This window comes from Bacillus sp. EKM202B, from assembly GCF_011066025.1.
In the GTDB taxonomy this organism is placed as follows: Bacteria; Bacillota; Bacilli; order Bacillales; family Bacillaceae_G; genus Bacillus_A; species Bacillus_A toyonensis.
The window spans coordinates 1-56,221 of sequence record NZ_JAAMNK010000028.1; the positions used below are offsets into that span (position 1 = coordinate 1).

Sequence of the window (56,221 nt, forward strand, 5' to 3'; positions counted from 1 at the left end):
TGTTTGTTTCGTTCAGTTTTCAAAGAACTACTTGGTCGCTCATTTGCGACTTCCTTATGTTAACATCTTCGTTTTTCAATGTCAACTAAGTTTTTCAATTTCTTTCTTGTCGTTTTCTGCGTTTCCGCATCAGCGACGTTTATTAATTTACCATATACTAATCATTAACGTCAACACTTTTTAATAAAAAATTCTTTTTCTTACATAACGAATACATTCTTCTGCGTTAGCAACTCTTCGAAATAAACAAAAAATGATTTTATATCTTTCTTCCATCGCTTTTTTTACAACCTCATGAATACGCTCATCTTCAAAATCAAATAAAAGTTCCTCTAACTCTCTCTTCAATATGTATTCCATTTCTTTTTTCTCTTCTTTCGTCAACATAAGCCCAAGCAAATCATCACCTCAATCATTCCTTACAGAGCAATACAAGTTCCGCTCATTTTTACTTATCAAAAACAAATCATCAAAATCCTATCATTCATTATATCCACCAATTACGATATTAATCCCTTGTTCTCTTTTTTATATTTAAAGCATATATGTAACTGAAAAGGATTGGACAAAGGGGCGTAATATTATGTTTTTCTTTTTTATTACGAGCAAAAGAACTTTTAAACACATTAGCTTAATAGTGATACTTTCCTTATTTACAGCATGGCTACTCTTTTTAAAAACATATTCACATGAATCTGCTTTTTCAACTGCTACAGGTCCTAAGGTAATTTACAAAGGAGATACTGCTAAAAAACAAGTTGCGTTCACGTTTGATATTAGTTGGGGAGACAAAAAAGCGATTCCAATCCTTGAGACACTCAAAGAAAGAGAAATTAAGAATGCAACCTTCTTCCTTTCTGCTGCATGGGCCGAAAGACACCCCGATATCGTCGAACGTATCATGAAAGATGGACATGAAATCGGTAGTATGGGTTATAATTACACGTCTTACACTTCTCTAGAGCCAAATGAAATAAGAAGAGATCTTTTACGAGCCCAAGATGTTTTTACGAAACTTGGCGTAAAACAAGTCAAGCTATTGCGTCCACCTAGTGGTGAATTCAACAAAGCAACTCTTAAAATCGCAGAATCGCTCGGATACACTGTCGTTCATTGGAGTAATAATTCAAATGATTGGAAAAATCCAGGTGTAAATACTATCGTTTCCACTGTCTCTAATAATTTGAAGGGTGGAGATATTGTCTTATTACACGCATCTGATTCTGCTCTTCAAACAAATAAAGCTTTACCGCTACTTCTACAAAAGTTAAAGAGTGACGGATATCAACAAATATCCGTATCACAACTCATTTCCAACACAAGTACGAAAAGTGAAGATGTGAAGTAGTTTCTTTTCTGCTACCCTTTACACATAAATAGCTCTATTACCTTATCGAAAGGTAATAGAGCTATTTCCATCTCACTATTTCTCGTAGTATAACTATCGCTGCGTAAAAATTCAAAAGTACTTTTCAATTAAGCAGCTTTACTCGTTTTTCCGATTAAACGATGTAATATAAGTAACTGATATGCATTACATAATAAAAGTGGTATAACCATTAAATATAACCAATCTGTATCATTAATCCTTAGTGCTGGCACCCATTCAAGAATTGTTACAACAACCATAAAGAACAGGGCAGGCACAAATGCTTTTTTATTTGTTTCTTTACTTTTTATATAAGCAACAATCGCTCCAAACACAAATAATATTCCAGCAACAAGTATGTTATTCCCTAATGAAACTTCTCCATTTGCAATGAGTACAGATCTTAAATACACAAAATCGAATAAAACGAATGCAATAAAGAAGAGCTGGACTACATTCCATAAAGATGACGATCGGAACATACCTAGTCCAAAACGATGAATCGTTAAATAGGCAAAGAATCCCATTTGACTTATAACACTAAAAATAAACCCTACACCCATCAACCAGAAAGAAACTGCTAGAATCTCCTTTGCGTCGAAATTTTGAAAAAATTTATCGTACTTGTCCCACTCCAAAACAAACCCAATAATAACCGTGCTGACTCCACCAAGAAACAACGTCGTTAAAAATAGTCGTACCCACTTGCGGCTATTCACAACACATCCCCCATTATCCTTATATTTCTAATTAAATTGTATCAATGACAATTTCAAAAAGCTAGCCATGTTCATGTATAAATTCCTTAAAGATATTTATATTAAAAAGAGAGAACTGTGTTGAAAGGAGTTCCAACTTATGAAACGGATACTACTCGTTTTCGTTTCTTCTTTTCTACTTATTGCACTTGTAGCATGTGCACAAGGAAAAGAAACGAAATCCGAATTAGATTACGATCAAACAAAGAAAATGATTGTTGATATTTTAAAAACTGATCAAGGTAAGAAGGCCATTCAAGATGTATTAACTGATGAAAAAATGAAACAAGCACTCATACTAGATGAAACAGTAGTAAAGAAAACGATTGAAGATGCAATGGTATCCGACAAAGGGCAGCAATTCTGGGAAAAGCTCTTTAAAGACCCTGAGTTCTCATCGAAATTCGCTAAAAGTATGGGGAAAGAACAAACAAATTTAATGAAAACCTTACTAAAAGACCCTGAATACCAAGCAGGCGTTATAGAGATCATGAAAAACCCTGAAGTAGAAAAAATGATGTTGCAAACAATGAAGAGTAAAGAATACCGTCAATATTTACAACAAGTACTAACAGAAACTACTGAAAGCCCACTCTTCCAAGCTAAGATGATTGATATTATTAGTAAAGGTGTGCAAAAGGCTGAAAAAGGTGGCTCTGATAAAAAAGATGCAGGTGGCGAAGGTGGCTCCCAAAGCGGGAGTAAGGAACAACAGTAAAAAATAATAACTATAATAGTGAGTGGACAATATATATCGTCCACTCATTATTATTTTATTTTTGCGCGACAGCTGTTTTATCAATTACTGTTTCAGCTATCGTGCGATAAATAATCCCCGTTGTATGCGTATCTTCATATACTGAAGGAGCGAAGTCTTCTTTATTCCAATCAGGTTGTTGAAGTGGAATGCGGCCTATTACATCTGTTTGTAATTCGGCAGCTAATTTATCTCCTCCACCTCTTCCAAATACATACTCCTTCTCACCAGTTACTTTACTTTCAAAATACGCCATATTTTCAACGACACCAAGAATACTGTGTTCAGTGCGCAAAGCCATCGCTCCAGCACGCGCTGCTACAAATGCCGCTGTTGGATGAGGCGTCGTTACTATAATCTCTTTACAAGCCGGCAACATGGAATGCAAGTCTAGCGCAACATCACCTGTACCTGGCGGTAAATCTAATACTAAGTAATCTAAATCACCCCATTCTACTTCTGTGAAGAAATGATTTAACATTTTCCCAAGCATAGGTCCTCTCCAAATAACCGGTGCATTATCTTCCACAAAGAATCCCATTGAGATTACTTTTACACCTAGACGCTCCACTGGGATTATTTTATCTCCTCTTACAATAGGACGTTTTTCTATCCCCATCATATCAGGTACACTAAAACCGTAAATATCCGCATCAATGATACCAACTTTTTTCCCTAGACGAGCTAAAGCAATGGCAAGGTTAACGGAGACTGTTGATTTTCCCACTCCACCTTTTCCACTCGCAACTGCTAAAAATGTCGTTTTTGAATTCGGTGACAATAAAGATTCAATTTGCTCTTCTTCTTGCGGTGGTACAAACTGAGCTAATTCCTCTTCTGTAAATTCTGCAAAACGAAGTCCAACTGTTGCTGCCCCAAGTTCCTTCACTAACTTTACGATGCCCGACTGCAACTGCATTTGTTCCGCAGTACCTGTTTTTACAATTGCAATTTTAACACTCACATGTTCCTTCTCCGGCTTGACTGTTACCTCTTTAATTGCATTTGTTTCTTTTAACGTTTTATGTAAAAACGGATCTACAATCCCTTCTAACGCTTCCACTACTTGCTCTTTCGTTACCATAATTAGCCCAGCCCCCTGTATGAAAAATAACGTAATGTTAATTGAATTTATCTCTCTTTACCCTTGAAATAAATGCGTTTACATTTTCAGTATAACATATTTTCCGAAAACTTCGTTAACGAGAGAAACTCAAAAAATCCCCCTTATTCTGGAGGATTTCCTTTTTCCGTGAAATAACGCAATATACCTCGATATACGGCAGCCGCTACCTTTTGCTGATATTTTTCCGAATTTAACATATACCTTTCGTTCACATTCGATAAAAATCCAGCTTCAATTAAAGCGCCTGGTGTTTTCGCATACTTTAATAAATACACATGAGAAATCGTTTTAGCAGAACGGTTCGTATTTTCTAAACTCGTTCTCAATTCAGCTTGTATAAACTTCGCAGCACGTTCATTTTCAGTTAAAGAACGATAGTAGAACGTTTGTGCTCCTTTAGAACCACTACTAGTTAATGCATTTAAATGAATACTTGCAAAGAAATCGACATCTGGCTTATTAATAATCTCCACACGTCTTCTTAAATCCTCTGCTTTACGTCTACTGTACGACTTTGTATCTTTGTTAGCTAAATCATAATCTCCTTCACGTGTCAAAATAACTAATGCACCTTGCTCTTGCAAATAATCTTGCACTTTTTTTGTAATTTCAAGAGTTATGTCTTTTTCTATAATATCCTTTCCACCAACAGCTCCTCCGTCTGGTCCACCATGCCCTGCGTCTAATACAATTACTTTCCCTGATAAGGGTAAATTCCACGCTCGCCACGATTTTGTAATTTGAAATTCTTGTTTGACTAAAAAAAACAAAACAACCGCAGCGAGCGCAAAAGAGATAATTCGAATTCTCTTCATACCTTTCCTCCTCCAGCTAGTCCCTCTAATTACTTATATGGGACAAGAGGAAAGTTTATGCTTGTCTTAATGTAGCTTTAAACGATATCTTCTTTCACCTTTTTCATATCCTTCCTGCCACCACAATCCGATAAACTGCTGACAAGATTCAAAAAGTAATTCCTCATCTTTTAACTTAATTTCTCGTATAGTCATACTCGTTAAAAATTGAAATAGTGTTTCCGTTAATTGTTGCTCTTCTTCTAAAGCCCTATATTTCACATCAAAGAACGATTCGCCATAATAACCAAACTTACTGTATCTCGCTCCTAATAAATAAGATTCTATTCCTAGTTCAATACAGTAATCTTCATACTGACGATGAAGCTCTTGCATCTGAAAGGCATCACGAATATTTGAACGCAACGTTTTTAATGATAATTCTCGTAGCATCTTCCGCTCGTATTTTAATTGCTTTTCTTTTTGTTTTTCTTTTAAGCTGACAATGACATTCATAGTACTTATAAAACCTCCCTAATACGTATTAGTCTAAACTTCTAAAGAAGAAGCATACGCGGGACGGTAGCACTAAAATATTCCAAACTTCAAAAATAAATAAGAGGAATTAAACATAAAAAAACCCCAACCAAAATGGTTGAGGTTTGTAGTTCGCAAAAATTAACGTTTTGAGAACTGAGGTGCACGACGTGCGCCTTTAAGACCGTATTTTTTACGCTCTTTCATACGTGCGTCACGAGTTAATAGACCTGCACGTTTTAGTGTTAGACGGTATTCTGGATCAGCTTTTAATAAAGCGCGAGAAATACCGTGACGAATAGCACCAGCTTGACCAGTGTATCCACCACCATTTACGTTTACAAGTACATCGTAGTTACCTAAAGTTTCTGTTGCAACTAGAGGTTGTTTAACTACTTCACGTAATGCAGCAAATGGGATATAGTTTTCAAAATCACGACCGTTAATGATAACGCGTCCTTCGCCTGGAACTAGGCGTACGCGCGCTACTGAACTCTTACGACGTCCAGTGCCATAGTATTGAACCTGTGCCAAAGTAAGCCCTCCTTTAATTAATTATCCGCGAAGTTCGTAAACTTCTGGTTTTTGTGCTTGGTGTGGATGCTCTGCTCCAGCATACACGTTTAATTTCTTAGATACTTGACGTCCTAAACGTCCTTTTGGAAGCATCCCTTTAATTGCAAGCTCTAACATTTGTACAGGGTAGTTTGTACGCATTTCTAGAGCTGTTCTTTGCTTAAGTCCACCTGGGTGGTTAGTGTGACGGTAGTAAATTTTATCGTTTAATTTATTACCTGTTAAATGAATTTTCTCAGCGTTAATAATAATTACATGATCACCCGTGTCAACGTGTGGTGTAAATGTAGGTTTGTTTTTACCACGTAAAATGGATGCTACTTCAGTAGATAGGCGACCTAAAGTTTGACCTTCAGCATCAACCACATACCATTTACGCTCAACTTCGTTAGCTTTTGCCATAAAAGTCGTACGCATGTGTTTCCCTCCTCGTTATCTTTTCCATAGAAAAAATCTATTGTTTATCTTAAACACGATTTCCTTCCGGGGCTAATCGTGGTTTTAGAAACAATACCATATGTTATGATATACTTTTGAGTTTCTAATGTCAAGCAAATGTTACACCAGGATTAGTTGTTATAGTTTACTTGCCATAAGTAAAGTCCATGACCTGGAGCCATCTTTCCAGCAAACTGGCGATTTTGTTTTGCTAAAATCTCTGGAATGCTATCAGGATCAAGCTTTCCTTGCCCTACGTTAAGTAACGTACCAACAATAATTCTGACCATATTATATAAAAATCCATTACCTACAAAACGAAAAATTAATTCATCATCTTGCTCAATTAACTCGATTTCAAAAATTGTTCGCACTTTATCTTTTTTGTCAGTTTTTGCCGAACAAAAAGAAGTGAAATCATGCGTTCCAATAAAATAAGGAATCGCTTTTCTTATAGAGTTTATTTCAAGCGGATATGGATATTGATATACGTAATTTCTACGGAATACATCCGCAGTCTTTGATAATAATACACGATAACGATATTCTTTTCTCTCAACACCGTAACGTGCATGAAATTCTTCTGTTTTCTTCTCTACTTGCCTGATAACAATATCATCTGGCAACATTGTGTTTAAAGCATTATTCCATTGCCACTCTTCAAGAGACAAAGGTGTATCAAAGTGTATGACTTGTCCTTTCGCATGAACGGTAGAATCCGTTCTGCCTGATGCCTGAACACGAACAAGTTCACCCTTATGCAATTTCTGTAATGCCTTCTCTATTTCTTGTTGAACAGTACGATGCTGTGGTTGAATTTGGTAACCACAAAAATGCATGCCATCATATGCAACTGTACATTTTATTCTTTCCATCTTTCCGTTCTCCATTACAATCGCAACCATACTAAAATACAAGCTAGACAAAGTAAACTTATAATTGTTACTGTATCGCTCATTTTCCAGCGTAGTTGCCTAAATTTAGTTCGTCCTTCACCATTTCGATATCCACGTGCTTCCATCGCAATTGCTAAATCCTCAGCACGCTTAAAAGCACTAATAAAAAGTGGAACGAGTAGTGAAATAATTGCCTTCATCCTATCTTTTATCGGACCTCCAGCAAAATCAATACCACGTGACGCTTGTGCTTTCATAATTTTACTCGTTTCATCCATTAATGTCGGAATAAAACGAAGAGAAATAGACATCATTAATGCGATTTCATGAACAGGAACCTTTATACGCTTCAACGGCTTTAATAACGTCTCCAAACCATCTGTAATCTCAATAGGTGTCGTTGTTAACGTTAATAATGTCGTCATTAAAATAATAACAAAGAATCGTATAGAAATGTATATCCCTTGCTCTAATCCCTTTTCATGTATTGAAAACCAACCAAGCTGGAATAGTACATCCCCTTCTTTAGTTGTGAAGATATGCAGGAAAAATGTAAAAAGAAAAATCCATAAAATTGGTTTTAAGCCCGAAAGTACATAACGAATCGGCACTTTTGCAAAAAATAAAGCAATGAGTGCATATAAAAATAAAAATCCATATGAAATCGCATTATTTGCTAAGAAAACAACAAATACATATAAAAAGACAATCAACAGCTTCGTACGAGGATCAAGTTGATGAATGAGTGACTTACCTGGAATGTATCTCCCAATAATCAACTGCTGCATGATTCATGACCACCTTTTCGTAACACCTGTACAACTTCATGAGTAAGATCCTCTAAAGATAAGGTAGCCTTTGGAATTGAAATACCAAACTTCTCTTCAATTGCACGTTTATACTTTAAAGACATCGGAAGGTCCACACCAATTTGTTCTAGTTCATCAGCATGTGAAAATACTTCCTCTGCACTTCCTTGCAAAAAGACCGTTCCTTTATGCATGACCACAATTTGATCTGCATACTTAGCGGCATCCTCCATATTATGGGTAACAAGAATGACTGTAAGCCCCTGCTCCTTATGCAAACTATAAAACATCTCCATAAGCTCGTGCTGTCCTTTCGGATCAAGCCCCGCTGTAGGTTCATCTAATACAAGTACTTCGGGTTCCATCGCAAGTACGCCCGCTATTGCAACACGCCTCATTTGCCCACCGCTTAATTCAAACGGAGAACGTGCTAATAACTCTATATCCAATCCAACAAGCTGAATGGCATCTTTTGCCTTTTGCTTTGCCACTTCTTCAGATAAACCGAAATTAGTAGGCCCAAAACAAATATCTTTCTCCACTGTTTCTTCAAATAACTGATGTTCTGGGAACTGAAAGACAACCCCTACTTTTTTTCGTAGTGGCTTAAGCTTCTTCTCTTTCTTCCCTGCTGAAATTAAATGTTCACCAATTTGAACCGTACCATTTGTCGGCTGCAATAAACCATTTAAATGTTGAATCATCGTCGACTTACCTGAACCAGTATGACCGATAATGGCATAATAGCCTCCACTTGGAAACGACACGTCTACATCATAAAGCGCGCGTCTTTCAAATGGAGTTTTATATTGATAACGATGTTCTACTTTTTGGAATGTAATCTCCAAAGTTCGTTCACCAAACTTTCCATTGTAAGATGCGTATTTTGCAAAAGAATTTCACTTCTTTTTAATAATTCTGCTATTTTTACTGAAAAAGGTACATCTAACCCAATTTCTTGGAGCATATGAGAGGACTTGAAAATTTGCTTTGGGGTCCCTTCCTCTAATATTTCTCCCTTGTTTAAAATAATGACACGGTCTGACTGTGCCGCTTCTTCTAAATCGTGCGTAATTGATAATACGGTAATACCTTTTTGATTAACAAGCTGTCTAACCGTTTCTACTACTTCACGTCTCCCTTGAGGGTCTAACATTGACGTTGCTTCATCTAGTATTAAAATAGATGGCTGAAGTGCTAAAACACCTGCTATTGCAACTCGCTGCTTTTGCCCACCAGATAACGAATGGGGCTCATCATTAAGAAAATCTTCCATACGGACAAGTCGCAGGGCTTGTTCTAATCTTTCTACCATCTGTTCCCTTGGCATTCCGATATTTTCTAAGCCAAATACAACGTCATCTTGTACTGTCGTTCCAACAAATTGATTATCTGGATTTTGAAATACCATTCCAATTTGTTTTCGAACATCCCATACCGTTTCTTCTGATAAAACCATTGTATCATTTACAGTAATTGTCCCTGATTCCGGCAAAAACAAACCATTCAATAATTTTGCAAGTGTAGATTTACCTGAACCATTTTGTCCGATAACAGATACCCATTCTCCTTCATATAAGGAAAACGAAACATCTTTTAATGCATACGAGGCTGCCCCAGGATATTGAAATGATACATTTTCTGTCCGAAGTTTCTCTTTTTTCAATACAAGGCACCCTTTCCTTCGCCAAGTTAGCCTTTTTTATATTTAAAAAAAAAGGGCCATGACCAGTTACTTGAAAAGAACTGTCCTGCCCTTTTAATTATCATTATACTAACTCGATAATTACCATTGGTGCTGCGTCTCCGCGACGTGGACCAATTTTTGCAATACGAGTGTATCCGCCTTGGCGCTCAGCATAGCGTGGAGCTACATCAGCGAATAATTTTTGAAGTGCATCTTGACCAGTCTCAGCGTTAGCAACTTCATTGCGAATGAAAGCTGCTGCTTGACGACGAGCGTGAAGATCTCCGCGTTTACCTAAAGTGATCATTTTTTCCACTACAGAACGAAGTTCTTTTGCACGAGTTTCTGTCGTTTGGATGCGCTCGTTGATAATTAAATCAGTAGCTAAATCACGTAACATAGCTTTACGTTGCGCACTTGTACGGCCTAATTTTCTGTATGCCATTCGTAGTTCCCTCCTTTGTTGATGGGTTTAAATCCTCAGTCGTCTTTACGTAAACCTAAACCTAATTCCTCAAGTTTATGTTTAACTTCTTCTAAGGATTTACGTCCTAAGTTACGAACTTTCATCATATCTTCTTCTGTTTTGTTCGCAAGCTCTTGTACAGTATTAATTCCTGCACGTTTTAGGCAATTATAAGAACGAACAGAAAGATCTAGTTCTTCGATAGTCATCTCAAGAACTTTCTCTTTTTGATCTTCTTCCTTCTCGACCATAATCTCAGCATTTTGTGCTTCATCAGTTAAACCAACAAAGATATTTAAATGCTCAGTTAAGATTTTGGCCCCTAAAGAGATAGCTTCTTTTGGCCCGATGCTTCCATCCGTCCATACATCAAGCGTAAGCTTATCATAATTAGCCACTTGTCCGACACGTGTCTTTTCCACTTGGTAAGTTACACGTGATACTGGAGTATAAATAGAATCAATAGGAATTACTCCTATTGGTTGATCTTCGCTTTTATTTGCATCAGCTGGCGTATACCCACGGCCACGCTTTGCAGTTAAACGCACGCGGAAATGCGCATCCTTTGCTAACGTTGCAATGTGTAAATCTGGATTTAAGATTTCTACATCACTATCGTGAGTAATATCAGCAGCTGTGACAATACCTTCGCCCTGCACATCAATTTCCAACGTCTTCTCTTCTTCAGAGTAGATTTTAAGAGCTAACTTTTTCAAGTTTAAGATGATCGTCGTAACGTCTTCTACTACGCCCTCAACTGTTGAAAATTCATGTAATACGCCATCGATTTGGATAGCAGTAACAGCGGCACCAGGGAGTGAGGATAAAAGAATACGACGTAAGGAGTTACCCAAAGTAGTACCATATCCACGCTCAAGCGGTTCAATTACGAATTTACCATATTTAGCATCTTCGTTAAGTTCAACCGTTTCGATTTTCGGCTTTTCGATTTCAATCATTAACTAAACCCTCCTTCAAAACGTCGAAACCCCGGTTAAACAAAGGTATACCCCTTTGATTAACCGAAAGTCCCCCTTAGGCAGTTCCCGATTGTGCACAACAAGCGATGTTTCTGTACGAAATTTCTCGATAATGCATCATATCCATTATAGACAAAAGGGAAAATTCTATACAGAAAAATTACACACGACGACGTTTTGGTGGACGACATCCATTATGAGGAACTGGAGTAACATCTCTAATTGCTGTTACTTCTAGACCTGCAGCTTGAAGAGCACGAATTGCAGCTTCACGACCAGCACCAGGACCTTTAACAGTAACCTCTAAAGTTTTTAAACCGTGCTCCATTGCAACTTTAGCAGCAGCTTCAGCAGCCATTTGCGCAGCGAATGGAGTAGACTTACGAGATCCACGGAAACCAAGTGCACCAGCACTAGACCAAGAAAGTGCGTTACCATGAGTATCTGTAAGTGTTACGATTGTGTTGTTGAAAGTAGAACGAATATGAGCTATACCAGCTTCAATATTCTTTTTCACACGTTTTTTACGAGTGTTTGTTTTACGTGCCATTGTTAGTTCAACCTCCTTTACTTATTATTTCTTTTTATTTGCTACTGTACGACGTGGACCTTTACGTGTACGAGCATTGTTTTTAGAGTTTTGACCACGAACTGGTAAACCACGACGGTGACGAAGACCACGGTAAGAACCGATCTCCATTAGACGTTTAATGTTAAGAGATACTTCACGACGAAGGTCTCCCTCAACTTTAATGCTATCGATAACATCACGGATACGTCCTAGTTCGTCTTCCGTTAAATCACGAACTCGTGTTTCTGAAGAAATACCAGCTTCAGTAAGAATTTTTTCAGCAGTTGTGCGACCAATGCCGAATACGTAAGTTAAAGAAATAACAACGCGTTTGTCTCGAGGAATATCTACACCTGCGATACGTGCCATTCTGAATGCACCTCCTTCTGATTAACCTTGTTTTTGTTTATGTTTAGGGTTTTCACAAATAACCATTACTTTTCCACGTCTACGAATAACTTTACATTTTTCGCAGATTGGTTTAACTGACGGTCTTACTTTCATGTCTCGAACCTCCTTAAAGATTACGGAGTGCTATATTATTTAAAACGGTACGTAATACGACCACGATTTAAATCGTACGGAGATAATTCTACCGTAACTTTGTCTCCTGGTAAAATACGAATGAAGTTCATACGGATTTTACCAGAAACGTGAGCCAATACGACATGCCCATTCTCTAATTCTACTTTGAACATAGCATTTGGCAACGTTTCAAGAACGGTACCTTCGACTTCAATTACATCATCTTTAGCCATTCAATAGTTCTCCCTTCTTCAAATCAGTAACATTTTACACTGCTCTGAAATTCCGGAGAGCCAGCTACTTATAAAGTGGTAAGGATTTCGTATCCTGCTTCTGTAAGAGCAATCGTGTGCTCAAAATGGGCACACCATTTACCATCTACCGTTACCACTGTCCAGTCATCAGATAGTGTTTTTACATATCGTCTTCCTTGATTCACCATCGGCTCAACACAGATGACCATTCCCGGCTTTAATCTAGGGCCTCTATTTGGAGGACCATAGTGCGGGATTTGAGGGTCCTCATGTAAGTCTTGCCCGATTCCGTGACCAACATACTCCCTAACGATCGAGAATCCGTTCTCTTCAGCATGGGTTTGAACCGCATGTGAGATATTTGATAATCTTTCGCCTGGTTTTACTTGTTCTAAACCAAGATACAACGATTTTTCTGTGACATCAAGTAGCTTTTGAACAGATTCAGAAATGTTTCCAACTGGATACGTCCATGCAGAATCTCCATGGTACCCATTGTATTTCGCACCAATATCGATACTGATGATATCACCCTCTTCGAGCTTTCGCTTCCCTGGAATTCCGTGTACAAGCTCTTCATTTACAGAAGCACATATGCTCCCCGGAAATCCGTTGTATCCTTTAAAAGATGGCGTAGCACCATATTTTTGAATCGTCTTTTCCGCTATTTGATCGAGCTCTTTCGTTGTAATTCCTGGAGTAATATGCTGTTTCAACTCTTGATGAGTTAAAGCAACGATCCTGCCAGCTTCTCGCATGATTTCTATCTCGCGAGGAGTTTTGCAGATGATCATTACGCTAAGCCTCCGATGAGAACATCGATATCAGCAAATACTTTATTGATGTCTTGCTCACCATTAATGCTTTGCAAGTAACCAAGCTCCTCATAGAAATCAAGCAAAGGTTTTGTTTGCTTAATATTTACATCTAAACGATTTGCTACAGTTTCTTCATTGTCATCAGAGCGTTGATATAAATCGCCACCACATTTATCGCACACATCAGCGTTTGCTGGTGGATTGAATTCTAAGTGATAAGTCGCACCGCACTCTTTACAAATGCGACGGCCTGTAAGGCGTTTTAATAACAACCCTGAATCCACATTAATGTTTAAAACATAGTCGATTTTTTTGCCAAGATCTTTCATAATCTCTTCAAGAGCTGATGCTTGTGCAACAGTTCGTGGGAAACCATCTAATAAGAATCCTTTTACACAGTCTTCTTGACTTAAACGTTCACGAACGATTCCGATTGTAACTTCATCTGGAACAAGAGCACCTTTATCAATAAAAGATTTTGCTTGTAAACCCATTTCAGTTTCAGCCTTCATAGCTGCACGGAACATATCTCCTGTTGAGATGTGAGGGATGTTATACTTGGCAACAATCTGTTCGGCTTGTGTACCTTTACCAGCACCAGGAAGCCCCATTAAAATTAAGTTCATCCTTGTTCCCCCTCAGTACATGAGCATGTAGGGAAGACAAGCCTTCCCACTTACTCATTGCTTGATAAACCCTTTGTAATGGCGTTTTACCAGTTGGCTTTCTAGCTGCTTCATTGTTTCCAAAGCAACGCCGACAACGATTAACATACTCGTTCCACCGATCTGTGCAGATGGAGGAAGATTTCCCAATTTCGTAAAGATAACTGGTAAGATTGCAATCGCTGCTAGGAAAATTGATCCTACAAAGGTCAAACGATACAAGATTTTTGTTAAATATTGTTCCGTATTCTTACCCGGACGAATACCTGGAACATATCCACCTTGCTTATTTAGATTCTCTGACATTTGCTCTGGATTAACCTGAACAAATGCATAGAAATATGTGAAGGCTACAATGAGCGCAACATATATGATCATTCCCACTGGGTGAGAATAGTTAAAGTTTGCAATAATCCACTGCGATACATCATGTTTCGGGAAGAACTGTGCAATAGTTGGAGGTGTAATTAAGAATGAAACAGCAAAAATGACTGGAATAACACCCGCACTATTTACCTTAAGTGGTAAATGAGTGTTTTGTGCTCCAGCATGATTCCCATTCGCTCCTGTTACACGCTTCGCATATTGAATTGGGATCTTTCTAACAGCCTGTTGAATGAAAATAACACCAACAATAACCGCTAGCACAGCTAGTAAGATCAATACAACTTTAACGATACTCATGAACAATTGATCTCCGATATTTTGAAACTGTTGTTGATACACTTGAGATATAACACTTGGGATCGCTGCGGCAATACCACCAAAGATAAGGATGGAAATACCATTACCTACACCTTTAGCTGTAATCTGTTCACCTAACCACATTAAAAATGCAGTACCAGCAGTCAGTACCGTAGCAATGTATAAATAAGTGCTCCAACCAGGATTCAAAATTAATTGCCCACCTACCATACCGTTAAAACCGATTGACATACCAAACCCCTGAATAAACGCAAGAACAATTGTAAAGTAACGCGTGAATTGCGTTAGTTTACGACGGCCCATTTCACCTTGCTTCGACCATTCCGAAAATTTAGGAACAACATCCATCTGCAATAATTGCACGATGATGGATGCTGTAATATACGGCATGATTCCCATCGCGAAGATGGAGAAGTTTTTCAAGGCGCCACCGCCAAATGTATTTAGGATACCTAAGGCATTTAATTGATCTTGTGCTTTCAGTACGTCTCCATTTGTAAATGGCACTGGGATAAACGTGCCAATCCTGAATACGATTAACATCGCTAAAGTGAATAATATTTTACGTCTTATCTCAGCAACGCGCATAAAGTTGGAGATTGTACGAAACATTAGATCACCTCAACTGATCCGCCAGCTGCTTCAATTGCTTCTTTAGCACTTGAAGAGAACTTGTGCGCTTTAACAGTTAATTTTTTCTCTACTGCTCCGCTTGCAAGAATTTTAACACCGTCGTTTAACTTGCTGATAACGCCAGTTTCCAGCAATAATTCAGGTGTTACTTCTGTACCATCTTCAAAACGATTTAACGTTGATAAGTTTACAATAGTAAACTCTTTACGGTTAATGTTTGTGAAGCCGCGTTTTGGTAAACGACGGAATAATGGAGTTTGACCACCTTCGAAGCCAAGACGAACACCGCCACCAGAACGTGCGTTTTGTCCTTTATGACCTTTACCAGCAGTTTTACCGTTACCAGAACCGATACCACGACCGACACGGTTACGTACTTTACGAGAACCTTCTGCAGGTTTTAATTCATGAAGTTTCATTCCCAGGCACCTCCTTATATTAATGAGTTATCCTTAAGCTTCTTTTACAGTTATAAGGTGAGAAACTTTGTTGATCATACCAAGAATAGCAGGAGTTTCTTCCTTAACTACAGTTGAATTCAACTTTTTAAGACCTAAAGCTTCTACCGTCGCACGTTGATCTTGTGGACGACCAATTACACTACGAGTGAGGGTAATTTCTAACTTTTTCGCCATTTGTTTTCCCTCCTTAACCTAGTAGCTCTTCTACAGATTTACCGCGTAATTTTGCAACATCTTCAGCGCGCTTAAGTTCGCTTAATCCGTTCACAGTAGCGCGAATCATGTTGATTGGTGTGTTAGAACCAAGAGATTTCGAAAGAATATCTTGTACACCAGCTAATTCAAGTACCGCACGAACAGGTCCACCAGCAATAACACCAGTACCTTCAGCAGCAGGTTTTAAGAATACTTCACCAGCTCCAAAATGACCGTTGATTGTGTGTGGAATTGTTGTACCAACTAATGGTACAGCGATTAAGTTTTTCTTAGCGTCTTCGATAGCTTTGCGAATTGCGTCTGGTACCTCTTGTGCTTTACCAGTACCGAATCCAACATGACCGTTTTTATCGCCAACTACAACTAGTGCAGCAAAGCGGAAACGACGACCACCCTTAACAACTTTCGCGACACGATTTATCGTAACTACACGTTCTTCAAGTTCTAATTTACTTGGGTCAATGCGATGCATCAATTTTCCCTCCTTTGACCATTAAAATTGTAATCCAGCCTCACGAGCAGCTTCAGCTAGAGCTTTAACACGGCCATGGTATAAGTAACCACCGCGATCGAATACTACTTCTTTAACGCCTTTCTCTACAGCACGCTTAGCAACTGATTCTCCAACTTTCGTAGCAGCTTCAGTATTGCTAGTACCGTTAAGAGCAAGGTCTTTATCAAGAGTAGATGCACTTACTAACGTTACACCATTCACATCATCAATAACTTGAGCGTAAATATGTTGGTTAGAACGGAACACGTTTAAACGTGGACGTTCTGCAGTACCAGTAAGTTTAGCACGTACACGTGCATGTCTTTTCTTACGAGTCGCATTTTTATCAGCTTTAGTGATCATTCTTGTCACTCCTTTCTCTCACCTAACGGGTTTACTTAGCAGTTTTACCTTCTTTACGACGAACAACTTCGCCTTCGTAACGAATACCTTTACCTTTATATGGCTCAGGAGCACGTACAGCACGGATGTTAGCAGCAAATTCGCCAACACGTTGCTTGTCGATACCTTTAATTACGATTTTAGTTGGTGCAGGTACTTCAACTTCGATACCTGCTTCCGGAGTCATTTCTACTGGATGAGAATAACCTACGCTTAATACAAGTTTATCTCCTTGTTTTTGAGCACGGTAACCAACACCGACTAATTCAAGTCCGCGTGCGAAACCTGTAGTTACACCTTCAACCATGTTTCCGATTAAAGCACGAGTTGTACCGTGTAATGCACGGTGTTCCTTCTGTTCAGATGGACGCTCAACTGTTAGTGTATTTTCTTCAATTTTGATAGACATATCAGCATTGAATTTACGAGTTAATTCACCTTTAGGGCCTTTTACTGTTACAGTATTGTCTTCTGCAATTGTAATAGTAACACCTGCAGGGATTTCAAGAATCTTTTTACCAATACGAGACATGTGGTCACACCTCCGTTCGTTTTAAATATATATTACCAAACGTATGCTACTACTTCTCCACCAGTTTGTAATTGACGAGCATCTTTGTCTGTCATTACTCCCTTAGATGTAGAAACAAGAGCGATACCTAATCCGTTAAGTACACGTGGTACTTCATCAGCTTTAGCGTAAACGCGTAAGCCAGGTTTACTGATACGTTTTAATCCAGTGATTACACGTTCATTGTTTGCACCATATTTCAGGAAAATACGAAGGATACCTTGTTTGTTATCCTCGATGTATTCTACATCACGAATGAAACCTTCACGTTTTAAAAGTTCAGCGATCTCTTTTTTGATTTTAGAAGCAGGAACCTCTAATTTCTCATGACGTACCATGTTCGCATTACGGATGCGAGTAAGCATGTCTGCAATTGGATCTGTCATCACCATGTGTTTTACCTCCTTCCCATTTGTGGGTTTTACCAACTAGCTTTTTTAACACCAGGAATTTGACCTTTATATGCAAGTTCACGGAAACAAATACGGCAAAGTTTAAATTTGCGGTATACAGAATGCGGACGACCGCAGCGTTCGCAACGTGTATACTCTTGTACTTTAAACTTAGGAGTACGCTTTTGTTTCGCTATCATAGATTTTTTAGCCACGTTTTCGCCTCCTCTACTTAGCGTTGGCTTCCATTATTTTTGGAATGGCATACCGAATTGTGTTAAAAGTTCACGAGCTTCTTCATCAGTTTTCGCTGTAGTAACGATTACGATGTCCATACCGCGGACTTTGCTTACTTTATCATAATCGATCTCAGGGAAGATAAGTTGCTCTTTAACACCTAATGTGTAGTTCCCACGACCATCGAATGATTTCTTAGAAACACCACGGAAATCACGTACACGTGGTAAAGAAACTGACACTAATTTGTCGAAGAACTCATACATTTGCTCGCCGCGTAAAGTTACTTTCGCACCGATTGGCATACCTTCACGAAGACGGAAACCAGCGATTGATTTTTTAGCACGAGTTACAACAGGTTTTTGACCTGCGATTTGTGTTAATTCTTCTACTGCATTGTCTAAAGCTTTTGAGTTAGATACCGCGTCACCAACACCAGTGTTGATTACGATCTTTTCGATTTTCGGTACTTCCATCACAGATTTATAGTTAAACTTGCTCACTAGAGCAGGAGTAATTTCCTTTTGGAACTTCTCTTTAAGGCGATTCAATGAAGTGACCTCCTTTCTTAAGAAAATTATTTATCTAATAATTCACCAGATTTTTTTGCAATACGAACTTTTTTACCATCTTCTACTTTGAAGCCTACACGAGTAGGTTCACCTGTTTTCGGATCTAAAATCATAACGTTAGAAACGTGAATAGGTGCTTCTTTAGTAATAATTCCACCTTGTGGATTTAATTGAGATGGCTTAGAGTGCTTCTTAACGATATTGACACCCTCAACGATAACACGGTTTTGCTTTGGGAAAGCCACAAGGATAACGCCTTGTTTTCCTTTGTCTTTACCAGTGATTACCTGTACTTTATCACCTTTTTTTACATGCATCTTAATTCTGCACCTCCTTAGCAAGGCAATACCTTAAATTATAGAACTTCTGGAGCTAAAGAAACGATCTTCATGAAGTTGCTATCACGTAATTCACGAGCTACTGGTCCGAAGATACGAGTACCACGTGGGCTCTTATCGTCTTTAATGATAACCGCTGCGTTTTCATCAAATTTGATGTAAGAACCGTCCGGACGACGAGCTCCGCTCTTCGTACGTACTACTACTGCTTTAACAACGTCACCTTTTTTAACAACGCCACCTGGTGTTGCTTGTTTTACCGTAGCAACGATAATATCACCAATGTTAGCATATTTACGACCAGAGCCGCCTAATACTTTAATTGTTAAAAGTTCACGTGCACCAGAGTTGTCAGCAACTTTCAAACGAGATTCTTGTTGGATCATGTTATGAAACCTCCCTTCGGACTAAAAATTCCGATTCGTCTATTTAGATAATAACCGCTTCTTCAACGATTTCAACTAAACGGAAACGCTTAGTAGCAGAAAGCGGGCGAGTTTCCATGATTTTAACGATATCGCCAAGTTTCGCTTGGTTTTGCTCATCATGGGCTTTGTACTTCTTAGAATACTTAACACGTTTTCCGTACAAGGAATGAGTTTTGTAAGTTTCAACTAAAACTGTAATCGTTTTGTCCATTTTGTCAGACACTACACGACCAGTATAAACTTTGCGTTGGTTACGTTCGCTCACTATGCAAACCTCCCCTCAATTTATCGATTAATTCCGATCTCTCTTTCACGAACTACAGTTTTCATACGAGCAATTGCTTTACGCACTTCACGAATGCGAGTTGGATTCTCTAATTGTCCTGTAGCAAGTTGGAAGCGAAGATTAAACAACTCTTCCTTTAAAGCTTTAACTTTTGTTTCGATTTCGGCAGTGGTTAATTCACGAATATCATTAGTTTTCATTAGATTCACCACCATTTTCTTCACGTTTTACGAATTTACATTTCACAGGTAACTTGTGAGCTGCAAGACGTAATGCTTCGCGTGCTACCTCTTCAGATACACCCGCGATTTCGAACATAATTTTCCCAGGTTTTACTACTGCTACCCAGCCTTCTGGTGCCCCTTTACCGGAACCCATACGTACTTCTAGAGGTTTTGCAGTGTAAGGCTTAGAAGGGAAAATTTTAATCCATACTTTACCGCCACGTTTCATGTAACGAGTCATTGCACGACGAGCAGCTTCGATTTGACGGTTTGTAATCCATGAAGCAGCTTGTGCTTGTAAACCGAATTCACCGAAAGCAATTTCAGTTCCACCTTTTGCACGACCACGCATTTTACCACGATGCTCTCTACGATATTTTACGCGTTTTGGCATTAACATATTATTTTCCTCCTTCCTCAGAAGCTTTCTTTTTTGTAGGAAGGACTTCTCCACGGTAGATCCATACTTTTACGCCTAATTTACCGTATGTTGTATCAGCTTCAACTGCTGCATAGTCAATATCAGCGCGAAGTGTATGAAGTGGAACAGTTCCTTCACTGTAAGATTCTGCACGAGCGATATCAGCTCCGCCAAGACGACCAGAAACCTGTGTTTTAATACCTTTAGCACCTGCACGCATAGCACGTTGAATAACTTGCTTTTGTGCACGACGGAATGATACACGGTTTTCTAATTGACGAGCGATGTTTTCGCCTACTAATTTAGCGTTAAGATCAGCTCTCTTAACTTCTAAAATGTTGATGTGTACACGCTTGCCTGTTAATTGGTTAAGAGCTTTACGAAGTGCTTCAACTTCAGTACCACCTTTACCAATTACCATACCAGGTTTTGCAGTGTGAATTGTAACATTTACACGATTTGCTGCACGTTCGATTTCTACTTTAGCAACAGCAGAATCTTTTAAGCGTACAGTAATGTACTCACGGATTTTGATGTCTTCATGTAATAATGTAGCGTAATCTTTCTCAGCGAACCAACGAGATTCCCAGTCACGGATAACACCGACACGAAGACCAATTGGATTAACCTTTTGACCCATCGATTATCCCTCCTTCTTTTCTGATACCACAACTGTGATGTGGCTTGTGCGTTTGTTAATTTGGCTTGCACGACCCATTGCACGTGGACGGAAACGTTTCAACGTTGGACCTTCGTCAACGAAAACTTTTTCAACAACTAGGTTGTTAATATCCATCTCATAATTGTGCTCTGCATTTGCGATTGCAGATTTTAAAACTTTTTCTACAACTGGAGAAGCAGTTTTTGGTGTGTGGTTAAGGATAGCAATCGCTTCACCCACTTGCTTACCTCGGATTAAGTCTACTACTAAACGAACTTTACGAGGAGCAATACGAACTGTTCTCGCTACTGCTTTAGCTTGCATTGAAGTGCCTCCTCTCATTATCTTCTAGTTTTCTTATCGTCAGCAAGGTGACCTTTATACGTACGAGTTGGTGCGAATTCACCTAACTTATGGCCAACCATATCCTCAGTGATGTACACAGGTACGTGTTTACGACCATCATATACAGCGATTGTGTGTCCGATGAACTGAGGGAAGATTGTTGAACGGCGAGACCAAGTTTTAACAACTTGTTTTTGCTCAGATGCAACTAATTTTTCCATTTTGCTCATTAAGTGATCATCGACAAATGGTCCTTTTTTTAAGCTACGAGCCATTTTGGTGCCTCCCTTCGTGATTGGCGTACGGTTCTAGAAATGAACCGTACTACAATCCCATTATTTTTTACGACGACGAACGATAAATTTATCAGACGCTTTATTTTTCTTACGAGTCTTGAATCCAAGAGTTGGTTTACCCCATGGAGACATTGGAGACTTACGTCCGATTGGAGAACGTCCTTCACCACCACCGTGTGGGTGATCAACCGGGTTCATTACAGAACCACGAACTGTTGGGCGTTTACCTAACCAGCGAGAGCGACCTGCTTTACCGATTTTGATAAGTTCGTGTTGTTCGTTACCAACTTGACCGATTGAAGCGCGACAAGCAGATAATACAAGACGTACTTCACCAGAAGTTAAACGTACAAGTACGTATTTACCTTCTTTACCAAGTACTTGAGCAGATGTACCAGCAGAACGAACTAATTGTCCGCCACGACCAGGCTTAAGCTCGATGTTATGAACAACAGTACCTACTGGAATGTTGATTAATGGTAATGCGTTACCGATTTTAATGTCAGCTTCTGGGCCAGACATAACTTCCATACCTACTTCTAAAGATTTAGGAGCAAGAATGTAACGTTTTTCACCGTCAACGTAGTTAATTAATGCGATATTCGCAGAGCGGTTTGGATCGTATTCGATCGTAGCAACGCGTCCTGGAATTCCATCTTTGTTACGCTTAAAGTCGATGATACGGTATTGACGCTTATGTCCGCCACCTTGATGACGTACAGTAATTTTACCTTGGTTATTACGACCCGCCTTCTTGCTTAAAGGAGCAAGTAATGACTTTTCGGGTCTGTCAGTCGTGATTTCAGCGAAATCATTCGTAGTCATATTACGACGACCGTTAGTAGTTGGATTATACTTTTTAATTCCCATCTCAATTTCCCTCCTTCTTTAGTAAGAATTAAACGCCTTGGAAGATTTCGATTTCTTTGCTGTCAGCAGTTAGCTTAACGATTGCTTTACGACGACGGCTAGTAAAACCAGCGTGACGACCAACGCGTTTTGCTTTCGGCTTGTAGTTCATGATGTTCACTTTTTCTACTTTAACACCAAAGATCGCTTCAAGAGCATCTTTAACTTCTGTTTTATTAGATTTAACGTCCACATCGAACGTGTATTTTTTTTCAGCCATCATTTCCATAGAACGTTCAGTGATAACTGGGCGCTTAATGATATCACGAGGATCTCTCATTATGCAAGCACCTCCTCTACTTTTTCCACTGCCGCTTTTGTCATGATTAGCTTATCATGATGAAGCACGTCTAAAACGTTTACGCCATCAGCAGTGATTACTGTTACTCCAGGGATATTGCGAGCAGATAACTCTACAGATTCGTTTGCATCAGCAGTTACGATAAGAGCTTTCTTCTCAACAGTTAATCCTTTAAGTACTGCTAGCATATCTTTTGTTTTTGGTGCATTTAACACTAGGTCTTCAAGAACTACAATGTTGTTCTCAACTACTTTAGTAGCTAATGCAGATTTGATTGCTAAACGACGAACTTTCTTAGGAAGTTTGTACGCATAGCTTCTTGGTGTAGGTCCGAATACCGTACCACCACCACGCCATTGAGGAGAGCGGATAGACCCTTGACGAGCACGTCCAGTTCCTTTTTGACGCCATGGTTTACGACCACCACCGCGAACTTCAGAACGAGTTTTTACTTTGTGTGTACCTTGACGTAAAGATGCACGTTGCATCATTACAGCTTCGAAAAGTACAGCTTCATTTGGTTCGATACCGAAAATAGCTTCAGCTAATTCGATTTCACCAACCTGTGAACCAGTTTGGTTATATACAGTAACTTTTGGCATTGGAATTCCTCCTTCCTATTGTGAATTATTTGCTAACCTTCACAGCGCCTTGAACAACTACAAGAGATTTCTTAGCACCTGGAACGTTACCTTTTACTAGTAATAAGTTGCGCTCAGTGTCAACTTGAACGATTTCTAAGTTTTGGATAGTAACTTGGTCTCCACCCATACGTCCAGCAAGTTTTTTGCCTTTGAATACACGGTTCGGAGCAACTGGGCCCATTGAACCTGGACGACGGTGATAGCGAGAACCATGAGACATAGGTCCGCGAGATTGTCCGTGGCGTTTGATAACACCTTGGAAACCTTTACCTTTAGAAATTCCTGTTACGTCAACGATTTCACCTGCAGCGAAAACTTCAACTTTTACCTCTTGACCAACCTCTAATCCGTCCACGTCTGCATCGCGGATTTCGCGAATGAAGCGCTTAGGAGTTGTAGATGCTTTAGCAGTGTGGCCTTGTTCAGGTTTGTTAGTTAACTTTTCACGTTTATCTTCAAATCCTAACTGGATTGCATTGTAGCCATCAGTTTCAGTTGTTTTCTTTTGAAGAACAACGTTTGGATTAGCAGCGATAACTGTTACTGGGATTAACTCACCGTTCTCAGCAAATACTTGAGTCATACCGATCTTTCTTCCTAAGATTCCTTTGGTCATGAGTTACACCTCCTACATTTTTAAGTTATATAATTTATAGTTTGATTTCGATATCTACACCAGACGGTAAGTCTAAACGCATTAATGAATCTACTGTTTGTGGAGTAGGACTCACGATATCGATTAAACGTTTGTGTGTGCGCATTTCGAATTGCTCACGAGAATCTTTGTACTTATGAACAGCACGAAGAATTGTGTAAATAGTCTTCTCAGTTGGTAATGGGATCGGACCAGAAACTGTTGCCCCAGAACGCTTAGCTGTTTCTACAATTTTCTCAGCTGATTGATCAAGAATACGGTGATCATAAGCTTTTAAACGGATACGAATTTTTTCTTTTGCCATTATTTTCCCTCCTTCGTTCGCCTATTTCTAAAATAGACCTTCTCCATGGAAATTTCCCCACACCATGCCATGGCAAAGCGGCCGGGTGTGTCAGCAACCTTCCACTTCATCGCAGTCAAAGACCAACATTGTCTATTATACAATGTTATTCGTCTAGATGCAAGCATCTTTTTGTTTGCATCTGCTTTTCTCTACTTTTGCTATTATACATGGCACTTTAAAGAATTTCAAGTTTTCATCTAACAGAATTCATTTTACAGTTTCTGGGTTTTGTTTTGTTGGTTTTATATTACTATAGAAGAAACTCGTCAAAACATAAAAATATAATCTTACTCATTATATAAACACAAATAAAAACCCAAGGGATTCTCCCTTGGGTTTTTATATCAGTTAAGATTACTCAACGATAGTTGCAACTACGCCGTAACCTACTGTACGTCCACCTTCACGAATAGAGAATTTAGTTCCCTCTTCGATAGCGATTGGAGCGATAAGTTCGATAGTCATTTCGATGTTGTCACCAGGCATTACCATTTCAGTACCTTCTGGTAATTGGATGATACCAGTTACGTCAGTTGTACGGAAGTAGAACTGAGGACGGTAGTTAGCGAAGAATGGAGTGTGACGTCCACCTTCTTCTTTAGATAATACGAAAACTTCAGCTTTGAATTTAGCGTGTGCTTTTACAGAGCCAGTTTTAGCAAGAACTTGTCCACGTTGGATGTCTTCACGAGCAACCCCACGAAGAAGAGCACCGATGTTGTCTCCAGCTTGAGCTTGGTCAAGAAGTTTACGGAACATTTCTACACCAGTTACAGTTGTAGAAGCATTCTCTTCAGCAAGACCGATGATTTCTACTACGTCACCAACTTTAACGATTCCGCGCTCTACACGACCAGTTGCAACTGTACCACGACCTGTGATAGAGAATACATCCTCGATAGGCATTAAGAATGGTTTGTCAGTTTCACGTTCTGGAGTTGGGATGTAAGCATCAACTTCAGTCATTAATTCAATGATTTTTGCTTCCCAATCAGCTTCTCCTTGAAGAGCTTTAAGAGCAGAACCTTTGATTACAGGAATGTCGTCGCCTGGGAATCCGTATTCAGATAATAGGTCACGAACTTCCATTTCTACTAATTCTAATAATTCTTCGTCGTCTACCATGTCGCATTTGTTTAAGAATACAACGATGTAAGGTACACCTACTTGACGAGAAAGAAGGATGTGCTCACGTGTTTGAGGCATTGGGCCATCAGCAGCAGATACTACTAAGATACCGCCGTCCATTTGAGCAGCACCAGTGATCATGTTTTTAACATAGTCAGCGTGACCTGGGCAGTCAACGTGTGCATAGTGACGAGTTTCAGTTTCGTACTCAACGTGTGCAGTTGAGATTGTAATTCCGCGCTCTCTTTCTTCTGGAGCAGCGTCGATTTGATCGTATCCGCGTGCTTCAGCACCACCAGCTTTTGCAAGAACTGTAGTGATCGCAGCAGTTAATGTAGTTTTACCATGGTCAACGTGGCCGATTGTACCGATGTTAACATGGGGTTTAGAACGTTCGAATTTAGCTTTAGCCATTCTAAATTCCTCCTTAGTTTATATAGGTTATTTTATATTTAGACTAGAAAGCGAAACCAAAGCCTCACTTTCTAAGCTTACATAAGTAGTTATACTTGAACAATCGATAAAAATCAATTATTCACCTTTATTTTTTTTAATAATTTCTTCTGAAACAGACTTCGGTACTTCTTCATAATGATCAAATGTCATTGAGAATGTTCCGCGTCCTTGAGTGTTTGAACGTAATGCTGTCGCATAACCGAACATTTCAGAAAGTGGAACCATAGCGCGAACAACTTGTGCGTTACCGCGAGCTTCCATACCTTCTACACGTCCACGACGAGATGTTACGTCACCCATGATGTCTCCCATGTATTCTTCAGGAATTACAACTTCAACTTTCATCATTGGCTCAAGAATTACTGGGTTACATTTAGAAACCGCAGCTTTAAGTGCCATAGATGCAGCGATTTTGAACGCCATCTCAGATGAATCGACATCATGGTAAGAACCGTCAACTAATGCTGCTTTAATGTCAACTAGTGGGTAACCAGCTAGTACACCATTTTTAAGTGAGTCTTCAAGACCCGCTCCAACAGCTGGGATGTATTCACGTGGAACTACACCGCCGACGATTTTGTTTTCGAATTCAAATCCTTTACCTTCTTCGTTAGGTGCAAACTCAATCCAAACGTGACCGAATTGTCCACGTCCACCAGATTGACGAGCGAACTTACCTTCAACTTTCGCAGCAGCGCGGAAAGTTTCACGGTATGCTACCTGAGGAGCACCAACGTTTGCTTCAACTTTGAATTCACGGCGCATACGGTCAACGATGATGTCAAGGTGAAGTTCACCCATACCAGCGATGATTGTTTGGCCAGTTTCTTGGTCAGTGTGAGCACGGAATGTTGGATCTTCTTCAGAAAGCTTAGATAATGCTGTACCCATTTTATCTTGGTCAGCTTTAGATTTTGGTTCGATAGCTACAGAGATAACTGGCTCTGGGAATTCCATAGACTCAAGGATAACAAGGCTCTTCTCGTCACAAAGAGTATCACCAGTAGTAGTATCTTTTAAACCTACAGCAGCAGCGATGTCACCAGCGTAAACTGTTGAAATCTCTTCACGGCTGTTAGCGTGCATTTGTAGGATACGACCTACACGCTCACGCTTACCTTTAGTTGAGTTTTTCACGTATGATCCAGAGTTTAACACACCAGAGTACACACGGAAGAACGTTAACTTACCAACATAAGGGTCAGTCATGATTTTGAATGCTAAAGCTGCAAATGGTTCTTCATCGCTAGACTTACGTTCTACTTCTTCCTCTGTATCCGGAAGAGTACCTTTAATAGCAGGTACATCTAATGGAGATGGTAGGTAGTCGATAACTGCGTCTAACAGAATTTGAACACCTTTGTTTTTGAATGCAGAACCACAGATTACTGGGAAGAATTCTACAGAAGTTGTAGCCTTACGGATACCAGCTTTAAGCTCTTCTACAGTGATTTCTTCACCTTCTAGGTACTTCATCATCATTTCTTCATCAAGCTCAGCTACCGCTTCAATAAGCTTTCCACGGTATTCTTCAGCTAGTTCTTTGTGCTCTTCAGGAATTTCGACACGCTCGATGTCTGTTCCTAAATCGTTACCGTACATGTAAGCACACTCTTCAACAAGGTCAATGATACCATTGAACTCATCTTCAGCACCGATTGGTAACTGAATTGGATGTGCGTTTGCTTGTAAACGATCGTGGATTGTTCCTACAGAGTATAAGAAATCTGCACCGATCTTATCCATTTTGTTAACGAATACGATACGAGGAACACCGTAAGTAGTAGCCTGACGCCAAACAGTTTCTGTTTGTGGTTCTACACCAGATTGTGCATCAAGTACTGCTACCGCACCATCAAGTACGCGTAAAGAACGTTCTACTTCTACTGTGAAGTCTACGTGTCCTGGAGTGTCAATGATGTTTACACGGTGACCTTTCCATTGAGCTGTAGTTGCAGCAGAAGTAATTGTGATACCACGCTCTTGCTCTTGCTCCATCCAGTCCATCTGAGATGCACCTTCATGAGTTTCACCGATTTTATGAATACGTCCTGTGTAATACAGAATACGCTCAGTTGCTGTAGTTTTACCAGCATCGATGTGAGCCATGATACCAATATTACGAGTGTTTTCTAAAGAGAACTCTCTTGTCATTTGGTGTCTTGCTCCTTCCATATATGGATTGGATTTTTTTATTTTAAGTAGCAAAAAAGCCACTTTATATTGTTACATATGCCAGTGTCCAGTACCCTCATTATGTAAAACGAGCGCCCAACGAAAGGGAGAGGCATTCTCCCTCTCCACACTTCCATAAGCGACAAATAAAGCGGTTTATGCTTACATTTATTTTACGTTGAATCCTACCAACGGTAATGAGCAAATGCTTTGTTAGCTTCTGCCATTTTATGAGTGTCTTCACGTTTCTTAACAGATGCACCAGCGTTGTTAGCTGCATCTAAGATTTCGTAAGCTAGACGCTCTTCCATAGTTTTTTCACCACGAAGACGAGCATAGTTTACTAACCAGCGAAGACCTAAAGTTGTACGGCGTTCTGGACGAACCTCAACTGGAACTTGGTAGTTAGCACCACCAACACGACGAGCGCGTACTTCAAGAACAGGCATGATGTTCTTAAGAGCTTGCTCGAATACTTCCATTGGTTCTTTATCTGAACGTTCACGAACGATATCGAAAGCGTTATAAAGAATTGTTTGAGATTTACCTTTTTTACCGTCAACCATCATTTTGTTGATTAGGCGTGTTACAAGTTTAGAATTGTACATTGGATCAGGTAACACGTCACGTTTCGCAACAGGTCCTTTACGAGGCATATTGAGTTCCTCCTTTCATTATAAGTTTATTATTTTTTAGCAGGTTTTGGTCGCTTAGTACCATATTTAGAACGTCCTTGCATACGTTTGTCAACACCAGCTGTATCAAGCGCTCCACGAACGATGTGGTAACGTACCCCTGGTAAATCCTTTACTCGACCACCGCGAATTAATACTACGCTATGCTCTTGTAGGTTATGACCGATACCTGGGATGTAAGCTGTAACTTCAATACCGTTTGTTAAACGTACACGAGCGTATTTACGTAACGCTGAGTTAGGTTTCTTTGGAGTCATTGTACCAACACGAGTACATACACCACGTTTTTGAGGTGCAGAGATATCAGTTGATTTTTTCTTTAAAGAGTTAAAACCTTTGTTTAACGCAGGTGATTTAGATTTCCATACTTTATCAGTACGACCATTTCTCACTAATTGGTTAATAGTAGGCATTTGATTATCCTCCCTTCGCATGTTTGTATGACCACATATCCAGGTGGTTCATTATTAGTTGAAAACAAAGTTTTTGCAAGGAAGAGCAAATGCTCTCTCCTCACAAAAACAGTTTTAACTTATTATTCCTATTGCTGAAGCTCCCACTTGAATCCCCGAAACTTTTCCAAGCTTACGAACTGATTCAACTTTGGTTATGGGTATGTTATGTTGCAAAGCAGTGCGAATGATAATATGGGTTAACCGCACATCAGCATCTTCTGCAATAACAACTTCTTTAACTATACCATTTTTGATTGCTTCCAATGTTCGTTTATGACCAACGACTACATTTTCAGCATTTGACACTTTTTGATAAGACATATAAATATCCTCCAAAGCATCGTTCAGGAGCAACCTTGATTATAGTAACATTTTGACTCATACAATGTCAACTAGGATTAGATGTTTTTATACAAAATTTACGACGGAAAATTTTACTGTTCCACATAAATCTCATCGTTTTCTACATTCATGTCATCTTGTGTTGTTTTTACAAGATCCACTTTGCGATAACGATTCATACCTGTTCCAGCAGGAACAAGTTTACCGATAATAACGTTCTCTTTCAGTCCTAGAAGCTCATCACGTTTACCTTTAATTGCTGCATCAGTTAAGACACGAGTTGTTTCTTGGAATGATGCTGCAGATAAGAATGAATCAGTTTCAAGTGAAGCTTTTGTAATACCAAGTAGAACAGGTCTAGCCGTTGCTGGTTGTTTACCTTGCAGTAACACCTTCGCATTCGCATCAGTAAACTGATGGATATCTAGTAATGTTCCTGGTAATACATCTGTTTCACCTGCATCACTTACACGAACTTTACGTAGCATTTGACGTACCATTACCTCTACGTGTTTGTCACCAATTTCTACCCCTTGCATACGGTATACTTTTTGAACTTCACGTAATAAGTATTCTTGAACTGCCGTAATGTCCGTTACTTTTAGTAATTCTTTCGGATCAATAGAACCTTCTGTTAACTCTTTACCGTGGCTAATTGGCTGTCCTGGCGTTACTTTCAGACGAGCACCGTAAGGAATAGCATACGTACGAGCTTCAACCTCACCCTGTACAACTACTTCTTGGCGATCTTTAACATCGTTGATTGCTGCGATAACACCGTCGATTTCACTGATAACTGCCTGACCTTTCGGATTACGAGCTTCAAAGATCTCTTGGATACGAGGTAAACCTTGTGTGATATCATCACCGGCAACCCCACCTGTATGGAACGTACGCATCGTTAACTGTGTACCTGGCTCACCGATAGATTGAGCCGCGATAATACCTACCGCTTCTCCTACTTCTACGTCTGTACCAGTTGCTAAGTTACGACCGTAACACTTCTTACATACACCATGGCGAGTGTTACACGTAAACGCTGAACGAATGTTTACAGTTTCAACACCCGAATTTTCAACGATATGAGCGATATCTTCAGTAATTAATTGATTTTCAGCAACTAATACTTCACCTGTTTCAGGATGTTTTACAGTTTTTCTTGCAAAACGTCCAACAAGACGATCATATAATGACTCAATTACTTCATTACCCTCTTTAATCGCACCGATTAGTAAACCGCGATCTGTTCCACAATCATCTTCACGAACAATTACATCTTGTGCAACGTCTACAAGACGACGTGTTAAGTAACCAGAATCGGCAGTCTTAAGTGCTGTATCGGCAAGACCTTTACGAGCACCATGCGTAGAGATGAAGTACTCAAGTACTGTTAAACCTTCACGGAAACTTGATTTGATCGGAAGTTCAATGATACGACCAGATGGATTGGCCATCAGACCACGCATACCAGCAAGCTGAGTGAAGTTAGATGCGTTACCACGGGCACCGGAATCACTCATCATGAAGATTGGATTGCGTTTATTCAAGGACTTCATCAGTTTTCCTTGGATAACGTCTTTTGCATTACTCCAAATAGAGATAACACGATCGTAACGTTCTTCTTCCGTGATTAAACCGCGACGGAATTGTTTAATTACATTATCTACTTTTGCTTGTGCTTCGTGGAGAATTTCATCTTTTTCACCTAATACAAGAATGTCAGATACCCCAACTGTAATACCAGCTTTTGTAGAGTATTTAAATCCTAAGTTCTTCATACGGTCAAGCATGCGAGACGTCTCTGTAATTTTGAAACGCTTGAATACTTCCGCAATGATGTTACCAAGAATCTTCTTGCTAAATGGTGCCACTTCTTCGCGACTAGCAATAATTTCTTTAATGTTCGCACCTTTTTCAACGAAATATTCCGCTGGTGTTTCTTTTTCAAGGTTTGAGTTTGTTGGTTCGTTAATATAAGGGAACGACTCTGGTAAGATTTCGTTAAATATTAATTTACCAACTGTTGTTAATAGAAGCTTACCTTTTTGCTCTTCAGTAAACGTTACATTATTTACTGAACTTGCAGCAACTGCAACACGCGTGTGCAGATGTACATATCCATTTTGGTATGCAAGTATTGCTTCGTTGGCATCTTTGAAGACCATACCTTCACCGATTGCACCTTCACGCTCAAGTGTTAAGTAGTAGTTACCTAATACCATATCCTGAGATGGAGTAACAACTGGTTTTCCGTCTTTTGGATTCAAGATGTTTTGTGCCGCTAACATAAGAATACGAGCTTCTGCTTGTGCTTCTGATGATAACGGAACGTGAACCGCCATTTGGTCACCGTCAAAGTCCGCGTTGTATGCAGTACATACAAGTGGGTGAAGACGGATTGCACGACCTTCTACTAGTGTAGGTTCAAACGCCTGGATACCAAGACGGTGAAGTGTTGGTGCGCGGTTTAGAAGTACTGGATGTTCTTTAATCACAGATTCTAAAACGTCCCAAACTTCAGGTTGTACACGCTCGATTTTACGTTTAGCACTCTTAATGTTGTGTGCTAAACCTTTTTCAACTAACTCTTTCATAACGAAAGGTTTGAACAGTTCAAGCGCCATTTCTTTCGGTAATCCACATTGGTACATCTTTAAGTTCGGTCCTACAACGATTACTGAACGACCAGAGTAGTCAACACGTTTACCTAATAAGTTTTGACGGAAACGTCCTTGTTTACCTTTAAGCATGTGAGATAGAGATTTTAATGGACGGTTACCTGGTCCAGTAACTGGACGGCCACGGCGACCATTATCGATTAATGCGTCTACAGCTTCTTGTAACATACGTTTTTCGTTTTGAACGATGATGCTTGGTGCACCTAAGTCCAATAGACGTTTTAAACGGTTGTTACGGTTAATTACACGACGGTACAAGTCGTTTAAATCAGAAGTAGCAAAACGTCCACCATCCAACTGTACCATTGGGCGTAGTTCTGGTGGGATAACTGGAAGAACATCTAGGATCATCCAAGATGGGTGATTTCCAGAGTTACGGAATGCTTCTAATACTTCTAGACGTTTAATAGCACGAGTACGGCGTTGTCCTTGTGCTGTTTTTAATTCTTCTTTTAAGAAGTCTACTTCTTTATCTAAATCGATATCTTGTAGTAGCTTTTTAATCGCTTCTGCACCCATAGCAGCTTGGAATGTGCTACCATATCGATCACGATATGCACGGTATTCTTTTTCAGAAAGTAATTGCTTCTTATCAAGTGGTGTATCTCCACTTTCTGTTACAACATAAGAAGCGAAATAAATTACTTCTTCAAGCGCGCGAGGGGACATGTCTAAGACAAGTCCCATGCGGCTCGGGATACCTTTGAAATACCAAATATGAGATACAGGAGCAGCTAATTCGATATGACCCATACGTTCACGACGAACTTTTGCACGCGTTACTTCAACGCCACATCGATCACAAACTACACCTTTATAACGTACACGTTTGTATTTTCCGCAATGACATTCCCAGTCCTTTTGTGGTCCGAAAATACGCTCACAGAACAAGCCATCTTTTTCAGGCTTTAACGTACGATAGTTAATTGTTTCTGGTTTCTTAACTTCACCGTATGACCAAGAACGAATCTTGTCAGGTGAAGCAAGTCCAATCTTCATATATTCAAAGTTATTTACATCTATCAAGGGGCCTACCTCCCTTTTAGTCTACAGGTTATCCCAATTATTCCTTAGTTGTCTCAACTTCGACATTCAATTTATCTGCTGATTGATGATCGTCGTCATCTTCTGTATCACGCATTTCGATTTCTTTATCGTCGCTAGACATCATTTTAACGTCCATACCTAAACTTTGCAGTTCTTTAATCAATACTTTGAATGATTCAGGAACGCCTGGTTCTGGAACATTTTCACCTTTAACAATTGCTTCATACGTCTTAACACGTCCGATAACATCATCAGACTTCACTGTTAAGATTTCTTGAAGAGTATAAGCAGCACCATAAGCTTCAAGTGCCCAAACCTCCATCTCACCGAAACGCTGTCCACCGAACTGAGCTTTACCTCCAAGAGGTTGCTGCGTTACAAGTGAGTATGGTCCAGTAGAACGAGCATGAAGTTTATCGTCAACCATGTGCGCAAGTTTGATCATATACATGACACCAACAGATACGCGGTTATCGAATGGTTCACCAGTACGTCCGTCATACAGGATTGTTTTCGCGTCATTTGCCATACCAGCTTCTTCAATTGTGCCCCATACATCTTCCTCACGAGCACCATCGAATACTGGTGTTGCAATGTGAATGCCAAGGTATCTTGCTGCCATACCAAGATGAAGCTCTAATACCTGACCGATATTCATACGAGATGGTACCCCTAATGGGTTTAACATGATATCGATTGGCGTACCATCTGGTAAGTAAGGCATATCTTCTTCTGGTAAAATACGAGAGATAACACCTTTGTTACCGTGACGTCCTGCCATCTTGTCACCTTCAGAAATTTTACGTTTTTGAACGATATACGCACGTACAAGTTGATTCACGCCCGGTGGCAATTCATCGCCATCTTCACGGTTGAATACTTTTACGTCTAAGATAATACCGCCACCACCATGTGGTACACGTAGTGATGTATCACGTACTTCACGTGCTTTTTCACCGAAGATTGCATGTAATAGACGTTCTTCTGCTGTTAGTTCTGTTACACCTTTAGGTGTTACTTTACCAACAAGTAGATCTCCATCTTTTACTTCAGCACCGACGCGAATAATACCACGCTCATCAAGGTTACGAAGTGCATCTTCTCCGACGTTTGGAATATCACGTGTAATTTCTTCTGGTCCAAGCTTCGTATCACGAGCTTCTGACTCATATTCTTCAATATGAATAGAAGTGTACACATCATCTTTTACAAGGCGCTCACTCATAATGATCGCATCCTCATAGTTATAACCGTCCCATGTCATGAAGCCAACAAGCACGTTACGTCCAAGTGCTAGTTCACCTAATTCCATAGAAGGACCATCCGCAAGGATTTCACCTTTTACAACTTCATTTCCAACACTTACGATTGGACGTTGGTTGTAGCAAGTTCCTTGGTTAGAACGAATGAATTTTTGCATTTTGTAGCGATCTAAGTCGCCTTTTACTGTTTGACCGTCAACTTCTACATAGCGACGTACCCAAACTTCACGTGCTTCTACGCGTTCAACAACACCAGGGTGTTTACAGATTACTGCAGCACCTGAGTCTTTTGCTGATACGTACTCCATACCTGTACCTACAATCGGTGATTCCGGATTCATTAACGGAACCGCCTGACGTTGCATGTTCGCTCCCATAAGTGCGCGGTTAGAGTCATCGTTTTCTAAGAACGGAATACAAGCTGTCGCTGCCGACACTACTTGCTTTGGAGATACATCCATATAGTCGATGCGTTCTTTATTTGTGACAATGTTTTCACCACGGAAACGAGCTACGATATCTTCATCAAGGAATTCTCCTTCTTCAGATAATTTCATATTCGCTTGGGCTACAACATAATTATCTTCTTCATCTGCTGTTAAATAATCAACCTGCCCTGTTACAAGACCAGTTTCTGGGTCAACACGACGGTATGGTGTTTCAATGAAACCAAACTCATTTACTTTCGCGAACGAAGATAATGAGTTAATCAAACCGATGTTTGGTCCCTCTGGTGTTTCAATCGGACACATACGACCGTAGTGAGAGTAGTGAACGTCACGCACTTCAAAGCCTGCGCGCTCACGCGTTAAACCACCGGGTCCTAATGCAGATAGTCTTCGTTTGTGAGTTAACTCTGCTAATGGGTTTGTTTGGTCCATGAACTGAGATAACTGAGAACTTCCGAAGAACTCTTTAATAGATGCAATAACAGGACGGATGTTAATTAACGCCTGTGGTGTAATTGCATTTGTATCTTGAATCGACATTCTCTCACGAACAACACGTTCCATACGAGAAAGACCGATACGGAATTGGTTTTGTAAAAGCTCTCCTACTGAACGTAAACGACGGTTTCCTAAGTGGTCGATATCGTCTGTGTCCCCTACTTTGTATAGTAGGTTGAAGAAGTAGCTGATAGAAGCAAGGATATCACCTGGTGTAATATGTTTTATATCACGAGTAATATTTGCATTACCAATTACGTTAATTACGCGTTCGCCTTCTGACTCAGGAGCATAAATCTTAATAGATTGCAGCTCAACATCGCCTGCTACCACTCCACCCATTGGTTTCGCTGTTTTGAATCCAATGTTTTTCTCTAAGTAAGGTAGAATGCGATCAAGCGTACGACGATCTAAGACTGTTCCTTCTGCCGCTAAAATTTCACCAGTTTCTGGATCCACCAGTGTTTCAGCTAAACGTTGGTTAAACAATCTATTTTTAATGTGTAGCTTTTTGTTGATCTTATAGCGACCTACATTTGCTAAGTCGTAGCGCTTCGGATCAAAGAAACGAGACACAAGTAAGCTCTTTGCATTTTCTACTGTTGGTGGTTCACCAGGGCGTAGACGCTCATAAATTTCAAGCAATGCTTTTTCTGTGCTATCTGTGTTGTCTTTTTCTAACGTGTTGCTTAAGTATTCGTTATCACCTAAAAGCTCGGTGATTTCTTGATCAGAGCCAAACCCTAATGCGCGTAACAAAACAGTTACAGGAAGTTTACGAGTACGGTCAATACGTACATATACAACATCCTTAGCATCTGTCTCATACTCTAACCAAGCCCCGCGGTTTGGAATTACAGTAGCAGTAAAACCACGTTTTCCGTTTTTATCCACTTTGCCACTATAGTATACGCTTGGAGAGCGAACTAACTGGGAAACGATAACACGTTCTGCACCGTTAATTACGAATGTTCCAGTCTCTGTCATGAGTGGGAAATCTCCCATGAACACATCTTGTTCTTTTACTTCACCAGTTTCCTTGTTGATTAGACGCACTTTTACACGAAGTGGTGCTGCATACGTCACATCACGCTCTTTGCATTCTTCTACAGAGTATTTAGGTTCACCTAAGCTGTAGTCGATAAATTCAAGCGATAGATTTCCCGTAAAGTCTTCGATCGGAGAAATGTCTTGGAACATTTCTCGCAAACCCTCATCAAGAAACCACTGATAAGAAGAGGTTTGAATTTCGATAAGATTTGGTAACTCTAATACTTCACTAATACGGGCATAACTTCTTCGTTGGCGGTGGCGTCCGTATTGAACTAGTTGACCTGTCAACTGCTTCACCCCTCAAATCATGAGTATTATAAATGCACAAAAAAATTTGTGCAAAATCACAAATAAATACAACTACTGCTATTAGCGTAGTTTTTTTCTCTTAAAGATAGATACGTTGAGTCTTTCTACCTGCTCAAAAAGAAAAATGGCTTCTTTAAGAAAACCATCATTCTGTTTCATAATCTGCTGATTTTACTATCTTTTCCAAGAGAAACAAAAATATACATCTTTTCTCAACGCAGAAAATCATATATTGGCATTGTATAATGTTAACATAGCCAAAAATAACCGTCAACGCTTTTTTGATTTTATGATATAATATCCTTTTTTCTTTTCTACAACTTCAACTTCAGAAAATACTTCTTCTAGTTTTTTTAGCGCAGATGGTGCACCTTGTTTCTTTTGAATAACAATCCACAATTCTCCACCTGAAACTAAATACTCTACAGCTTTTTCTAAAATCTCATGCACGATATCTTTACCAGCACGAATTGGAGGATTAGATAGAATAACAGCATACTTGCCATCTACATTTTCATAGACACTACTTTGCAAAATACGTACATTTTCAATTTTGTTATTAGCGGCATTTTCTTTTGCAAGCCCCAAGGCCCTTTCATTCACATCCACCATGTGAACTTCACGATCTTGAAACTCTTTCGCTAACGACAAACCGATTGGACCGTACCCACACCCTACGTCTAACACATTACCTTTAACATCTGGCATTTGAAACGCTTCAATTAAAAGACGAGAACCAAAGTCCACTTCGTTTTTCGAGAACACCCCATGGTCAGATAAAAAAGTAAATCGAGATTCACGAAGCGTAAATTCCCATCGTTTACGATCACTCTTACTAGAAGGGTCGTTAGAAAAATAATGGTCTGCCATATGGCCACCTCTTTTCTTTACAGTTAAAAAAAAAGCTCGCATGAGAGCGAGCTTTTTAAAGCATCAAAAGTTAATTACTTAACTTCTACAGCAGCGCCAACTTCTTCAAGTTTAGCTTTCATTTCTTCAGCTTCCTCTTTAGAAACGCCTTCTTTGATTGCTTTTGGAGTGTTGTCAACTAATTCTTTAGCTTCTTTTAAGCCAAGACCAGTGATTTCACGTACAGCTTTGATAACCTTGATTTTTTGAGCGCCAGCACTTGCAAGTACTACGTCAAATTCAGTTTTCTCAGCAGCAGCTTCACCAGCGCCACCAGCTACAGCTACAGGAGCAGCAGCAGTTACGCCGAATTCTTCCTCGATAGCTTTTACTAAGTCGTTAAGTTCTAATACAGTCATAGATTTAACTGCTTCAATGATTTGTTCTTTAGTCATTGTAAATATCCTCCCTTAAATAGGTTTGTATTGTTTTATAGATAACAAGTAATTATCTTTTAAAAAATTAAGCGCCTTGCTCTTCCTTTTGTTCTGCAACTGCTTTAGTAGCAAGTGCAAGGTTACGGATTGGAGCTTGAAGAACGCTAAGAAGCATAGAAAGTAAGCCTTCACGTGATGGAAGAGTAGCGATAGCTTTAACCTCATCAAGTGTTACAAGTTTACCTTCGATTACGCCCGCTTTAATTTCTAAAGCTTCATGTTTTGTAGCGAAGTCGTTTAATACTTTCGCAGGAGCAACTACATCCTCGTTACTGAACGCGATTGCGTTTGGTCCTGTTAAGAATTCGTTTAACTCAGCCATTTCAGCAGACTCTGCAGCACGACGAGTTAAAGAGTTTTTGTAAACTTTGAACTCAACGCCAGCTTCACGTAATTGCTTACGTAATTCTGTTGCTTCAGAAACTGTTAAACCACGGTAGTCAACAACGATTGTAGATTTACTAGCGCGAAGTTTGTCCGCGATTTCAGTTACAACTTGTTGTTTAGTTTCGATTACTTTGCTCATGTTATTACACCTCCTGTAGATTATATAGAAGATGTACCGAAAGTGCACTAAAAACCTCCATGCCCAACTTGTAGACATGGAGGCATATAGTCACAGAAAAAAAGATTCCGCTTCGTATATTAACACCTAGGTAGGAAATTAAGTCGAATGACACCTACTGTCTACGGTACACTATTTAAATTCACAACATAAATGATTATATTAAAACTTCTTTATGAAGTCAACTTCCAATTTTTACGCAAGTGTAGAAACGTCTACGCGTACGCCAGGTCCCATTGTAGAAGCAACAGTTGCATTCTTCATGTAAGTACCTTTTGCAGCAGCTGGCTTAGCTTTTTGTAGCGTGTCAGCAATTGTTTTGAAGTTTTCTACTAGTTTAGCATCTTCGAAAGATACTTTACCGATTGGAACGTGGATGTTACCAGCTTTATCAACGCGGTATTCAACTTTACCAGCTTTGATTTCGTTAACAGCTTTAGTTACATCGAAAGTAACTGTTCCAGTTTTAGGGTTTGGCATTAAACCTTTAGGTCCTAATACGCGACCAAGTTTACCAACTTCACCCATCATGTCAGGAGTTGCTACTACTACATCGAAGTCGAACCAACCTTGTTGGATTTTACCGATGTAATCAGCATCGCCTACGAATTCAGCGCCAGCAGCTTCAGCTTCTTTTGCTTTTTCGCCTTTAGCGAATACTAATACACGTTGTACTTTACCAGTACCGTGTGGAAGAACAACTGCGCCACGAATTTGTTGGTCAGCTTTCTTAGGGTCAACACCTAAACGGAATGCAGCTTCTACAGTTGCATCAAATTTAGCTGTGTTTGTTTTCTTTACTAATTCTACTGCTTCTGTTGCAGAGTAAGCAGTTGCACGATCAACAAGCTTCGCAGCTTCTACGTACTTTTTACCTCTTTTAGCCATTTTTATTTCCTCCTCGAATGTGGTTTTAGCGGAATAACCTCCCACGTTTACGCCTTTTTTCCAGGGATAACCTGAGGATGCGCGCCATCCTTTTATTTTAAAAAACGATAATCATTTACGATAATAAAGGTTGCGAATTGGAATTCCAGACCCGCAACCTTTTTTAAAAACAAATCGAATTAGTCTTCGATAACGATGCCCATACTGCGTGCAGTACCTTCAACCATACGCATTGCAGCTTCTACGCTAGCAGCGTTTAGGTCAGGCATTTTAGTTTCAGCGATTTCGCGTACTTTATCACGCTTAACAGTTGCCACTTTATTACGGTTTGGTTCACCAGAACCAGACTCAATACCAGCTACTTTCTTAAGAAGAACAGCAGCAGGAGGAGTTTTAGTAATGAAAGTGAATGAACGGTCCTCAAATACCGTAATTTCAACAGGGATGATAAGACCAGCTTGATCTGCTGTACGAGCGTTAAACTCTTTACAGAAGCCCATGATGTTAACACCTGCTTGTCCTAATGCTGGACCAACTGGTGGAGCTGGGTTAGCTTTACCTGCAGGAATTTGAAGCTTTACCATTTTAATTACCTTTTTAGCCACGAGACACACCTCCTTAAGTCCGTGATGTGGTCAATTGGACAGTGATTTGCCCTCCCACGTCATATTTTATCTGTAACGATAAAATCTTTCAAAAAACGTCTCCGATAACGAAGACGTACTGACTTAAAAGATATTATCACTTTTTACAATTCATTTCAAGTTTCATTTTATAATTTTTCAATTTGATGGAAGTCAAGTTCAACTGGAGTCTCGCGACCAAACATATCTACAAGCACACTCACTTTTTTCTTCTCCACATCAATTTCTTCAATAGCACCTGTATAATCTGCGAATGGTCCCTCATTTACACGTACTGTCTCATGAAGTTCAAAGTCGAAATCAACCACTTCATTGTCCATTCCCATATGCTTCATAATGGTAACAACTTCCTCTTCTAATAGAGGAGATGGTTTAGATCCAGAACCTGAAGAACCAACAAAACCTGTTACACCCGGTGTATTACGAACAACATACCAAGAGTCATCAGTCATGATTAGTTCCACTAACACGTAACCTGGGAACACTTTTCTTTTCATTATTTTTTCTTTACCATTTTTCATTTCTACTTCTACTTCTTCCGGGACAACAACACGGAAAATTTTATCTTGCATACCCATTGATTCTACACGTTTCTCTAGGTTTGCCTTTACTTTATTTTCATATCCAGAATAAGTATGGACAACATACCAACTTTTTTCCATTCATTTAGGACGAGCGTCCTTCCCTCCCTGACGTACATTTTTTTGCGCAAATGAAAAAACCCGTTCACCGGGCTTTTACACAGTTCTTATAAATAACATTATATCATGGATAAGTGCTTCTTATTCAAGAATTAACCAAGAATTAACCGAATTAAAGAAGAAATGCCCATATCAACTACTGCGAAGAAAATCGCAAAGAACACAACTGTAGCGATAACAGTCGCTGTTGAGCGGAGTAATTCATCTTTTTTAGGCCAACTTACTTTTTTCATTTCGCGACCTACATCGCCGAAAAAGTTCGTTAAACGCATCTGCGGGACCTCCAGTGTATTATTTATTTTGTTTCCTTGTGAACTGTATGCTTATTGCATGTTTTACAAAACTTCTTTATCTCAAGTCGCTCTACTGAGCTCGTATCTTTCATCGTAGAGTAGTTTCGATTTTTACACTCTTCACATGAGAGTACAACTTTTTTCCTCATTAGTTACACCAGCCTTGTAACATTATGTCCCTAAAAATGTATCATACAACAAAAGACAATGTCAATGTCATGACTCCCACTCTCGTTACAAAAAGAAAACAGGTGAATTAATTTACACCTGCGTTACTTTCTATGAATTTAAAGTTGTACTCTCTCTCATTTCCATATATCGTTCCAATTTCCTCTTCACCCGCTGTAAAGCGTTATCAATAGATTTCACATGTCTGTTTAACTGTTCCGAAATCTCTTGATAAGAGCGACCATCTAAGTATAAAGAAAGTACTTTTCTTTCTAAATCGCTTAATAATTCAGATATTTTAGACTCTATGTCGGTATATTCTTCTTGACTAATGATCATCTCTTCAGGATCAGTCACCTTCGCTTCGGAAATAACATCCAATAACGTTCGATCAGATTCCTCATCGTAAATCGGCTTATCTAAAGACACATACGAATTTAAAGGAATATGTTTTTGTCTTGTTGCTGTTTTAATAGCGGTAATAATTTGTCGAGTAATACACAGTTCAGCAAATGCTTTGAACGAAGACAGCTTGTCCTCTTTATAATCACGAATTGCTTTAAACAATCCAATCATACCTTCTTGAACAATATCTTCTCGATCGGCACCCACTAAGAAATAAGATCTTGATTTCGCGCGAACAAAGTTCTTATATTTATGAATTAAATATTCTAGAGCGTCAGTATTACCTTTTCGAACTAACTCAACGATTGCCTCATCCTCTAAATCACGAAATGTAACGTCGCCTACACTTACGAAGCCTGCTTCCACCTTGATCCCTCCGACCGCTATTTATTTAGCAATATTATACAGTAAAAAGACAAAGAGCGTCAATGCTTCAACGCTCTCCTCTTCTTAATTTTTCTAATTTTTCTGTAATATCCTCACTAAATATCTTTCGCATGGCAGGTTGCTTTTCTTTCGTGTCTTTTGTACGTCTTCTTACTTGTTGTTCCATCGCTTGTACTTCTAACTCTAATTCACGCGCAGATTTCCGAAGGGCACCTTGCGCAAATATAACCCATTGTTCCGTATAATCAGAAGTCGCAACATATATTTGTGTATTTATATTTCTAAGCTCAATCGCAAGTTTCTCTATCTTTTCGTCCGCAGTTTGATTTTTGCGCGTGAATATTACTTCCACACGCGATTGTTTCATCTTTTTTTCAATACCGTGGACTGTATAGGCATCAAAGACTATCATTACTTTCGTTCCTGTATATCCTTGATAATCCGCCATCTTATCAATAAGCGCGTCTCTTGATGATTGCAAATCTACATCCCGTAGTTTTTTCAAGTCTCCCCAAGCTCCGATAATGTTGTAACCGTCAACGATTAAAATATCGTTCATTTTTTATTTACCAATTTCGTGACGTTTACGATATACCTCATACATTAACAAACTTGCGGCTACTGAAGCATTTAAGGATGTAACTTTACCAACCATCGGTAAAGTAATTAAGAAATCACACTTTTCACCAATAATACGACTCATACCTTTTCCTTCACTACCAATTACTAATCCAATCGGCATTTTACCATCTAAATTACGGTAATCCGTTTTTCCTTTGGCATCTGTACCAGCAATCCAAAGTCCGCGTTCCTTCAATTCATCAATTGTGCGAGATAAGTTTGTTACGCGCGCAACTGGAATATATTCAATTGCTCCTGTTGATGCTTTCGCAACTGATGCTGTAAGTCCTACAGCCCTTCTTTTCGGAATAATAACCCCATGAGCTCCTGTGGCATCAGCAGTACGCATAATAGAACCTAGGTTATGCGGATCTTCAATTTCATCTAAGATTAAGAAGAATGGATCTTCATTACGTTTTTCTGCTACTTTGAATAAATCTTCTAATTCAGCATACTGGTATGCAGCTACTTGAGCAATTACACCTTGATGATTACCCTCAACTAATTGATCTAACTTCTTCTTTGGTGCATGTTGTAAAATAATCTTATTTTCTTTCGCTAATGCTAGTACAATCTGCACTTGCCCTTTGGCAGCACCTTCCGCGATCCAAATTTTATTAATATCTCTCCCTGATCGTAACGCTTCAATTACAGGGTTACGTCCGATAATATATTCACTACTCATGATGATGTGCCCCCTTCCTTTTCTTCTAAAACTGCAATTGCCTTATATACAATTTCGTCTAATCTTTCACGATTATTTAATAAGTGATGATAACCAATTAGCGCTTCAAAGGCTGTACTATGTCGATATGTTTGTACATCCGTATTTTTCGGAACGGTACCTGAATTTGCATTACGCCCTCTTCTTAATACCGCCTCTTCTTCCTCTGTCAAAAATGACGTCTCTAATAAATGATAAACAACTTTCGCCTGTGCTTTTGCCGAAACAAAGCTCGTCCCTAAGCGATGTAATTGATTAGGACGAACCTTTCCTTTTTGAAGGAGGTGATAGCGGATATATTGTTCATATACCGCATCACCCATATATGCTAACGCTAAGCTGTTTAATTGCTTTGCATCAATCATTCTTATCCTCTTTTCCATCTTGTACCTTGTGCGGTATCTTCTAAAATAATATTACGTTCTTTTAAATCATCGCGAATTTGATCAGATAATGCGAAATCACGATTTTTACGAGCTTCAATACGCTTTTGGATAAGCGCCTCAATTTCCTCATCAAGCAATTCTTCTTTTGCTAATTCTAATCCTAAAATATCGAATAATGTTTCAAGTTGTTTCACGTATGCTTCAATTACAACTTTAGAAGTATGTTCTTCTAATAAATATTGATTTGCGTGATTTGCTACATTATATAATTCAGTAATCGCATTAGCAGTATTGAAGTCATCATCCATTGCTTCTTCAAATGCAGCCTGGAATTTTTCCATCTCAGCTAACCATTTCTCATTATGATCTGTTAAATTCGCGCTACTTTCCATACGATGCTTTAAGTTACCGTAAGCTGTTTTAATTCTTTCTAGCCCGTTATTCGTACTTTGTAATAACTCTTCACTAAAGTTAATTGGATGACGGTAATGTACTGATAGCATAAAGAATCTAATTAACTGTGGATCATATTGCTTAATGATATCGTGAACTAAAATGAAGTTTCCAAGTGACTTAGACATCTTCTCATTATCAATATTAATATATCCATTATGCATCCAGTAACGTGCAAATGTTTTTCCAGTCAACGCCTCGGACTGCGCAATTTCATTTTCATGATGAGGAAATGCTAAGTCTTGACCACCAGCATGAATGTCAATTGTATCCCCTAAGTACTTACGTGCCATCGCTGAGCATTCAATATGCCACCCTGGACGTCCTTTCCCCCAAGGGCTTTCCCAGAAGATTTCTCCCTCTTTTGCAGCTTTCCATAAAGCAAAGTCAAGAGGGTCTTGTTTCTTTTCTCCTACTTCAATACGTGCACCATGACGTAAATCAGCGATTGGCTGATGCGATAATTTACCGTAACCTTCGAATTCTTTCGTTCTAAAGTACACATCACCTTCTGATTCATATGCATACCCTTTATTCACAAGTTCTTGAATAAATTCAATAATAATATCCATATTTTCTGTTACACGCGGATGAACTGTTGCATGTTTGCAACCTAGTGCGGTTACATCTTCAAAATATGCTTCAACGAAACGGTCAGCAATTGTCGGTACATCTTCACCTAATTCATTTGCTGCTTTAATTAATTTATCATCTACGTCAGTAAAGTTAGATACATACTGCACTTCGTACCCTTTGTATTCTAAATAACGGCGTACTGTATCGAACACCATAGGGGGTCTCGCATTCCCAATATGGATGTAGTTATATACTGTAGGACCGCAAACATACATCTTTACCTTATTTTCTTCTAATGGAATAAACTCTTCCTTTTGACGTGTTAGCGTATTATAAATGTGAATAGTCATTTTTATCCTTCCTTTCTACCTTTACTTCAAGTTGCTTTTTCAATTTATCAAGTTCTGCTTCCATAACCTTTAATTTATCAAAAATCGGATCCGGAAGATCGGAATGATTTAACTCTTGACCAATCTTCACTCCATTTTGAATAACGACTCGGCCAGGTATACCTACAACTGTAGAATGCGCAGGGACTTCTTTTAATACAACGGATCCTGCTCCAATTTTAGAATTCTCTCCAACAGTAATTGAGCCTAGTACTTTAGCACCTGTTGCAATTAATACATTATCCTGAATTGTAGGGTGCCTCTTTCCCTTTTCTTTTCCCGTACCACCTAATGTAACACCTTGATAAATTGTTACATTATCACCAATCTCACACGTTTCTCCAATTACAACCCCCATTCCATGGTCAATGAAAAAATGACGACCAATTGTTGCTCCTGGATGAATCTCAATGCCAGTAAAAAACCGACTAACTTGTGAAATCCAACGTGCAATAAAAAAGAAATTCTTTTTATAAAAAGCATGTGCAATTCGATGGGCCCAAACTGCATGTAATCCAGAGTAAGTCAAAATGACTTCGAAATAACTTCGTGCCGCTGGATCCTGTTCAAAAACGACTTCAATATCTTCCCGAAGCCTCTTAAACATCGATGTCCCCTCCCCTTTATGGGCTGCTTTTTCGAGTGAACTAACTCCCTTAACTCCCCACTTATCCTCTAAATCTTTATACAAGGAGATCAAACTTATACTTATACCGACTTTTACGGTATAAAAAAAGACGCCTCTGTCATATTGACAGAGACGCCTTTTAAGCGCGGTTCCACTCTGTTTAGGCTAATAAAAAAGCCTCAAACTCATCCATGATAACGGTGTACACCGCTTCTGCTTACTTTACGCCCTAAGACATTTCACGAAACAATTCGTTGTTCAGCAGAAGACTCGAAGGGGCATTTCAAAAATCCGCTTATAAACCACTTCCAGCCTAAAGGTGGTTCTCTCTGTAAAAAGCCTGATTTTCTACTTCTCCTTCTCGTCGCTTTTCCTTATTAGATTTTAAGTATACTTATTATATTTCTAAACCTAGAAAATGTTAACCAATTACTTTTTGAAGACGATTTAAAACTTTTTCTTTCCCAAGAAGTGCAATCGCATTAGGAAGCTCTGGACCATGTGTTTGACCAGTAGTAGCAACACGGATTGGCATAAATAAGTTTTTACCTTTATGCCCTGTTTCCTTTTGAACTGCTTTAATAGCTGCCTTAATCGCTGCAGGCTCCATCGCTTCTAGAGCTTCTATTTGACCAGCAAATGCACGAAGTACTTCAGGTACCTGTTCACCATTTAATACTTCTTGTCCTTCTTCTTCATAATCAACATGATCTTTAAAGAACATTTCAGAAAGCTCTACGATTTCAGCTCCGAAACTCATTTGGTCATGATATAAAGCAATTACATCACGAATCCAAGCTTGTTCTTGTTCACTTAAAGTTTCGCCCACACGTCCAGCTTTCACTAAATGCGGTAAACTTAACTCTACAACCGTATCTAAATCTTGCTTTTTCATATACTGGTTGTTCATCCATTTTAATTTTTGAGAATCAAATAATGCAGGTGATTTTGATAAACGAGCTGCATCGAAAATTTTGATGAACTCATCTTTAGAGAAGATCTCTTCTTCTCCTACCGGCGACCAACCTAGTAGTGCAATAAAGTTAAAGATTGCTTCTGGAAGATATCCTAGCTCTTTATATTGCTCAATAAATTGAATAATAGATTCATCACGTTTACTTAACTTTTTACGGCTTTCGTTAACAATTAGGGTCATATGACCGAATTGTGGGATGTCCCAACCGAAAGCTTCATAAATCATCATTTGTTTTGGCGTATTTGAAATATGATCATCGCCACGAAGCACATGTGTAATCTCCATTAAGTGATCATCTACTGCTACCGCAAAGTTATAAGTTGGAATTCCATCTTTTTTCACGATAACAAAATCACCGAAATCATTTGAATGGAATGCAACTTCATCTTTTACGATGTCTTTGAATGTGTAATCACGATCAGCTGGTACACGGAAACGAATACTTGGAATACGTCCCTCAGCTTCAAATTCTTTCATTTGTTCTTCAGTTAAATCACGATGGTTACCTGCATAACGAGGTGTTTCACCACGAGAAATTTGTCCTTCACGCTCTGCTTCCAGCTCTTCTTCTGTCATATAACATTTGTAAGCTAAACCACGCTCTAATAAATCTAGATATAATTTTTTATAAATATCTAAACGCTCTGTTTGACGATATGGTCCGAATTCACCACCAACATCAACACCTTCATCCCAGTCCATACCGAGCCATTTCAAGTATTTTAATTGGCTTTCTTCTCCACCTGCAACATTACGTTTTACATCAGTATCTTCAATACGAATAATAAACTTACCATCTTGATGACGAGCAAATAAATAATTAAATAATGCCGTACGCGCATTTCCGATATGTAAGTGTCCTGTTGGACTTGGCGCATAGCGCACTCTCACTTGCTTTTCCATAATTGGTACACCTTCCATTCTTAATGTCAACACATTCTATAATTGTACAACAAAAAAATGTGATTATCCATCTTACGAATTAAAAACCATTATTTTTTCTGTAATAATACCACTGCTTGAGAAGCAATTCCTTCTTCTCTACCTGTAAATCCTAATTTTTCTGTTGTTGTTGCCTTTACATTAATGTTATCTATAGACGTTTCTAACAGTTCACTAATACGTTTACGCATACTTTCAATATGCGGTGCCATTTTTGGCTTTTGAGCAATAATTGTACAATCTAGGTTTCCTAGCTCGTAACCTTGTTCGCGTACAAATTCCCAAACCTTTTGTAGTAATATAGCTGAATCTGCATCTTTAAAGGCAGGATCAGTATCAGGAAAATGCTTTCCAATATCTCCTGCTGCAATTGCTCCTAGACATGCGTCAGCAATCGTATGTAACAATACATCCGCATCTGAGTGACCGATTAATCCCTTCTCATGAGGAATTGTAATTCCGCCGATAATTAACGGTCTACCTTCCGCAAATTCATGTACATCAAAACCTTGTCCAATTCGAAACATTCTTTACATCCTCCTTGAGCTAAACTACTGAGCTTTATGACTCTATATTATATCGATATCCTTACAAAGAAAAGCCCGGCTATTGCCGAGCTTTCCTTTGTTATACACCATCACGGCTATTTTTTCTGAACATGAAGGAAACTTTCAGCAATTAGTAAATCCTCTGGAGTCGTCACTTTAATATTATAGTAACTCCCCTCTACTACACCTACTTGCTTACCAATGCGTTCTACGAGACTTGCATCATCTGTACCAAGAAAACAGCTCTGTTTTGCACTTCTATGAGCTTCTAACAAAAGCGAAACAGAGAACCCTTGCGGTGTTTGTACAGCCTTAAGCTGAGATCGTTCTACCGTTTCGACAACAACACCTTGCTCTACTTTCTTCACTGTATCCTTTACTGGCACTGCACAAATGGAAGCCCCATATTTTTCTGCTGCTGTTAATACATCTTGAATCACTTTATTCGTTACGAATGGGCGCGCTCCGTCATGCACAAGAACGTATTCCACATCACTTGCATGCTGAATCGCGTTATATACACTATCTTGTCTTTCAGCCCCACCTTGAATAAATTGCACCTGTTTTTCAATCGGATACTTCTGCATTAATTCTTCAAAATACGGGCGTTCCTCTTCGTTAATTGCCATAACAATACTTTTGCACGCCTTATCTCTTTCAAAAGCACGTAATGTATGCACGATAATCGGTACTTCATTTATAAGTAAGAACAACTTATTTTTGCCAGCACCCATCCGCTTTCCTTGACCGGCTGCCGGAATAATTAATGTATACATATTAATAATCCTCTACCTATAATGCTTTTTCTAATAATTTACGTTTTGCGAAAATCATACGACCAGCCGATGTTTGTAATACGCTAGTAACTAGTACATTAAGTTGCGAGCCTACATACTCTCTACCATCTTCTACTACAATCATCGTACCATCATCTAAGTACGCAACACCTTGGTTTTGCTCTTTACCATCTTTCACAACATAAACACTTAATTCTTCGCCAGGGAGTACAACTGGTTTAATTGCATTAGCTAAATCATTAATGTTTAACACCGTTACTCCTTGTAATTCAGAAACTTTATTTAAGTTAAAATCATTTGTTACTACAGTTCCACCGGTGATTTTAGCTAACTTTACAAGTTTGCTATCCACCTCTTGGATATCCTCGAAATCGCCTTCATAAATTTCTACCGGAATCGGCATCTCTTTTTGAATACGATTTAAAATGTCTAGTCCTCTGCGACCACGATTACGCTTTAAAGCATCGGAGGAGTCGGCAATATGCTGAAGCTCTTCTAATACGAATTGTGGAATTACAATTGTTCCTTCTAAAAACTTCGTTTGGCAAATATCAGCAATACGTCCATCAATAATTACACTCGTATCGAGAATTTTCCAATGAACCGTAGATTTTTCTACCTCTATCTCTTCGTTCTCACTATTGTTTTTCTTCTTACCTCCGCGTTGGGGTAATGTAAATAATCCTAGCAATTCATTCCTCTTTTTAAATCCTACTTGGAATCCTAAATATCCAAGTAAAAGAGTAAAGAACACTTGCAATACTGTGCTAATAACCGGAATTGTAAATTCACGAATTGGTATTAAAATTAAATATGCAACAATGAGACCAGAGATTAAACCTAATGTACCAAATAAAACATCTGCTACAGGCGCCTTTACAAGAGCCTCTTCAATATGCTTAATAAGTTGAACAATATAATCTACAAGCCAAAATGTTGTTAAAAATAAAATAATTGCACCAATAATTGCACGAACATACGATCCTTCCAATAAAGGAACAGCACCGATGTCTAATACATTAATAACTTTTGGGATTAAGTAAATCCCTAACGCTCCCCCAATTACTAGAAAGAAGAGCTGTACGATCCGTTTTAACATCCAACCACCTCCTACTCATTATTAACCATTGTTTCGCTAATCAAAACGCCGAATGCAAAAGCGGACGTGTTTTTTTATAAATAGTTTTATTTACCAATATATCATATCATATACCAAAAATGTTCTAGTGTCGTTATATTATGGAATCAATGTAATATTCTTAATTGTGTCTACTCATATAGAGATGCTCTTGAATTCTTTTTAAGCCTTCTCGTATTTTCTTCGCCCTTACTTCTCCAATTCCTTCCACATCATCCAATTCATGAATAGTCGCGCGACAAACACCTTGCAACGTTTTGAATCGATTAATTAAATTTTCAATGATAAGTGGCGGAACACGAGAGATTTTGCTTGTGATTCGATATCCCCTTGGCGTCACACTTTCTTCTAAACTCGTTTGCCCTGGGTAGCCAAGTAATTTTACTAAATCACTATCCTCTAAAAGTTGTGTATTTGCAAGGTCCTGCAACTTTTTCAAAATTTGATGATGGTCTTGTGTTTTTTCTTGGTGATAATCTTTGATTAATAATGCTGCCTCTGCCTCTAAATCAGCTAGTAGTTCTGTAAGTTGTAAACGGATTAACCTACCTTCTGTTCCTAGCTCATGAATATAGCTCAATATTTCATTTTTAATACGCAGTACCATTTCAACACTATGTAAAACGTGAACGACCTCGGACATTGTAACGACCTCTTCAAATTCTAGAATGCCCAAATTCGTAATACCATCATTCCATACAGCCTTATATTTTTCTAACGTTTGAATAGCTTGATTTGCCTTTGTTAAAATAACCCCTATATCTTTTAGTGTATAACGTAAGTTCCCTTGATATAGCGTAATTACGTTACGTCTTTGTGAAATAGCTACAACAAGGCTACCAGTCTGCTTCGCTACACGTTCTGCTGTTCGGTGACGCATGCCTGTTTCAATAGAATCAATAGATGCCTCTGGAACTAACTGTGCATTTGCTATTAAAATTTTACTTCCCGTTTCATTTAAAATAAGTGCCCCGTCCATTTTTGCTAATTCATATAAACTAGCAGGAGAGAATGCACAATTAATGTGAAAACCGCCATCAACAATACTTTTAATCTGCTCATTATATCCAAGAACAATTAGTCCCCCTGTTTGTGCGCGAAGTACATTATCTATCCCTTCGCGCAGTGGTGTCCCTGGGGCCACGAGCTGTAAAATATTAATCATACTTTTGACACGTTGCTTATTTTCTTCCATAGCCTAGCCTCCTAATGTCAAACGAAGCGCTTCTCCTAAATTAGAAACACCTACAACCTCAATCCCATCTGGAATTGTCCATCCTCCTAAGTTTTTTCTAGGAATAATAACACGTTGAAATCCTAATTTAGCCGCTTCTTGTACACGTTGTTCGATTCTTGATACTCTTCTTATTTCTCCAGTTAATCCTACTTCTCCTATTACTGCATCGGTTGGTGCCGTAGATTTATCCCTAAAACTTGAGGCTATACTTAAAGCCACTGCTAAATCAATTGCCGGTTCATCTAATTTCAAACCACCAGCTACTTTTAAATATGCATCTTGATTTTGCAATAGTAAGCCTGTTCTTTTTTCTAATACTGCCATAATAAGCGAAACACGGTTATGATCAATTCCCGTCGCCATTCTTCGAGGATTTCCAAAACTAGTAGGGGAGATTAAAGCTTGTATTTCTACTAAAACCGGTCTTGTTCCTTCCATTGAAGCAACTACTGTTGACCCTGCAACACCAACCGGCCTTTCCTCAAGGAAGATTTCAGAAGGATTTAAAACTTCCGCAAGACCAAGCTCTTTCATTTCAAAGATACCCATTTCATTCGTGGAACCAAAACGGTTCTTCACAGCTCGTAAAATACGATACGTATGGTGTCGATCTCCCTCAAAGTAGAGAACTGCATCGACCATATGTTCTAACATACGAGGTCCTGCAATTGCTCCTTCTTTTGTCACATGCCCGACGATGAAAATAGGGATTCCTTTTGTTTTTGCAAGTTTCATTAATTCCGCTGTACATTCACGTACTTGCGCCACACTTCCTGGTGCTGACGTCACTTCAGGTAAATGTATCGTTTGAATAGAATCAATAACAACAAAAGCTGGATTCATTTCTTCAATATGTGCTGCAATACGCTGCAGGTCTGTCTCTGCTACAACAAATAGATTGCTACCCTTTACATGCAAACGATCTGCACGAAGTTTAATCTGCTTTGCCGACTCCTCACCCGATATGTATAATACATCATATGAAGAATCTGCTAATTGCGATGAAATCTGTAATAGTAATGTTGATTTTCCAATCCCAGGGTCTCCACCAATAAGTACTAAGGACCCATCTACAATTCCGCCACCAAGCACACGGTTAAACTCTTGAAATTCCGTTTCAATACGTGCCTCAGACTTTGTTTCTACTTCAGTAAGACGTCTTGGTTTTGTTACTTCCGTTTGAATTGCATTCGCGTAATTAAGGCGCCTTGATGATACAACTGGTTCCATCTCTTCAACAAGTGTATTCCATTGACCACATCCGGGACATTTACCCATATATTTCGGTGACTGATAACCACATTCTTGACATATAAATTTCGTTTTCTTTTTAACCATACCTTTTTATAGTTCACTTCACTTTCGTCTATAAACGTTTATCCTTCTCGTACAAGAAAGAGGGCTATCGCGTAGCCCTCTTTGTTTGTCTATACTTATTTTACCTTTTCCGCACTATGAATGACAAATGATTCTCCTTCTACATCAAAGATAACTTTTTGTCCTTTCTCAATAGCACCTTTTAAAAGTTCTTCAGATAGTCTATCTTCTACATGCTTCTGAATTGCCCTACGAAGCGGACGAGCACCGTACTCACGATCAAATCCTTTATCAGCAATAGCAGAAATTGCCCCTTCTGTTAATTGCAATTCGATTTCTTGTTCTTTTAAGCGATTCACTAACTGATTTACCATAAGAGTTACTATTTCTTGAATATGTTTTTTCTCAAGCATATGGAATACGATAATTTCATCAATACGGTTTAAGAATTCTGGACGAAATGCTTTTTTCAGTTCATCCATTACTTTACCTTTCATATCCGAATAATCGCGGCTCTCATCTTGTACGTTAAATCCAAGATACTTATTACGTTTTAATGCATCTGCCCCAACGTTAGATGTCATAATAACAATTGTATTACGGAAATCTACTGTACGTCCTTTAGAATCGGTTAAACGACCATCTTCTAATACTTGTAGTAAAATATTAAACACATCCGGATGAGCTTTCTCTACCTCATCTAATAAGACAACTGAATATGGCTTGCGACGAACTTTCTCTGTTAATTGTCCACCTTCTTCATATCCAACATATCCTGGAGGAGAACCAACTAAACGGGAAGTAGAATGCTTCTCCATGTACTCTGACATATCGATGCGAATCATTGCATCTTCATCACCGAACATAGATTCTGCTAGTGCTCTTGCAAGTTCTGTTTTACCTACACCTGTTGGCCCTAAGAAAATAAATGAACCAATTGGGCGCTTCGGATCTTTTAATCCTGCTCTCGCACGACGAACAGCTTTTGCTACAGCTACTACCGCTTCATCTTGACCAATTAAACGATCATGAAGAATGGATTCTAAGTTTAATAATTTATCAGTCTCTGTTTGTGCAAGTTTAGAAACTGGGATACGCGTCCATGTAGAAACGACATTTGCAATATCTTCTACCGTAACCTCTGAATTTTCTTTTCCTTGTTGCTCTTTCCATTGACGTTTTGTATCTTCTAACTTCTCTCGTAAGCGTTGTTCCATATCACGTAAAGATGCAGCCTTTTCAAATTCTTGACTTTGTACAGCCGCATCTTTTTCTTTTCGAATCTCCTCAAGCTTCACTTCAAGCTCTTTTAAGTTTGGTGGTGTTGTATAAGAACGTAAGCGAACTTTTGAAGCAGCTTCATCAATTAAATCAATTGCTTTATCCGGTAAAAAGCGATCTGTAATATAACGATCTGAAAGTTTTACAGCTGCATCAATAGCGTCATCTGTAATAGATACACGGTGATGCGCCTCATAACGGTCACGTAAACCTTTCAAGATTTGAATCGATTCTTCTAAACTTGGCTCATCAACATGAATTGGTTGAAAACGTCTTTCTAAAGCCGCGTCTTTTTCAATATATTTGCGATACTCATCTAAAGTTGTCGCCCCAATACATTGTAACTCTCCTCGTGCTAAAGATGGTTTTAAAATATTCGATGCATCGATTGCACCTTCTGCTCCACCGGCACCAATTAATGTATGAAGCTCATCAATAAATAGAATAATATTGCCTGCTTGGCGAATTTCATCCATCACTTTCTTTAAACGGTCTTCAAATTCACCGCGATATTTCGTTCCAGCTACTACTGTACCCATGTCTAGTGTCATAACACGTTTATCTCTTAAAGTTTCAGGAACTTCATTATTTACAATTTGCTGTGCTAATCCTTCTGCAATTGCCGTTTTACCTACACCAGGCTCACCGATTAATACTGGGTTGTTTTTCGTTCTACGGCTTAACACCTCAATTACACGTTGAATTTCTTTACCACGTCCAATAACAGGGTCTAAGCGATTTTCACGTGCAACAACTGTTAAGTCCCTTGCTAAACTGTCAAGTGTCGGTGTATTTGCATTTGTTGCTGAACCACCTTGATGACCTGAACTAGCTTCATTACTTCCAAGAAGTTGTAACACTTGTTGTCTCGCTTTATTTAAACTTACACCTAAATTATTTAAAACACGTGCCGCTACACCTTCACCTTCACGGATTAAACCGAGTAAAATGTGTTCTGTTCCAACGTAAGAATGGCCTAGCTTACGCGCTTCATCCATAGATAATTCAATAACCTTTTTAGCACGAGGTGTATAATGTACAGTTTGAGAAGCTTCTGTTCCACGCCCAATTAACGCTTCTACTTCTTTTTGAACTTTCTCTGGACTTAATCCAAGAGCAATTAACGCTTTTGCTGCAATTCCTTCACCTTCGCGTACAAGCCCAAGTAAAATATGTTCTGTTCCAATATTATTATGCCCAATACGAATTGCTTCCTCTTGAGATAAAGCTAATACTTTCTGTGCTCTTTCTGTAAATCTTCCAAACATCATAGAAATCGCCTCCTACTTGCGCTTAGTTTTTTTCAATACGTAATCGCTCACGGATTAAGGTTGATCTTCGATAATCTCTTTCTTCTGGCCCTAAAGGTCCTCCCGCGTATTGTTGTAAAATGCCCGGTTGAGTAAGAACCATTAACTCCGTCAAAATATTTCTCGATATACCTTTTATATATCCTAGATCAATACCAAGTCGTACATCTGATAAGCAATTAGCAGCTTCTGCAGATTGAATTAAACGACTGTTTGCTAGTATGCCGTAAGAACGATAAACCTTATCTTCAAGTTCAATACTTGAATTTTGTACAATTAATTCTCTAGCCATTTTTTCTTGCTGTATAATTTGTTGAATGACACCTTTTAAATCTGCAATAATATCTTCTTCAGACTTTCCTAGCGTCATTTGATTTGACACTTGAAATATA

The 56,221-nt window shown here is 39.0% G+C and carries 72 protein-coding genes and 2 other annotated features (1 of these 74 cut by a window edge); of the genes, 2 read left to right on the forward strand and 70 right to left on the reverse strand.

Going from position 1 to position 56,221, the window contains the following annotated elements:
• Positions 1–180: 180 nt before the first annotated feature.
• Positions 181–399, reverse strand: coding sequence for a hypothetical protein (locus G9F74_RS23845; RefSeq protein WP_000901142.1), 219 nt, complete (start codon positions 397–399; stop codon positions 181–183).
• A gap of 184 nt (positions 400–583) precedes the next feature.
• Between G9F74_RS23845 and pdaB the strand changes: the two genes are divergently transcribed.
• Positions 584–1,348, forward strand: a complete 765-nt coding sequence (gene pdaB / locus G9F74_RS23850; RefSeq protein WP_000464721.1) for a polysaccharide deacetylase family sporulation protein PdaB — start codon at positions 584–586, stop codon at positions 1,346–1,348.
• A 128-nt stretch (positions 1,349–1,476) separates the two neighbouring features.
• Here pdaB and kbaA read toward each other — a convergent pair whose 3' ends face one another.
• Positions 1,477–2,088, reverse strand: a complete 612-nt coding sequence (gene kbaA / locus G9F74_RS23855; protein ID WP_001088535.1) for a KinB signaling pathway activation protein KbaA — start codon at positions 2,086–2,088, stop codon at positions 1,477–1,479.
• A gap of 139 nt (positions 2,089–2,227) precedes the next feature.
• On the opposite strand from kbaA, the gene gerD reads away from it, so the two are divergent.
• Complete coding sequence (gene gerD / locus G9F74_RS23860) at positions 2,228–2,845, forward strand: spore germination lipoprotein GerD (RefSeq protein ID WP_000821768.1); 618 nt, start codon at positions 2,228–2,230, stop codon at positions 2,843–2,845.
• Between the two features lie 55 nt (positions 2,846–2,900).
• On the opposite strand, the gene G9F74_RS23865 is transcribed toward gerD, so the two are convergent.
• From G9F74_RS23865 to mcsB, 68 genes are all read right to left on the reverse strand, one after another.
• Positions 2,901–3,968: an Mrp/NBP35 family ATP-binding protein gene (locus G9F74_RS23865; RefSeq protein WP_000256618.1), complete on the reverse strand. Its 1,068-nt coding sequence runs from the start codon at positions 3,966–3,968 to the stop codon at positions 2,901–2,903.
• 143 nt (positions 3,969–4,111) lie between these two features.
• On the reverse strand, positions 4,112–4,825 hold the full coding sequence (gene cwlD, locus G9F74_RS23870; protein WP_000822443.1) for an N-acetylmuramoyl-L-alanine amidase CwlD: 714 nt from the start codon (positions 4,823–4,825) through the stop codon (positions 4,112–4,114).
• Between the two features lie 66 nt (positions 4,826–4,891).
• Positions 4,892–5,320: a DUF2521 family protein gene (locus tag G9F74_RS23875; RefSeq protein WP_001101001.1), complete on the reverse strand. Its 429-nt coding sequence runs from the start codon at positions 5,318–5,320 to the stop codon at positions 4,892–4,894.
• A gap of 162 nt (positions 5,321–5,482) precedes the next feature.
• Positions 5,483–5,875 carry a 30S ribosomal protein S9 gene (gene rpsI, locus G9F74_RS23880; protein WP_000079986.1) on the reverse strand — a complete coding sequence of 131 codons (393 nt, stop codon included), beginning with the start codon at positions 5,873–5,875 and terminating at the stop codon, positions 5,483–5,485.
• A 21-nt stretch (positions 5,876–5,896) separates the two neighbouring features.
• Entirely contained in the window at positions 5,897–6,334 is a 438-nt protein-coding gene (rplM, locus tag G9F74_RS23885) for a 50S ribosomal protein L13 (protein ID WP_001260795.1), read from the reverse strand.
• A gap of 152 nt (positions 6,335–6,486) precedes the next feature.
• Positions 6,487–7,230 carry a tRNA pseudouridine(38-40) synthase TruA gene (gene truA, locus G9F74_RS23890; protein WP_016107363.1) on the reverse strand — a complete coding sequence of 248 codons (744 nt, stop codon included), beginning with the start codon at positions 7,228–7,230 and terminating at the stop codon, positions 6,487–6,489.
• 14 nt (positions 7,231–7,244) lie between these two features.
• Positions 7,245–8,039 carry an energy-coupling factor transporter transmembrane component T family protein gene (locus G9F74_RS23895; RefSeq protein ID WP_001186520.1) on the reverse strand — a complete coding sequence of 265 codons (795 nt, stop codon included), beginning with the start codon at positions 8,037–8,039 and terminating at the stop codon, positions 7,245–7,247.
• A complete protein-coding gene (locus tag G9F74_RS23900; RefSeq protein ID WP_000406524.1) occupies positions 8,027–8,908 on the reverse strand; it encodes an energy-coupling factor ABC transporter ATP-binding protein in 882 nt (293 codons plus the stop codon). Before G9F74_RS23900 ends, G9F74_RS23895 begins: the two co-directional genes overlap by 13 nt.
• Positions 8,884–9,726, reverse strand: coding sequence for an energy-coupling factor ABC transporter ATP-binding protein (locus G9F74_RS23905; protein ID WP_000711788.1), 843 nt, complete (start codon positions 9,724–9,726; stop codon positions 8,884–8,886). The genes G9F74_RS23900 and G9F74_RS23905 overlap by 25 nt, the downstream gene beginning before the upstream one ends.
• Before the next feature lie 103 nt (positions 9,727–9,829).
• Positions 9,830–10,192, reverse strand: coding sequence for a 50S ribosomal protein L17 (gene rplQ / locus G9F74_RS23910; RefSeq protein ID WP_000331490.1), 363 nt, complete (start codon positions 10,190–10,192; stop codon positions 9,830–9,832).
• Between the two features lie 35 nt (positions 10,193–10,227).
• Positions 10,228–11,172 (reverse strand): DNA-directed RNA polymerase subunit alpha, encoded by a 945-nt coding sequence (locus G9F74_RS23915; protein ID WP_000569643.1) that lies wholly within the window; start codon positions 11,170–11,172, stop codon positions 10,228–10,230.
• Between the two features lie 181 nt (positions 11,173–11,353).
• Positions 11,354–11,743 carry a 30S ribosomal protein S11 gene (rpsK, locus tag G9F74_RS23920; protein WP_000101797.1) on the reverse strand — a complete coding sequence of 130 codons (390 nt, stop codon included), beginning with the start codon at positions 11,741–11,743 and terminating at the stop codon, positions 11,354–11,356.
• A gap of 24 nt (positions 11,744–11,767) precedes the next feature.
• Positions 11,768–12,133: a 30S ribosomal protein S13 gene (gene rpsM / locus G9F74_RS23925; protein WP_000090793.1), complete on the reverse strand. Its 366-nt coding sequence runs from the start codon at positions 12,131–12,133 to the stop codon at positions 11,768–11,770.
• Between the two features lie 21 nt (positions 12,134–12,154).
• A complete protein-coding gene (gene rpmJ, locus G9F74_RS23930) occupies positions 12,155–12,268 on the reverse strand; it encodes a 50S ribosomal protein L36 (RefSeq protein ID WP_000868344.1) in 114 nt (37 codons plus the stop codon).
• Positions 12,269–12,303: 35 nt separating this feature from the next.
• Positions 12,304–12,522 (reverse strand): translation initiation factor IF-1, encoded by a 219-nt coding sequence (infA, locus tag G9F74_RS23935; protein WP_001029884.1) that lies wholly within the window; start codon positions 12,520–12,522, stop codon positions 12,304–12,306.
• Positions 12,523–12,590: 68 nt separating this feature from the next.
• Positions 12,591–13,337 carry a type I methionyl aminopeptidase gene (map, locus tag G9F74_RS23940; protein ID WP_000582534.1) on the reverse strand — a complete coding sequence of 249 codons (747 nt, stop codon included), beginning with the start codon at positions 13,335–13,337 and terminating at the stop codon, positions 12,591–12,593.
• Positions 13,337–13,987, reverse strand: coding sequence for an adenylate kinase (locus G9F74_RS23945; protein WP_001048990.1), 651 nt, complete (start codon positions 13,985–13,987; stop codon positions 13,337–13,339). The genes map and G9F74_RS23945 overlap by 1 nt, the downstream gene beginning before the upstream one ends.
• 54 nt (positions 13,988–14,041) lie before the next feature.
• Positions 14,042–15,343, reverse strand: a complete 1,302-nt coding sequence (gene secY, locus G9F74_RS23950; protein WP_000490120.1) for a preprotein translocase subunit SecY — start codon at positions 15,341–15,343, stop codon at positions 14,042–14,044.
• Positions 15,343–15,783 carry a 50S ribosomal protein L15 gene (rplO, locus tag G9F74_RS23955; protein ID WP_000766083.1) on the reverse strand — a complete coding sequence of 147 codons (441 nt, stop codon included), beginning with the start codon at positions 15,781–15,783 and terminating at the stop codon, positions 15,343–15,345. Before rplO ends, secY begins: the two co-directional genes overlap by 1 nt.
• Positions 15,784–15,816: 33 nt before the next feature.
• Positions 15,817–15,999 (reverse strand): 50S ribosomal protein L30, encoded by a 183-nt coding sequence (rpmD, locus tag G9F74_RS23960; RefSeq protein WP_001085231.1) that lies wholly within the window; start codon positions 15,997–15,999, stop codon positions 15,817–15,819.
• 13 nt (positions 16,000–16,012) lie between these two features.
• On the reverse strand, positions 16,013–16,513 hold the full coding sequence (rpsE, locus tag G9F74_RS23965) for a 30S ribosomal protein S5 (RefSeq protein WP_000554646.1): 501 nt from the start codon (positions 16,511–16,513) through the stop codon (positions 16,013–16,015).
• Positions 16,514–16,534: 21 nt separating this feature from the next.
• A complete protein-coding gene (rplR, locus tag G9F74_RS23970) occupies positions 16,535–16,897 on the reverse strand; it encodes a 50S ribosomal protein L18 (RefSeq protein WP_000628818.1) in 363 nt (120 codons plus the stop codon).
• A 31-nt stretch (positions 16,898–16,928) separates the two neighbouring features.
• Positions 16,929–17,468: a 50S ribosomal protein L6 gene (gene rplF, locus G9F74_RS23975; protein WP_000086552.1), complete on the reverse strand. Its 540-nt coding sequence runs from the start codon at positions 17,466–17,468 to the stop codon at positions 16,929–16,931.
• A 32-nt stretch (positions 17,469–17,500) separates the two neighbouring features.
• Positions 17,501–17,899, reverse strand: coding sequence for a 30S ribosomal protein S8 (gene rpsH / locus G9F74_RS23980; RefSeq protein WP_000245511.1), 399 nt, complete (start codon positions 17,897–17,899; stop codon positions 17,501–17,503).
• A gap of 29 nt (positions 17,900–17,928) precedes the next feature.
• The gene (rpsN, locus tag G9F74_RS23985; RefSeq protein WP_001085700.1) at positions 17,929–18,114 is read right to left on the reverse strand and encodes a 30S ribosomal protein S14; all 186 of its coding nucleotides are present in this window, start codon (positions 18,112–18,114) and stop codon (positions 17,929–17,931) included.
• Positions 18,115–18,147: 33 nt separating this feature from the next.
• Entirely contained in the window at positions 18,148–18,687 is a 540-nt protein-coding gene (rplE, locus tag G9F74_RS23990) for a 50S ribosomal protein L5 (protein ID WP_001080829.1), read from the reverse strand.
• 26 nt (positions 18,688–18,713) lie between these two features.
• Entirely contained in the window at positions 18,714–19,025 is a 312-nt protein-coding gene (gene rplX / locus G9F74_RS23995; protein ID WP_000558200.1) for a 50S ribosomal protein L24, read from the reverse strand.
• 38 nt (positions 19,026–19,063) lie between these two features.
• A complete protein-coding gene (gene rplN, locus G9F74_RS24000) occupies positions 19,064–19,432 on the reverse strand; it encodes a 50S ribosomal protein L14 (RefSeq protein ID WP_000615912.1) in 369 nt (122 codons plus the stop codon).
• A 43-nt stretch (positions 19,433–19,475) separates the two neighbouring features.
• A complete protein-coding gene (gene rpsQ, locus G9F74_RS24005) occupies positions 19,476–19,739 on the reverse strand; it encodes a 30S ribosomal protein S17 (RefSeq protein WP_000004106.1) in 264 nt (87 codons plus the stop codon).
• 20 nt (positions 19,740–19,759) lie between these two features.
• Positions 19,760–19,960: a 50S ribosomal protein L29 gene (rpmC, locus tag G9F74_RS24010; RefSeq protein ID WP_000855718.1), complete on the reverse strand. Its 201-nt coding sequence runs from the start codon at positions 19,958–19,960 to the stop codon at positions 19,760–19,762.
• The gene (gene rplP, locus G9F74_RS24015; protein WP_000928969.1) at positions 19,950–20,384 is read right to left on the reverse strand and encodes a 50S ribosomal protein L16; all 435 of its coding nucleotides are present in this window, start codon (positions 20,382–20,384) and stop codon (positions 19,950–19,952) included. The genes rpmC and rplP overlap by 11 nt, the downstream gene beginning before the upstream one ends.
• Position 20,385: 1 nt before the next feature.
• Positions 20,386–21,045 carry a 30S ribosomal protein S3 gene (gene rpsC / locus G9F74_RS24020; RefSeq protein ID WP_000529958.1) on the reverse strand — a complete coding sequence of 220 codons (660 nt, stop codon included), beginning with the start codon at positions 21,043–21,045 and terminating at the stop codon, positions 20,386–20,388.
• 3 nt (positions 21,046–21,048) lie between these two features.
• Complete coding sequence (gene rplV, locus G9F74_RS24025) at positions 21,049–21,390, reverse strand: 50S ribosomal protein L22 (protein WP_001148024.1); 342 nt, start codon at positions 21,388–21,390, stop codon at positions 21,049–21,051.
• A 17-nt stretch (positions 21,391–21,407) separates the two neighbouring features.
• Positions 21,408–21,686, reverse strand: a complete 279-nt coding sequence (gene rpsS / locus G9F74_RS24030) for a 30S ribosomal protein S19 (RefSeq protein ID WP_000124454.1) — start codon at positions 21,684–21,686, stop codon at positions 21,408–21,410.
• 60 nt (positions 21,687–21,746) lie between these two features.
• Complete coding sequence (gene rplB / locus G9F74_RS24035) at positions 21,747–22,577, reverse strand: 50S ribosomal protein L2 (protein ID WP_000511583.1); 831 nt, start codon at positions 22,575–22,577, stop codon at positions 21,747–21,749.
• 28 nt (positions 22,578–22,605) lie between these two features.
• Complete coding sequence (gene rplW / locus G9F74_RS24040; protein ID WP_001205558.1) at positions 22,606–22,896, reverse strand: 50S ribosomal protein L23; 291 nt, start codon at positions 22,894–22,896, stop codon at positions 22,606–22,608.
• On the reverse strand, positions 22,896–23,519 hold the full coding sequence (gene rplD, locus G9F74_RS24045) for a 50S ribosomal protein L4 (protein ID WP_001127258.1): 624 nt from the start codon (positions 23,517–23,519) through the stop codon (positions 22,896–22,898). Before rplD ends, rplW begins: the two co-directional genes overlap by 1 nt.
• A 25-nt stretch (positions 23,520–23,544) precedes the next feature.
• On the reverse strand, positions 23,545–24,177 hold the full coding sequence (rplC, locus tag G9F74_RS24050; protein WP_000160209.1) for a 50S ribosomal protein L3: 633 nt from the start codon (positions 24,175–24,177) through the stop codon (positions 23,545–23,547).
• Positions 24,178–24,211: 34 nt separating this feature from the next.
• A complete protein-coding gene (gene rpsJ / locus G9F74_RS24055) occupies positions 24,212–24,520 on the reverse strand; it encodes a 30S ribosomal protein S10 (protein ID WP_001040595.1) in 309 nt (102 codons plus the stop codon).
• 396 nt (positions 24,521–24,916) lie between these two features.
• Entirely contained in the window at positions 24,917–26,104 is a 1,188-nt protein-coding gene (tuf, locus tag G9F74_RS24060; protein WP_001029617.1) for an elongation factor Tu, read from the reverse strand.
• 117 nt (positions 26,105–26,221) lie between these two features.
• Positions 26,222–28,300 carry an elongation factor G gene (gene fusA, locus G9F74_RS24065; RefSeq protein WP_000196385.1) on the reverse strand — a complete coding sequence of 693 codons (2,079 nt, stop codon included), beginning with the start codon at positions 28,298–28,300 and terminating at the stop codon, positions 26,222–26,224.
• Positions 28,301–28,506: 206 nt separating this feature from the next.
• On the reverse strand, positions 28,507–28,977 hold the full coding sequence (rpsG, locus tag G9F74_RS24070; protein WP_001137492.1) for a 30S ribosomal protein S7: 471 nt from the start codon (positions 28,975–28,977) through the stop codon (positions 28,507–28,509).
• 29 nt (positions 28,978–29,006) lie between these two features.
• Positions 29,007–29,429 (reverse strand): 30S ribosomal protein S12, encoded by a 423-nt coding sequence (gene rpsL / locus G9F74_RS24075; RefSeq protein ID WP_001142341.1) that lies wholly within the window; start codon positions 29,427–29,429, stop codon positions 29,007–29,009.
• 114 nt (positions 29,430–29,543) lie between these two features.
• Positions 29,544–29,792 (reverse strand): 50S ribosomal protein L7ae-like protein, encoded by a 249-nt coding sequence (locus G9F74_RS24080; protein WP_000121831.1) that lies wholly within the window; start codon positions 29,790–29,792, stop codon positions 29,544–29,546.
• A 113-nt stretch (positions 29,793–29,905) separates the two neighbouring features.
• Entirely contained in the window at positions 29,906–33,517 is a 3,612-nt protein-coding gene (gene rpoC, locus G9F74_RS24085) for a DNA-directed RNA polymerase subunit beta' (RefSeq protein ID WP_000567945.1), read from the reverse strand.
• A 37-nt stretch (positions 33,518–33,554) separates the two neighbouring features.
• Positions 33,555–37,088, reverse strand: a complete 3,534-nt coding sequence (gene rpoB / locus G9F74_RS24090; protein WP_000147560.1) for a DNA-directed RNA polymerase subunit beta — start codon at positions 37,086–37,088, stop codon at positions 33,555–33,557.
• A 291-nt stretch (positions 37,089–37,379) separates the two neighbouring features.
• The gene (locus tag G9F74_RS24095) at positions 37,380–37,979 is read right to left on the reverse strand and encodes a class I SAM-dependent methyltransferase (protein WP_016107362.1); all 600 of its coding nucleotides are present in this window, start codon (positions 37,977–37,979) and stop codon (positions 37,380–37,382) included.
• Positions 37,980–38,053: 74 nt separating this feature from the next.
• Positions 38,054–38,413 carry a 50S ribosomal protein L7/L12 gene (gene rplL / locus G9F74_RS24100; protein ID WP_000159737.1) on the reverse strand — a complete coding sequence of 120 codons (360 nt, stop codon included), beginning with the start codon at positions 38,411–38,413 and terminating at the stop codon, positions 38,054–38,056.
• Between the two features lie 67 nt (positions 38,414–38,480).
• A complete protein-coding gene (gene rplJ / locus G9F74_RS24105; RefSeq protein ID WP_000048718.1) occupies positions 38,481–38,981 on the reverse strand; it encodes a 50S ribosomal protein L10 in 501 nt (166 codons plus the stop codon).
• Between the two features lie 39 nt (positions 38,982–39,020).
• Positions 39,021–39,166: a sequence feature (ribosomal protein L10 leader region), on the reverse strand.
• 49 nt (positions 39,167–39,215) lie between these two features.
• A complete protein-coding gene (gene rplA, locus G9F74_RS24110) occupies positions 39,216–39,908 on the reverse strand; it encodes a 50S ribosomal protein L1 (RefSeq protein ID WP_002093855.1) in 693 nt (230 codons plus the stop codon).
• A gap of 179 nt (positions 39,909–40,087) precedes the next feature.
• Positions 40,088–40,513: a 50S ribosomal protein L11 gene (rplK, locus tag G9F74_RS24115; protein WP_001085872.1), complete on the reverse strand. Its 426-nt coding sequence runs from the start codon at positions 40,511–40,513 to the stop codon at positions 40,088–40,090.
• Between the two features lie 167 nt (positions 40,514–40,680).
• Positions 40,681–41,214, reverse strand: a complete 534-nt coding sequence (nusG, locus tag G9F74_RS24120; RefSeq protein WP_000415793.1) for a transcription termination/antitermination protein NusG — start codon at positions 41,212–41,214, stop codon at positions 40,681–40,683.
• A 131-nt stretch (positions 41,215–41,345) separates the two neighbouring features.
• Positions 41,346–41,525 carry a preprotein translocase subunit SecE gene (gene secE / locus G9F74_RS24125; protein WP_001241321.1) on the reverse strand — a complete coding sequence of 60 codons (180 nt, stop codon included), beginning with the start codon at positions 41,523–41,525 and terminating at the stop codon, positions 41,346–41,348.
• 23 nt (positions 41,526–41,548) lie between these two features.
• Positions 41,549–41,695: a 50S ribosomal protein L33 gene (gene rpmG, locus G9F74_RS24130; protein ID WP_012260172.1), complete on the reverse strand. Its 147-nt coding sequence runs from the start codon at positions 41,693–41,695 to the stop codon at positions 41,549–41,551.
• Between the two features lie 130 nt (positions 41,696–41,825).
• The gene (locus G9F74_RS24135; RefSeq protein WP_000387198.1) at positions 41,826–42,485 is read right to left on the reverse strand and encodes an RNA polymerase factor sigma-70; all 660 of its coding nucleotides are present in this window, start codon (positions 42,483–42,485) and stop codon (positions 41,826–41,828) included.
• A gap of 67 nt (positions 42,486–42,552) precedes the next feature.
• A complete protein-coding gene (locus G9F74_RS24140; protein WP_000997879.1) occupies positions 42,553–43,065 on the reverse strand; it encodes an NYN domain-containing protein in 513 nt (170 codons plus the stop codon).
• Positions 43,066–43,068: 3 nt separating this feature from the next.
• A complete protein-coding gene (rlmB, locus tag G9F74_RS24145; RefSeq protein ID WP_000093761.1) occupies positions 43,069–43,812 on the reverse strand; it encodes a 23S rRNA (guanosine(2251)-2'-O)-methyltransferase RlmB in 744 nt (247 codons plus the stop codon).
• On the reverse strand, positions 43,809–44,216 hold the full coding sequence (locus G9F74_RS24150) for a Mini-ribonuclease 3 (protein ID WP_000564265.1): 408 nt from the start codon (positions 44,214–44,216) through the stop codon (positions 43,809–43,811). The genes rlmB and G9F74_RS24150 overlap by 4 nt, the downstream gene beginning before the upstream one ends.
• Positions 44,217–44,218: 2 nt before the next feature.
• Complete coding sequence (cysS, locus tag G9F74_RS24155; RefSeq protein WP_000152262.1) at positions 44,219–45,616, reverse strand: cysteine--tRNA ligase; 1,398 nt, start codon at positions 45,614–45,616, stop codon at positions 44,219–44,221.
• Positions 45,597–46,262, reverse strand: coding sequence for a serine O-acetyltransferase (gene cysE, locus G9F74_RS24160; RefSeq protein ID WP_000476498.1), 666 nt, complete (start codon positions 46,260–46,262; stop codon positions 45,597–45,599). The genes cysS and cysE overlap by 20 nt, the downstream gene beginning before the upstream one ends.
• Positions 46,263–46,408: 146 nt before the next feature.
• Positions 46,409–46,657 (reverse strand) — a binding site (T-box leader).
• Positions 46,658–46,704: 47 nt separating this feature from the next.
• The gene (gene gltX, locus G9F74_RS24165; protein WP_016107361.1) at positions 46,705–48,162 is read right to left on the reverse strand and encodes a glutamate--tRNA ligase; all 1,458 of its coding nucleotides are present in this window, start codon (positions 48,160–48,162) and stop codon (positions 46,705–46,707) included.
• 89 nt (positions 48,163–48,251) lie between these two features.
• Entirely contained in the window at positions 48,252–48,728 is a 477-nt protein-coding gene (ispF, locus tag G9F74_RS24170) for a 2-C-methyl-D-erythritol 2,4-cyclodiphosphate synthase (RefSeq protein WP_000488380.1), read from the reverse strand.
• Positions 48,729–48,844: 116 nt separating this feature from the next.
• Positions 48,845–49,525: a 2-C-methyl-D-erythritol 4-phosphate cytidylyltransferase gene (ispD, locus tag G9F74_RS24175; protein ID WP_000288308.1), complete on the reverse strand. Its 681-nt coding sequence runs from the start codon at positions 49,523–49,525 to the stop codon at positions 48,845–48,847.
• 16 nt (positions 49,526–49,541) lie between these two features.
• The gene (locus tag G9F74_RS24180; RefSeq protein WP_016107360.1) at positions 49,542–50,645 is read right to left on the reverse strand and encodes a PIN/TRAM domain-containing protein; all 1,104 of its coding nucleotides are present in this window, start codon (positions 50,643–50,645) and stop codon (positions 49,542–49,544) included.
• A 160-nt stretch (positions 50,646–50,805) separates the two neighbouring features.
• Positions 50,806–51,879 carry a DNA integrity scanning diadenylate cyclase DisA gene (gene disA, locus G9F74_RS24185; protein WP_000392164.1) on the reverse strand — a complete coding sequence of 358 codons (1,074 nt, stop codon included), beginning with the start codon at positions 51,877–51,879 and terminating at the stop codon, positions 50,806–50,808.
• A 3-nt stretch (positions 51,880–51,882) separates the two neighbouring features.
• The gene (radA, locus tag G9F74_RS24190) at positions 51,883–53,259 is read right to left on the reverse strand and encodes a DNA repair protein RadA (protein WP_016107359.1); all 1,377 of its coding nucleotides are present in this window, start codon (positions 53,257–53,259) and stop codon (positions 51,883–51,885) included.
• A 95-nt stretch (positions 53,260–53,354) separates the two neighbouring features.
• On the reverse strand, positions 53,355–55,790 hold the full coding sequence (clpC, locus tag G9F74_RS24195; RefSeq protein WP_000971171.1) for an ATP-dependent protease ATP-binding subunit ClpC: 2,436 nt from the start codon (positions 55,788–55,790) through the stop codon (positions 53,355–53,357).
• 22 nt (positions 55,791–55,812) lie between these two features.
• On the reverse strand, positions 55,813–56,221 hold the end of the coding sequence (gene mcsB / locus G9F74_RS24200; protein WP_000050835.1) for a protein-arginine kinase McsB. 656 nt of this gene lie beyond the right edge of the window; only the last 409 of its 1,065 coding nucleotides appear in the window; its start codon lies beyond the right edge, outside the window; the stop codon is at positions 55,813–55,815.

Excerpts from the sequence above, each read along its gene's own strand:
- tuf (WP_001029617.1), bottom strand. The coding sequence starts at position 26,104 with ATGGCTAAAGCTAAATTCGAACGTTCTAAACCCCATGTTAACATCGGT.
- rpsK (WP_000101797.1), bottom strand. The coding sequence starts at position 11,743 with ATGGCACGTAAAACAAACACTCGTAAAAAACGTGTGAAAAAGAATATT.
- rlmB (WP_000093761.1), bottom strand. The coding sequence starts at position 43,812 with ATGAGTAGTGAATATATTATCGGACGTAACCCTGTAATTGAAGCGTTA.
- G9F74_RS23865 (WP_000256618.1), bottom strand. The coding sequence starts at position 3,968 with ATGGTAACGAAAGAGCAAGTAGTGGAAGCGTTAGAAGGGATTGTAGAT.
- cysS (WP_000152262.1), bottom strand. The coding sequence starts at position 45,616 with ATGACTATTCACATTTATAATACGCTAACACGTCAAAAGGAAGAGTTT.
- G9F74_RS24080 (WP_000121831.1), bottom strand. The coding sequence starts at position 29,792 with ATGTCTTATCAAAAAGTGTCAAATGCTGAAAATGTAGTCGTTGGTCAT.
- G9F74_RS24095 (WP_016107362.1), bottom strand. The coding sequence starts at position 37,979 with ATGGCAGACCATTATTTTTCTAACGACCCTTCTAGTAAGAGTGATCGT.
- rpmJ (WP_000868344.1), bottom strand. The coding sequence starts at position 12,268 with ATGAAAGTAAGACCGTCAGTTAAACCAATCTGCGAAAAATGTAAAGTT.
- ispD (WP_000288308.1), bottom strand. The coding sequence starts at position 49,525 with ATGTATACATTAATTATTCCGGCAGCCGGTCAAGGAAAGCGGATGGGT.
- G9F74_RS23895 (WP_001186520.1), bottom strand. The coding sequence starts at position 8,039 with ATGCAGCAGTTGATTATTGGGAGATACATTCCAGGTAAGTCACTCATT.
- gerD (WP_000821768.1), top strand. The coding sequence starts at position 2,228 with ATGAAACGGATACTACTCGTTTTCGTTTCTTCTTTTCTACTTATTGCA.
- rplV (WP_001148024.1), bottom strand. The coding sequence starts at position 21,390 with ATGCAAGCTAAAGCAGTAGCGAGAACAGTTCGTATTGCTCCTCGTAAA.
- rpsM (WP_000090793.1), bottom strand. The coding sequence starts at position 12,133 with ATGGCACGTATCGCAGGTGTAGATATTCCTCGAGACAAACGCGTTGTT.
- G9F74_RS24140 (WP_000997879.1), bottom strand. The coding sequence starts at position 43,065 with ATGAACGATATTTTAATCGTTGACGGTTACAACATTATCGGAGCTTGG.
- ispF (WP_000488380.1), bottom strand. The coding sequence starts at position 48,728 with ATGTTTCGAATTGGACAAGGTTTTGATGTACATGAATTTGCGGAAGGT.
- rplP (WP_000928969.1), bottom strand. The coding sequence starts at position 20,384 with ATGTTAATGCCAAAACGCGTAAAATATCGTAGAGAGCATCGTGGTAAA.
- rpsL (WP_001142341.1), bottom strand. The coding sequence starts at position 29,429 with ATGCCTACTATTAACCAATTAGTGAGAAATGGTCGTACTGATAAAGTA.
- rplX (WP_000558200.1), bottom strand. The coding sequence starts at position 19,025 with ATGCATGTAAAAAAAGGTGATAAAGTACAGGTAATCACTGGTAAAGAC.
- cysE (WP_000476498.1), bottom strand. The coding sequence starts at position 46,262 with ATGTTTAAGAGGCTTCGGGAAGATATTGAAGTCGTTTTTGAACAGGAT.
- disA (WP_000392164.1), bottom strand. The coding sequence starts at position 51,879 with ATGGAAGAAAATAAGCAACGTGTCAAAAGTATGATTAATATTTTACAG.
- G9F74_RS23945 (WP_001048990.1), bottom strand. The coding sequence starts at position 13,987 with ATGAACTTAATTTTAATGGGGCTTCCTGGTGCTGGTAAAGGTACACAA.
- G9F74_RS23915 (WP_000569643.1), bottom strand. The coding sequence starts at position 11,172 with ATGATTGAAATCGAAAAGCCGAAAATCGAAACGGTTGAACTTAACGAA.
- rplN (WP_000615912.1), bottom strand. The coding sequence starts at position 19,432 with ATGATCCAACAAGAATCTCGTTTGAAAGTTGCTGACAACTCTGGTGCA.
- gltX (WP_016107361.1), bottom strand. The coding sequence starts at position 48,162 with ATGGAAAAGCAAGTGAGAGTGCGCTATGCGCCAAGTCCAACAGGACAC.
- G9F74_RS24180 (WP_016107360.1), bottom strand. The coding sequence starts at position 50,645 with ATGTTAAAACGGATCGTACAGCTCTTCTTTCTAGTAATTGGGGGAGCG.
- rpmG (WP_012260172.1), bottom strand. The coding sequence starts at position 41,695 with ATGAGGAAAAAAGTTGTACTCTCATGTGAAGAGTGTAAAAATCGAAAC.
- rplM (WP_001260795.1), bottom strand. The coding sequence starts at position 6,334 with ATGCGTACGACTTTTATGGCAAAAGCTAACGAAGTTGAGCGTAAATGG.
- secY (WP_000490120.1), bottom strand. The coding sequence starts at position 15,343 with ATGTTTCGTACAATCTCCAACTTTATGCGCGTTGCTGAGATAAGACGT.
- fusA (WP_000196385.1), bottom strand. The coding sequence starts at position 28,300 with ATGACAAGAGAGTTCTCTTTAGAAAACACTCGTAATATTGGTATCATG.
- rplL (WP_000159737.1), bottom strand. The coding sequence starts at position 38,413 with ATGACTAAAGAACAAATCATTGAAGCAGTTAAATCTATGACTGTATTA.
- rplJ (WP_000048718.1), bottom strand. The coding sequence starts at position 38,981 with ATGAGCAAAGTAATCGAAACTAAACAACAAGTTGTAACTGAAATCGCG.
- rplW (WP_001205558.1), bottom strand. The coding sequence starts at position 22,896 with ATGAGAGATCCTCGTGATATCATTAAGCGCCCAGTTATCACTGAACGT.
- rpsH (WP_000245511.1), bottom strand. The coding sequence starts at position 17,899 with ATGGTGATGACAGATCCAATTGCAGACATGCTTACTCGCATCCGTAAT.
- rplC (WP_000160209.1), bottom strand. The coding sequence starts at position 24,177 with ATGACCAAAGGAATCTTAGGAAGAAAGATCGGTATGACTCAAGTATTT.
- rplD (WP_001127258.1), bottom strand. The coding sequence starts at position 23,519 with ATGCCAAAAGTTACTGTATATAACCAAACTGGTTCACAGGTTGGTGAA.
- map (WP_000582534.1), bottom strand. The coding sequence starts at position 13,337 with ATGATCATCTGCAAAACTCCTCGCGAGATAGAAATCATGCGAGAAGCT.
- rpmC (WP_000855718.1), bottom strand. The coding sequence starts at position 19,960 with ATGAAAACTAATGATATTCGTGAATTAACCACTGCCGAAATCGAAACA.
- nusG (WP_000415793.1), bottom strand. The coding sequence starts at position 41,214 with ATGGAAAAAAGTTGGTATGTTGTCCATACTTATTCTGGATATGAAAAT.
- rpsJ (WP_001040595.1), bottom strand. The coding sequence starts at position 24,520 with ATGGCAAAAGAAAAAATTCGTATCCGTTTAAAAGCTTATGATCACCGT.
- cwlD (WP_000822443.1), bottom strand. The coding sequence starts at position 4,825 with ATGAAGAGAATTCGAATTATCTCTTTTGCGCTCGCTGCGGTTGTTTTG.
- rplF (WP_000086552.1), bottom strand. The coding sequence starts at position 17,468 with ATGTCTCGTATTGGTAAAAAGATTCTTGAAATCCCTGCAGGTGTTACT.
- G9F74_RS24150 (WP_000564265.1), bottom strand. The coding sequence starts at position 44,216 with ATGATTGATGCAAAGCAATTAAACAGCTTAGCGTTAGCATATATGGGT.
- secE (WP_001241321.1), bottom strand. The coding sequence starts at position 41,525 with ATGCGTTTAACGAACTTTTTCGGCGATGTAGGTCGCGAAATGAAAAAA.
- G9F74_RS23875 (WP_001101001.1), bottom strand. The coding sequence starts at position 5,320 with ATGAATGTCATTGTCAGCTTAAAAGAAAAACAAAAAGAAAAGCAATTA.
- rplO (WP_000766083.1), bottom strand. The coding sequence starts at position 15,783 with ATGAAACTTCATGAATTAAAACCTGCAGAAGGTTCTCGTAAAGTACGT.
- truA (WP_016107363.1), bottom strand. The coding sequence starts at position 7,230 with ATGGAAAGAATAAAATGTACAGTTGCATATGATGGCATGCATTTTTGT.
- pdaB (WP_000464721.1), top strand. The coding sequence starts at position 584 with ATGTTTTTCTTTTTTATTACGAGCAAAAGAACTTTTAAACACATTAGC.
- rplR (WP_000628818.1), bottom strand. The coding sequence starts at position 16,897 with ATGATCACTAAAGCTGATAAAAATGCGACTCGTAAGAAAAGACATGCA.
- rplA (WP_002093855.1), bottom strand. The coding sequence starts at position 39,908 with ATGGCTAAAAGAGGTAAAAAGTACGTAGAAGCTGCGAAGCTTGTTGAT.
- rpsC (WP_000529958.1), bottom strand. The coding sequence starts at position 21,045 with ATGGGTCAAAAGGTTAATCCAATTGGTCTTCGTGTCGGTGTTATCCGT.
- rpsG (WP_001137492.1), bottom strand. The coding sequence starts at position 28,977 with ATGCCTCGTAAAGGACCTGTTGCGAAACGTGACGTGTTACCTGATCCA.
- rplB (WP_000511583.1), bottom strand. The coding sequence starts at position 22,577 with ATGGGAATTAAAAAGTATAATCCAACTACTAACGGTCGTCGTAATATG.
- radA (WP_016107359.1), bottom strand. The coding sequence starts at position 53,259 with ATGGTTAAAAAGAAAACGAAATTTATATGTCAAGAATGTGGTTATCAG.
- infA (WP_001029884.1), bottom strand. The coding sequence starts at position 12,522 with ATGGCTAAAGATGATGTAATTGAAGTCGAAGGTACCGTTCTTGAAACG.
- clpC (WP_000971171.1), bottom strand. The coding sequence starts at position 55,790 with ATGATGTTTGGAAGATTTACAGAAAGAGCACAGAAAGTATTAGCTTTA.
- rpmD (WP_001085231.1), bottom strand. The coding sequence starts at position 15,999 with ATGGCGAAAAAGTTAGAAATTACCCTCACTCGTAGTGTAATTGGTCGT.
- rpsE (WP_000554646.1), bottom strand. The coding sequence starts at position 16,513 with ATGCATCGCATTGACCCAAGTAAATTAGAACTTGAAGAACGTGTAGTT.
- rplQ (WP_000331490.1), bottom strand. The coding sequence starts at position 10,192 with ATGGCATACAGAAAATTAGGCCGTACAAGTGCGCAACGTAAAGCTATG.
- rpsS (WP_000124454.1), bottom strand. The coding sequence starts at position 21,686 with ATGGCTCGTAGCTTAAAAAAAGGACCATTTGTCGATGATCACTTAATG.